At 69.6% G+C, this 57,671-nt stretch carries 42 protein-coding genes and 1 tRNA gene (2 of these 43 running past the window's edge); 23 read left to right on the forward strand and 20 right to left on the reverse strand.

Features of this window, described 5'->3' with window-relative positions:
• The 8 genes from ACIBK4_RS40235 to ACIBK4_RS40270 form a co-directional block, all read left to right on the forward strand.
• A protein-coding gene (locus ACIBK4_RS40235; RefSeq protein WP_399003294.1) for an ABC transporter permease crosses the window boundary here: on the forward strand, positions 1 to 1,163 show its 3' portion. It extends 844 nt beyond the left edge of the window; only the last 1,163 of its 2,007 coding nucleotides appear in the window; its start codon lies beyond the left edge, outside the window; it ends in the stop codon at positions 1,161 to 1,163.
• 14 nt (positions 1,164 to 1,177) lie between these two features.
• A complete protein-coding gene (locus ACIBK4_RS40240) occupies positions 1,178 to 2,140 on the forward strand; it encodes an ABC transporter substrate-binding protein (RefSeq protein WP_399003296.1) in 963 nt (320 codons plus the stop codon).
• A 242-nt stretch (positions 2,141 to 2,382) separates the two neighbouring features.
• Positions 2,383 to 2,865, forward strand: coding sequence for a hypothetical protein (locus ACIBK4_RS40245; protein WP_399003298.1), 483 nt, complete (start codon positions 2,383 to 2,385; stop codon positions 2,863 to 2,865).
• Between the two features lie 428 nt (positions 2,866 to 3,293).
• Entirely contained in the window at positions 3,294 to 5,732 is a 2,439-nt protein-coding gene (locus ACIBK4_RS40250; protein ID WP_399003300.1) for an FAD-dependent oxidoreductase, read from the forward strand.
• Positions 5,733 to 5,753: 21 nt separating this feature from the next.
• Positions 5,754 to 7,037: a serine hydroxymethyltransferase gene (gene glyA / locus ACIBK4_RS40255; RefSeq protein ID WP_399003302.1), complete on the forward strand. Its 1,284-nt coding sequence runs from the start codon at positions 5,754 to 5,756 to the stop codon at positions 7,035 to 7,037.
• Positions 7,034 to 8,269 carry a sarcosine oxidase subunit beta family protein gene (locus ACIBK4_RS40260; protein ID WP_399003304.1) on the forward strand — a complete coding sequence of 412 codons (1,236 nt, stop codon included), beginning with the start codon at positions 7,034 to 7,036 and terminating at the stop codon, positions 8,267 to 8,269. Before glyA ends, ACIBK4_RS40260 begins: the two co-directional genes overlap by 4 nt.
• An 11-nt stretch (positions 8,270 to 8,280) precedes the next feature.
• Positions 8,281 to 11,613, forward strand: coding sequence for a sarcosine oxidase subunit delta family protein (locus ACIBK4_RS40265; RefSeq protein ID WP_399003306.1), 3,333 nt, complete (start codon positions 8,281 to 8,283; stop codon positions 11,611 to 11,613).
• Positions 11,606 to 12,217 (forward strand): sarcosine oxidase subunit gamma, encoded by a 612-nt coding sequence (locus ACIBK4_RS40270; protein ID WP_399003308.1) that lies wholly within the window; start codon positions 11,606 to 11,608, stop codon positions 12,215 to 12,217. The genes ACIBK4_RS40265 and ACIBK4_RS40270 overlap by 8 nt, the downstream gene beginning before the upstream one ends.
• A 77-nt stretch (positions 12,218 to 12,294) precedes the next feature.
• Here ACIBK4_RS40270 and ACIBK4_RS40275 read toward each other — a convergent pair whose 3' ends face one another.
• Positions 12,295 to 13,755, reverse strand: a complete 1,461-nt coding sequence (locus ACIBK4_RS40275; protein ID WP_399003310.1) for an MFS transporter — start codon at positions 13,753 to 13,755, stop codon at positions 12,295 to 12,297.
• 266 nt (positions 13,756 to 14,021) lie between these two features.
• On the opposite strand from ACIBK4_RS40275, the gene ACIBK4_RS40280 reads away from it, so the two are divergent.
• The gene (locus tag ACIBK4_RS40280; protein WP_399003312.1) at positions 14,022 to 15,797 is read left to right on the forward strand and encodes a tannase/feruloyl esterase family alpha/beta hydrolase; all 1,776 of its coding nucleotides are present in this window, start codon (positions 14,022 to 14,024) and stop codon (positions 15,795 to 15,797) included.
• Between the two features lie 39 nt (positions 15,798 to 15,836).
• Here ACIBK4_RS40280 and ACIBK4_RS40285 read toward each other — a convergent pair whose 3' ends face one another.
• On the reverse strand, positions 15,837 to 16,472 hold the full coding sequence (locus ACIBK4_RS40285; RefSeq protein WP_399003314.1) for a TetR/AcrR family transcriptional regulator: 636 nt from the start codon (positions 16,470 to 16,472) through the stop codon (positions 15,837 to 15,839).
• Positions 16,473 to 16,645: 173 nt separating this feature from the next.
• On the opposite strand from ACIBK4_RS40285, the gene ACIBK4_RS40290 reads away from it, so the two are divergent.
• Positions 16,646 to 17,548 (forward strand): class I SAM-dependent methyltransferase, encoded by a 903-nt coding sequence (locus ACIBK4_RS40290; protein WP_399003316.1) that lies wholly within the window; start codon positions 16,646 to 16,648, stop codon positions 17,546 to 17,548.
• 237 nt (positions 17,549 to 17,785) lie between these two features.
• On the opposite strand, the gene ACIBK4_RS40295 is transcribed toward ACIBK4_RS40290, so the two are convergent.
• The 6 genes from ACIBK4_RS40295 to ACIBK4_RS40320 form a co-directional block, all read right to left on the reverse strand.
• The gene (locus tag ACIBK4_RS40295; RefSeq protein ID WP_019070873.1) at positions 17,786 to 18,313 is read right to left on the reverse strand and encodes an NUDIX hydrolase family protein; all 528 of its coding nucleotides are present in this window, start codon (positions 18,311 to 18,313) and stop codon (positions 17,786 to 17,788) included.
• Between the two features lie 24 nt (positions 18,314 to 18,337).
• Positions 18,338 to 19,486 (reverse strand): amidohydrolase family protein, encoded by a 1,149-nt coding sequence (locus ACIBK4_RS40300; RefSeq protein ID WP_399003318.1) that lies wholly within the window; start codon positions 19,484 to 19,486, stop codon positions 18,338 to 18,340.
• 2 nt (positions 19,487 to 19,488) lie between these two features.
• Positions 19,489 to 20,892, reverse strand: a complete 1,404-nt coding sequence (locus ACIBK4_RS40305) for a glutamine synthetase family protein (protein WP_399003320.1) — start codon at positions 20,890 to 20,892, stop codon at positions 19,489 to 19,491.
• A 41-nt stretch (positions 20,893 to 20,933) separates the two neighbouring features.
• The gene (locus tag ACIBK4_RS40310) at positions 20,934 to 21,746 is read right to left on the reverse strand and encodes an SAM-dependent methyltransferase (RefSeq protein ID WP_399003322.1); all 813 of its coding nucleotides are present in this window, start codon (positions 21,744 to 21,746) and stop codon (positions 20,934 to 20,936) included.
• 115 nt (positions 21,747 to 21,861) lie between these two features.
• Positions 21,862 to 22,749 (reverse strand): hypothetical protein, encoded by an 888-nt coding sequence (locus ACIBK4_RS40315; protein ID WP_399003324.1) that lies wholly within the window; start codon positions 22,747 to 22,749, stop codon positions 21,862 to 21,864.
• A gap of 167 nt (positions 22,750 to 22,916) precedes the next feature.
• Entirely contained in the window at positions 22,917 to 23,264 is a 348-nt protein-coding gene (locus ACIBK4_RS40320) for a hypothetical protein (protein ID WP_399003326.1), read from the reverse strand.
• A gap of 191 nt (positions 23,265 to 23,455) precedes the next feature.
• Between ACIBK4_RS40320 and ACIBK4_RS40325 the strand changes: the two genes are divergently transcribed.
• A complete protein-coding gene (locus ACIBK4_RS40325) occupies positions 23,456 to 23,929 on the forward strand; it encodes a potassium channel family protein (RefSeq protein ID WP_399003328.1) in 474 nt (157 codons plus the stop codon).
• A gap of 194 nt (positions 23,930 to 24,123) precedes the next feature.
• Here the strand turns inward: ACIBK4_RS40325 and ACIBK4_RS40330 are convergent, their stop codons facing one another.
• From ACIBK4_RS40330 to ACIBK4_RS40345, 4 genes are all read right to left on the reverse strand, one after another.
• Complete coding sequence (locus ACIBK4_RS40330; protein WP_399003330.1) at positions 24,124 to 25,668, reverse strand: carboxylesterase/lipase family protein; 1,545 nt, start codon at positions 25,666 to 25,668, stop codon at positions 24,124 to 24,126.
• A 107-nt stretch (positions 25,669 to 25,775) separates the two neighbouring features.
• Positions 25,776 to 27,257, reverse strand: a complete 1,482-nt coding sequence (locus ACIBK4_RS40335) for an MFS transporter (RefSeq protein ID WP_399003332.1) — start codon at positions 27,255 to 27,257, stop codon at positions 25,776 to 25,778.
• An 84-nt stretch (positions 27,258 to 27,341) separates the two neighbouring features.
• Positions 27,342 to 28,559 (reverse strand): sensor histidine kinase, encoded by a 1,218-nt coding sequence (locus ACIBK4_RS40340; RefSeq protein WP_399003335.1) that lies wholly within the window; start codon positions 28,557 to 28,559, stop codon positions 27,342 to 27,344.
• Between the two features lie 100 nt (positions 28,560 to 28,659).
• The gene (locus ACIBK4_RS40345) at positions 28,660 to 29,697 is read right to left on the reverse strand and encodes a zinc-binding dehydrogenase (RefSeq protein ID WP_399003337.1); all 1,038 of its coding nucleotides are present in this window, start codon (positions 29,695 to 29,697) and stop codon (positions 28,660 to 28,662) included.
• A gap of 251 nt (positions 29,698 to 29,948) precedes the next feature.
• Here ACIBK4_RS40345 and ACIBK4_RS40350 point away from each other — a divergent pair, with 251 nt between their 5' ends.
• A complete protein-coding gene (locus ACIBK4_RS40350; protein ID WP_399003339.1) occupies positions 29,949 to 30,497 on the forward strand; it encodes a MarR family winged helix-turn-helix transcriptional regulator in 549 nt (182 codons plus the stop codon).
• Positions 30,498 to 30,542: 45 nt separating this feature from the next.
• Here the strand turns inward: ACIBK4_RS40350 and ACIBK4_RS40355 are convergent, their stop codons facing one another.
• Both ACIBK4_RS40355 and ACIBK4_RS40360 read right to left on the reverse strand, forming a co-directional pair.
• Positions 30,543 to 31,355: an SAM-dependent methyltransferase gene (locus ACIBK4_RS40355; RefSeq protein ID WP_399003341.1), complete on the reverse strand. Its 813-nt coding sequence runs from the start codon at positions 31,353 to 31,355 to the stop codon at positions 30,543 to 30,545.
• Positions 31,356 to 31,444: 89 nt separating this feature from the next.
• Entirely contained in the window at positions 31,445 to 32,269 is an 825-nt protein-coding gene (locus ACIBK4_RS40360) for a lysophospholipase (protein ID WP_399003343.1), read from the reverse strand.
• Positions 32,270 to 32,514: 245 nt separating this feature from the next.
• Here ACIBK4_RS40360 and ACIBK4_RS40365 point away from each other — a divergent pair, with 245 nt between their 5' ends.
• Positions 32,515 to 33,306, forward strand: a complete 792-nt coding sequence (locus tag ACIBK4_RS40365; RefSeq protein WP_399003345.1) for a sulfite exporter TauE/SafE family protein — start codon at positions 32,515 to 32,517, stop codon at positions 33,304 to 33,306.
• Positions 33,307 to 33,339: 33 nt separating this feature from the next.
• Positions 33,340 to 34,089 (forward strand): cobalt-precorrin-6A reductase, encoded by a 750-nt coding sequence (locus ACIBK4_RS40370; protein ID WP_399003347.1) that lies wholly within the window; start codon positions 33,340 to 33,342, stop codon positions 34,087 to 34,089.
• On the opposite strand, the gene ACIBK4_RS40375 is transcribed toward ACIBK4_RS40370, so the two are convergent.
• From ACIBK4_RS40375 to ACIBK4_RS40390, 4 genes are all read right to left on the reverse strand, one after another.
• Entirely contained in the window at positions 34,076 to 34,579 is a 504-nt protein-coding gene (locus ACIBK4_RS40375) for a hypothetical protein (RefSeq protein WP_399003349.1), read from the reverse strand. The two genes, ACIBK4_RS40370 and ACIBK4_RS40375, sit on opposite strands and share 14 nt — an antisense overlap.
• 52 nt (positions 34,580 to 34,631) lie before the next feature.
• Entirely contained in the window at positions 34,632 to 36,710 is a 2,079-nt protein-coding gene (locus ACIBK4_RS40380) for an MDR family MFS transporter (RefSeq protein WP_399003351.1), read from the reverse strand.
• A gap of 74 nt (positions 36,711 to 36,784) precedes the next feature.
• Positions 36,785 to 37,558, reverse strand: coding sequence for a precorrin-6A synthase (deacetylating) (cobF, locus tag ACIBK4_RS40385; protein ID WP_399003353.1), 774 nt, complete (start codon positions 37,556 to 37,558; stop codon positions 36,785 to 36,787).
• A gap of 78 nt (positions 37,559 to 37,636) precedes the next feature.
• Entirely contained in the window at positions 37,637 to 38,158 is a 522-nt protein-coding gene (locus tag ACIBK4_RS40390; RefSeq protein ID WP_399003355.1) for a DUF309 domain-containing protein, read from the reverse strand.
• Between the two features lie 99 nt (positions 38,159 to 38,257).
• Between ACIBK4_RS40390 and ACIBK4_RS40395 the strand changes: the two genes are divergently transcribed.
• Positions 38,258 to 38,331 (forward strand) — tRNA-Pro (locus tag ACIBK4_RS40395).
• A gap of 240 nt (positions 38,332 to 38,571) precedes the next feature.
• Here ACIBK4_RS40395 and ACIBK4_RS40400 read toward each other — a convergent pair.
• Together ACIBK4_RS40400 and ACIBK4_RS40405 are read right to left on the reverse strand one after the other, a co-directional pair.
• Positions 38,572 to 38,958 carry a hypothetical protein gene (locus tag ACIBK4_RS40400; RefSeq protein WP_399003357.1) on the reverse strand — a complete coding sequence of 129 codons (387 nt, stop codon included), beginning with the start codon at positions 38,956 to 38,958 and terminating at the stop codon, positions 38,572 to 38,574.
• A 22-nt stretch (positions 38,959 to 38,980) separates the two neighbouring features.
• The gene (locus tag ACIBK4_RS40405) at positions 38,981 to 42,961 is read right to left on the reverse strand and encodes an SGNH/GDSL hydrolase family protein (protein ID WP_399003359.1); all 3,981 of its coding nucleotides are present in this window, start codon (positions 42,959 to 42,961) and stop codon (positions 38,981 to 38,983) included.
• A gap of 366 nt (positions 42,962 to 43,327) precedes the next feature.
• Between ACIBK4_RS40405 and ACIBK4_RS40410 the strand changes: the two genes are divergently transcribed.
• The 8 genes from ACIBK4_RS40410 to ACIBK4_RS40445 form a co-directional block, all read left to right on the forward strand.
• Positions 43,328 to 43,885, forward strand: coding sequence for a DUF2690 domain-containing protein (locus ACIBK4_RS40410; protein WP_399003361.1), 558 nt, complete (start codon positions 43,328 to 43,330; stop codon positions 43,883 to 43,885).
• 8 nt (positions 43,886 to 43,893) lie between these two features.
• Positions 43,894 to 46,932, forward strand: a complete 3,039-nt coding sequence (locus ACIBK4_RS40415; protein ID WP_399003363.1) for a hypothetical protein — start codon at positions 43,894 to 43,896, stop codon at positions 46,930 to 46,932.
• Complete coding sequence (locus ACIBK4_RS40420) at positions 46,905 to 47,615, forward strand: hypothetical protein (RefSeq protein ID WP_399003365.1); 711 nt, start codon at positions 46,905 to 46,907, stop codon at positions 47,613 to 47,615. Before ACIBK4_RS40415 ends, ACIBK4_RS40420 begins: the two co-directional genes overlap by 28 nt.
• 203 nt (positions 47,616 to 47,818) lie before the next feature.
• Positions 47,819 to 50,920 (forward strand): carbohydrate-binding protein, encoded by a 3,102-nt coding sequence (locus tag ACIBK4_RS40425; protein ID WP_399003367.1) that lies wholly within the window; start codon positions 47,819 to 47,821, stop codon positions 50,918 to 50,920.
• Positions 50,921 to 51,173: 253 nt separating this feature from the next.
• Positions 51,174 to 54,734: a choice-of-anchor D domain-containing protein gene (locus ACIBK4_RS40430; RefSeq protein ID WP_399003369.1), complete on the forward strand. Its 3,561-nt coding sequence runs from the start codon at positions 51,174 to 51,176 to the stop codon at positions 54,732 to 54,734.
• A gap of 89 nt (positions 54,735 to 54,823) precedes the next feature.
• The gene (locus tag ACIBK4_RS40435; protein WP_399003371.1) at positions 54,824 to 56,797 is read left to right on the forward strand and encodes a discoidin domain-containing protein; all 1,974 of its coding nucleotides are present in this window, start codon (positions 54,824 to 54,826) and stop codon (positions 56,795 to 56,797) included.
• A gap of 133 nt (positions 56,798 to 56,930) precedes the next feature.
• Complete coding sequence (locus tag ACIBK4_RS40440; protein ID WP_399003373.1) at positions 56,931 to 57,584, forward strand: hypothetical protein; 654 nt, start codon at positions 56,931 to 56,933, stop codon at positions 57,582 to 57,584.
• A gap of 44 nt (positions 57,585 to 57,628) precedes the next feature.
• Positions 57,629 to 57,671 carry the 5' end (the start) of a DUF6153 family protein gene (locus ACIBK4_RS40445; protein WP_399003375.1) on the forward strand. It continues 374 nt past the right edge of the window, so only the first 43 of its 417 coding nucleotides appear in the window; the start codon lies at positions 57,629 to 57,631; its stop codon lies off the right edge, out of view.

The raw sequence follows: 57,671 nt of genomic DNA on the forward strand, positions 1-57,671 counted from the left end.
GCGTCAACCAGACCATCATGGCCGCCCTCGCCATGGTCACCATCGCGGCCCTGATCGACGCGCCCGGCCTCGGCAAGACCGTCATGCAGGCACTGGAATCGCTCGACGTCGGTACGGCGTTCAACGCGGGCCTGGCCATCGTCGTCATGGCCATCGTCCTGGACCGGGTCACCACCGCCTCCAGCACCCGAGCGGAACAGGCCCGCAACTCGTCCGGCCGCTTCCTCAAGTGGCGCCGCCCGCTGCTCGGTTCGGGCGCCGTGGGTGTCGTCGTACTGATCTATCTGTCGCACACGTATCTCTGGGCGGCGCAGTTCCCCGGCGACGGCACCACCGGCAGCCATATCGCCAACGCGGCGGACAGCGTGACCACTTGGGCGCAGGACAACCTCTCCGGCATCACCAACGCCTTCCGTGACGCGATCACCGACGGACTGCTCAACCCGTTCCAGTCGCTGCTCACCGACTCCCCGTGGTGGCTCGTCGGCGCGGCCCTGATCGGGATCGGCGTGGTGCTCGGCGGCTGGCGCGCCGGGATCACCACCGCCGTGTGCGTGGGCCTGCTGGTGGGCACGGGGGTGTGGTCGGACAGCATGACGACGCTGGCCTCGACCGTCGTGGCGACGGTGCTGGTCATGGTGTTTGGCATCGTCGTCGGCGTGTGGATGGGGCGCAGCATGCTGGTGGACCGGCTGCTGCGGCCCACTCTGGACGCCGCGCAGGTCATGCCGCCGTTTGTCTATCTGGTGCCGTTCCTCGCGCTGTTCGGTCCGACGCGCTTCACGGCCATCGTCGCCGCGGTCGTCTACGCGGCGCCGGTCGCCATGAAGATCATCGCGGACGGGGTGCGCGCCGTGCCCGAGACCACGGTCGAGGCGGCCACCGCCGCCGGATGCAACGACTGGCAGATCATCACCAAGGTTCAACTCCCGATGGCACGCGGCGCCCTGACCCTTGCGACCAACCAGGGCCTGATCTACGTGCTGTCGATGGTTGTTGTGGGCGGCCTGGTGGGAGCCGGCGCCCTCGGCTACGACGTCGTGGCCGGATTCGAGCAGGGACAGCTGGTCGGCAAGGGGCTGGCGGCGGGGCTCGCCATCGTACTGCTCGGAGTCATGTTCGACCGGATCACTCAGGCGGCCGCGCGCCGAACCAGCGCTTAAAGGAGCACGACACCATGGCAAGACACTGGCGAACCGGCGCGGCCGGACTGGCCGTTCTCGGCCTCACCCTCACCGCCTGCGGCGGGGCGAAGGTCGGCGACACCTCCTCGGGATCGAGCAGCAGCTCGGGCAAGTGCGGCACCTTCAACCTCGCGGTCAACCCGTGGGTGGGCTACGAGGCGGACGCGGCGGTCGTCGCGTACGTCGCGCAGCACGACCTCGGTTGTACGGTCGACAAGAAGGACCTGAAGGAACAGATCGCCTGGCAGGGCTTCGGCACCGGCGAGGTCGACGCGATCCTGGAGAACTGGGGCCACGACGACCTGAAGAAGAAGTACATCACCGGCCAGAAGACGGCCGTGGAGGCGGGACAGACCGGCAACAAAGGCCTCATCGGCTGGTACGTGCCGCCGTGGCTGGCCAAGGCCCACCCCGACGTCCTCAAGTGGGAGAACCTGAACAAGTACGCGTCCCAGTTCAAGACCTCGGAGTCGGGCGGCAAGGGCCAACTCCTCGACGGCGACCCGTCGTACGTCACCAACGACGCGGCGCTGGTGACCAATCTGAAGCTGAACTTCAAGGTGGTGTACGCGGGCAGCGAGACCGCGCTCATCCAGGCCTTCCGCACCGCCGAGAAGAACAAGCAGTGGGTCATCGGCTACTTCTACGAGCCGCAGTGGTTCCTGTCCGAGGTGGCGCTGAAGAAGGTCGCGCTGCCGGCCTACACGACGGGGTGTGACGCCGTCGCCACGAAGGTCGCCTGCGACTATCCCGTGTACAACCTGGACAAGGTCGTCAGCACCAAGTTCGCCAAGTCCGGCAGCCCCGCGTACAACCTGGTGAAGAACTTCAACTGGACGAACGACGACCAGAACACCGTGGCCAAGTACATAGCCCAGGACAAGCTGTCCGACGACGCCGCGGCGAAGAAGTGGGTCGACGCCAATCCCGACAAGGTCAAGGCCTGGCTCAAGTAGCGCCCACATTGCTTCCTTGAGTGGTTTTGGAGCCCGGCCGCGTGGCATGTGGTCACGTGGCCGGGTTTCTTGTGCGGCTCCGCATTCTTCGCGGCGGGCGTCAAGGGAAATACACATGGTCAAACTGCGGCAAAAGGATCTCTGGGACAAGTGATGAACGTGCCTGAACGGTAAGATCCTGTCCGGGATGGAGCGCGGTAGGACCACGCGCGAATCCATTCATTCACGGGGAGGATTGTGTCATGGCACGCATTTTCAACATCGGTTCCGGTTCCGCTCGCAAGGCGGCCGTCTTCGCGGCCGCGGCCGCGATCGCCTTGGGCGCGGCCGGCCCGGCCGACGCGGCCGCAAGCAACCGGCTGCCCAACGGAAGCAAGTTGACGGCGGGACACTGCATCACCGATGGCCCTTCGTCCAGGAAGGCCAAGTTCTGCGTCGGGAAGTCCTACAACATCTACATGACCTACAAGTCCCTGACCTGCACGGTGTACGCGGCCAACGGACACCTCAGCGGCCCGTCCGCGTACGTGCGGGTCGCGAAGAACGGTGATGTGGAGTTCTACCAGTATTCCGGTGGTCGGCGCCTGTGGCACTCCAAGACCACGCAATTCAAGGGCGCGGACCTGGTCATCGGCAGTTCGAGGCCCGGCGAGCAGGCGAAACTCGGCGTGGATCAGCCCGGAAAGGCGTTCTTCATCATCAAGGACTGCCCGTTCCACGACTGATCCTGGATTCATCGGGCCATGACCGTCCGGTGATCTGAAGAACGGCAGGAGGCGCCTGCTGGACTGCGGCACAAGGGAGTTCGCACACTTCCGGAAGCCGCAGCCGGTAAGGCGCCTTTTCTGTGCGGATTTCCCGCAGGAATGTGAAGCTGTTGCCTGCGGAGCTCGCGTTCCGGTGTGCCCATTTTCCACCCGCTCGGCGCGAGAAGTTCTCCCGCGGCTCTCGCGGCTCGCTCAACTCCCGCAGCGCACCCGGGCGCATGCGCGCCGCCCGCCGGAATCACTGTGTTCCGGGGTGTGTTTCGGGCTGTTTTCCGACGTCACGGACCCCTTGACACCCACTCCTCGCGCCGGGCACATTGAGTTGCGCAACCTGAAGCATGTTGCGCAGACAGCAACCGGATTGCTTTCTAGCCGGAGGTGCGGCGATGGCGGGACCCCGAGTGGTCATCATCGGAGCGGGTGTCGTGGGGGCGGCGCTCGCGGACGAGATCTCCGCGCGAGGCTGGACCGAAGTGACCGTGGTCGACCAGGGCCCGCTGCCCGCCACCGGCGGCTCGTCCTCGCATGCGCCCGGGCTGGTCTTCCAGACCAACTCCTCGAAGACGATGACCGAGTTGGCCCGCTACACGGTCGAGAAGTTCTGCTCCCTGGACGTCGACGGCAAGCCCTGCTTCCTCCAGGTCGGCGGCCTCGAAGTAGCCACCACCCCCGAGCGCGTCGCCGAACTCCACCGCCGCCACGGCTGGATCACCGCCTGGGGCATCGAGGCCCGCCTGCTCACCCCCGAGGAGTGCGTCGAGCACCACCCGCTTCTCAACGCTGACAGGGTCCTCGGCGGCCTCCTGGTCCCCACCGACGGCCTCGCGAAAGCCGTCCTCGCCGTCGAGGCGCAGATCCGCCGGGCCACGGAACGCGGTGTGACCTTCCTCGCCCGCCACGAAGTCCTGGACGTCCAGCGGGCCGACGGCCGCGTCACCGGCGTCCTCACCGACCAGGGCGAGCTCCCCGCCGACATCGTCGTCTGCTGCGCCGGCATCTGGGGCCCCAAGATCGCCCGCATGGTCGGCATGAACCTCCCGCTGACCCCGCTCGGCCACCAACTCGCCTGGACCGGACCGGTACCCGCCCTCGCCGGCCAGACCGAGGAGGCCGTCCGCCCGATCCTGCGCCACCAGGACGCCGACCTCTACTACCGCGACCGCTTCGACGCCATCGGCATCGGCTACTACGGCCACCGCCCCATGCCCATCTCGGCCGACGACATCCTCTCGGTCGGCGAGGCCGACGACATGCCCTCCGTCCTCAAGTTCACGGAGGACGACTTCGCACCCGCCTGGACGGAGACGCAGTCCCTGCTCCCCGCCACGAAGGACGCGAAGGTCGAGGAGGGCATCAACGGCCTGTTCTCCTTCACCACCGACAACTTCCCCCTCCTCGGGGAGAGTTCGGACGTCAAGGGCTTCTGGGTCGCCGAGGCCGTCTGGGTCACGCACTCGGCGGGCGTCGGCCGCGCGATGGCCGAGTGGCTGGTCGACGGATACTGCTCGTCCTTCGACCTCCACGAGTGCGACGTCAACCGCTTCGAACAGCACCAACTCGCCCCCGAATACGTCCTGGCCCGCGACTGCCAGAACTTCGTCGAGGTCTACGACATCCTCCACCCCCTCCAGCCGTCCGGTAAGCCGCGCCCGATCCGCACCAGCCCCTTCCACACCCGCCAGTTGGAACACGGCGCGGTCTTCCTGGAGGCCAACGGCTGGGAACGCCCCCAGTGGTACGAGGCCAACTCGGGCCTGCTGGAAGGCCGTTCGATCCCCACCCCGAACGACTGGGCGGCGCAGTACTGGTCGCCCATCGTCGGCGCCGAGGCACAGGCCACCCGCGAAACGGTCGCGATGTACGACATGACGGCCCTCAAACGCCTGGAGGTCACCGGCCCCGGTGCCGCCGACTTCCTGGAGGGCCTGGTCACCGGCAAGGTCGCCAAGTCGGTCGGCTCGGTGACGTACACCCTCCTGCTGGACGAGGACGGCGGCATCCGCAGCGACATCACCGTCGCCCGCCTGGCCCGCGACCGCTTCCAGGTCGGTGCCAACGGCAACCTCGACCTCGACTGGTTCACCCGCCACCTCCCGGCCGACGGCACGGTCCAGGTCCGCGACATCACGCCGGGCACGTGCTGCATCGGCCTCTGGGGCCCACTGGCACGCAAGGTCCTACAGCCCCTGACGGACGAGGACTTCACGAACGAAGGCCTCAAATACTTCCGAGCCAAGAAGGCCTACATCGGCACGGTCCCGGTGACCGCCATGCGTCTGTCGTACGTCGGCGAACTGGGCTGGGAGCTGTACACCACCGCCGACCAGGGCCAGAAACTCTGGGACACCCTCTGGCAGGCGGCGCAACCGCTGGGCGGTGTCATCGCAGGCCGCGGCGCCTTCAACAGCCTCCGCCTGGAGAAGGGTTACCGCTCCTTCGGCACCGACATGACCTACGAGCACGACCCGTACGAGGCCGGCGTCGGCTTCGCCGTCAAACTCGACAAGGGCGACTTCATCGGCAAGGCGGCACTGGAACGCCGAAAGACCGACGTGCGACGGCAGTTGACCTGCCTCACCATCGACGACCCGCACTCGGTCGTCATGGGCAAGGAGCCGGTCTACGACGGCGAGCGCGCCGTCGGTTACGTCACCAGCGCCGCCTACGGCTACACGATCGGCAAGGGCATCGCCTACGCCTGGCTCCCGGCCGAACTCGCCACCCCTGGCACCCAGTTGCACATCGGCTACTTCGACGAGCGCGTCGAGGCGGTCGTGGCGGCGGAGCCACTGTTCGACCCGACGATGTCCCGTCTCCGTGGCTGACCGGAAGGACACGAACGCCGTATGAACGCGCTCAACACCCCTTTGGCCGAACTGGATCCCGAGGTCCACGCCGCACTCCGCGCCGAACTGCACCGTCAGCAGTCCACGTTGGAGATGATCGCCTCCGAGAACTTCGCACCCTCCGCCGTACTGGAGGCGCAGGGCTCGGTCCTCACCAACAAATACGCCGAGGGCTACCCCGGCCGTCGCTACTACGGCGGCTGTGAACACGTCGACGTCACCGAGCGGTTGGCGATCGAGCGGGTCAAGTCCCTGTTCGGCGCGGGCTTCGCCAACGTCCAGCCGCACTCGGGCGCGCAGGCCAACACGGCGGTGTTCTTCGCCCTGTTGAAGCCCGGCGACACGATCCTCGGCCTGGACCTCGCCCACGGCGGCCACCTCACCCACGGCATGCGTCTCAACTACAGCGGCAAGATGCTGAACGTGGTTCCGTACCACGTCTCCGAGACCGACAACCTGGTCGACATGGACGAGGTGGAACGCCTCGCCAAGGAACACCGCCCCCAGATGATCATCGCCGGATGGTCGGCGTATCCACGGCAGTTGGACTTCGCGGAGTTCCGGCGGATCGCCGACGAGGTGGGCGCGCTGCTCATGGTCGACATGGCGCACTTCGCGGGCCTGGTAGCCGCAGGGCTCCATCCGAACCCCGTGCCACACGCCCACGTGACCACGACGACGACACACAAAACCCTCGGCGGCCCACGCGGCGGAGTCATCCTCACCAACGAGGCCGACCTCGCCAAGAAGATCAACTCGGCGGTGTTTCCCGGAATGCAGGGCGGCCCGCTGGAGCACGTCATCGCCGCGAAGGCGGTGTCGTTCAAGGTCGCGGCATCACCGGAGTTCGCGGAACGCCAGGCGCGTACGTTGGCGGGTTCCCGCATCCTCGCGGAACGCCTGACCCGAGCCGATGTGGCAGCCACGGGGGTCAAGGTCCTCACCGGCGGCACGGACGTCCACCTCGTCCTGGTCGACCTGCGCGACTCGGAGTTGGACGGCCGACAGGCGGAAGACCTGCTCCACGAGATCGGCATCACGGTCAACCGCAACGCCGTGCCCTTCGACCCACGCCCGCCCATGGTCACGTCGGGCCTGCGCATCGGCACGCCGGCGTTGGCGACACGCGGCTTCACGGAGGAGGACTTCGCAGAGGTGGCGGACGTGATCGCGCTGGCCCTCCAACCGGAGCCCGACATGGGCGACTTGAGCGCCCGCACGAAGAAACTCGCGGCGAAGCACCCGCTCTACCCGCACCTGTCCGAGGAGGGCACCTCCCGATGACGACCCCCCGCACCCCGGGCGCGGACCTCCCCGAACACCCCGATTGGCTCTGGCGCACCCCCGAGCCGAAACGCTCGTACGACGTGGTGATCGTGGGCGGCGGCGGCCACGGCCTGGCGACGGCCCACTACTTGGCGAAGAACCACGGCATCACCAACGTCGCGGTGCTGGAGAAGGGTTGGCTCGCGGGCGGCAACATGGCCCGCAACACCACGATCATCCGCTCCAACTACCTCTGGGACGAGAGCGCGGGCATCTACGAACACGCCCTCAAACTCTGGGAGGGCCTGGAGGAGGAGCTGGACTACCCGATCCTCTTCTCCCAGCGTGGAGTCCTCAACCTTGCCCACAGCCTCCAGGACGTCCGGGACAGCGTGCGCCGAGTAGAGGCGAACCGCCTCAACGGCGTGGACGCCGAATGGCTCGACGAACGGCAGGTCAAGGAGGTCTGCCCGATCGTCAACACCTCACCGGACGTGCGGTATCCGGTGATGGGAGCCACCTACCAACCCCGCGCGGGCATCGCCAAACACGACCACGTTGCGTGGGGCCTGGCCCGCTCGGCCGACGCGGCGGGCATCGACCTCATCCAGAACTGCGAGGTCACGGGCCTGGACATCGTCGACGGCAGGGTGGTGGGCGTACAGACCACACTCGGCCCGATATCGGCGGGCAAGGTAGCCCTGTGCTCGGCGGGCCACACGTCGGTCCTGGCAGCCATGGCGGGCATCCAACTCCCGCTCCAGAGCCACCCGTTGCAAGCACTGGTCTCGGAACTCCTGGAACCGGTCCACCCCACGGTGGTCATGTCGAACGCGGTCCATGTGTACGTGAGCCAGGCGCACAAGGGCGAGTTGGTGATGGGCGCGGGCATCGACTCGTACAACTCCTATACGCAGCGCGGCGCGTTCCACATCATCGAGGAGCAAATGGCCGCGGCCTTGGAGCTGTTCCCGGTCTTCGCCCGCGCCCACGTACTCCGCACCTGGGGCGGCATCGTGGACGTAACCCCGGACGCGTCACCGATCGTAGGCCTCACCCCGGTCGACAACCTCTACCTGAACTGCGGTTGGGGGACGGGCGGTTTCAAGGCCACCCCGGGCGTCGGCTGGGTCTACGCCCACACCATCGCCCACGACACCCCTCACCACCTCAACGCCCCCTTCTCGCTCGACCGTTTCACCACCGGCGCGCTCGTCGACGAGCACGGCGCTGCCGCGGTGGCCCACTAGGGAGCCGAACGATGCTGCTGATCCCCTGCCCCTGGTGCGGGCCCCGCGACGAGGCCGAGTACCACTATGGCGGCCAGGCCCATGTCGCCTACCCACAAACCCCGTCCGACCTGACCGACGAGGAGTGGGCGCGTTACCTGTTCTTCCGCGACAACCCCAAGGGCCCCTTCGCGGAACGCTGGAACCACGCGGCGGGCTGCCGCCGCTGGTTCAACGCGGTAAGGGACACGGCGACGAACGAGATCCTGGGGGTGTACCGGGCGGGGGAGGAGCGGCCAACGGCGGCTGGGGTGGGGGTAGTTGCCGATTCTCCGGCGTCCACTGTTCAGCGCGGGCCGGCAATGTCAGCCCGTCCCGCGTCCACTCTTCAGCCCAGGCCCGCAATCTCAGCCCGTCCGGCGTTTGAGGACGAGGCCCTTTCGGGGCCGACGGGGGTCCAGGGGGCGGTGCCCCCTGGGAGCGGGGTCGAAGGGGCAGAGTTCCTGGAGGATGGGACGGGTAGGGGCGGCGGGGGCGAGACTCATCCGTTCCGCCACCCCACCCACGGCCGAATCCACCGAAACACCCCCCTCACCTTCACCTTCGACGGCACCGAATACCAGGGCTACAAAGGCGACACCCTCGCCTCCGCCCTCCTCGCCAACGGCATCATCCAAACCGGCACCAGCATCAAACTCGGCCGCCCCCGAGGCATCTTCACCGCCGGAGTCGAAGAACCCAACGCCGTCATCCAGATCGAGGCCCCGTTCCCCGAGCCGATGCTCCCGGCCACAACGATCGAGCTGTACGACGGCCTGATCGCCACCAGCCTCCCCGGCCAGGGCCGCCTCGCCACAGAACCGGACCCCGCTCGCTACGACGCCGTCCACGCCCACTGCGACCTGCTGGTCGTAGGCGCAGGCCCAGCCGGCCTGGCCGCCGCAGCCACCGCAGCCCGAACCGGCGCCCGCGTCATCCTCGCCGACGACCGCCCCGACCTCGGCGGCAGCCTCCAGGACACCGCCCAACACCTCGACTGGGTAACCGAGTTGAGCGAAGACCTCACCACCGCCCCCGACGTCCGCGTCCTCCGCCGCACCACTGTCTTCGGCCACTACGACGACAACCACCTCCTGGCCGTGGAACGCCGCACCAACCACCTCGGCGCAACAGCCCCCACCCACATCTCCCGAGAACGCGTCTGGCGCATCCGAGCCCGCCGAGTGGTCCTGGCAACCGGCGCCCACGAACGCTCCCTCGCCTTCCCGGACAACGACCGCCCCGGAGTAATGCTGGCCGCGTCGGCCCGCGCGTACATCAACCGCTACGGTGTCCTCCCCGGCCGCAACGCCGTCGTCTTCACGACCAACGACAGTGCGTACGCAGCCGCGTTGGACCTGGCAGCGGCAGGCGTACGGATCGCGGCGATAGTGGACACCCGCCCGTCCGCCCCGGAGGACTGGGCAAGCCGAGCCCGTGACGCAGGCATCGAGGTACTGCCCGGCCACGCAGTAGTGGGCACCGAGGGCACCCCACGCCTGACCGCCGTAACGGTCGCCCCGTACGGCGAAACCCCGGACACGACAAGGCAGTTCACCGCAGACCTCCTCCTGGTCTCCGGCGGCTGGAACCCGGTCGCCCACCTCTTCAGCCAGGCAGGAGGAAAACTCCGCTACGACGACACCCTCGGCACGTTCGTCCCGGACACCTGCCGACAAGCAGTCGAGGTCGCGGGCAGCGCGAACGGCGAATTCGACCTGGCCGGTGCCTTGTTGCAGGGCGCGGCCGCAGGAGCCCGAGCGATGGAGGCAGAGGGCTACACGGCCGAAGCCCCCCGCCTCCCGCAGATCGCCCCCGAACCCCACACCCCCGCCATGCAGGTCTTCGACGTCCCCGGCGTCACCACCGACGCCCCCCGCTTCGTGGACCTCCAACGAGACGTCACCGTCGCCGACTTGACCCGAGCAACCGCCGCAGGCCTCAACTCGGTCGAACACACCAAGCGCTACACGACGGCCGGCACGGCCAACGACCAGGGCAAGACCTCCGGCGTCCTGGCCAGTGGCGTGGTCGCCGAACCCCTGGGCGTGGACGTGTCGTTGCTCGGCACGACGACCTTCCGCCCGCCGTACACACCGGTCTCCTTCGCCACCCTCGCCGGCCGCGACCGGGGCGCCCTGCACGACCCGATCCGTACGACCGCGCTGCACGACTGGCACGTCATGCAGGGCGCGTTGTTCGAGAACGTCGGCCAGTGGAAGCGTCCTTGGTACTACCCGCAGGGCGGCGAGGACATGGAGACCGCGGTCCTGCGCGAGTGCGCGGCGGCCCGCGAGGGCGTCGCCTTCATGGACGGTTCCACCCTCGGCAAGATCGACGTACAGGGCCCGGACGCACCCGTCTTCCTCGACCGGCTCTACACCAACATGATGAGCAACTTGAAGGTCGGCATGGTCCGTTACGGGGTCATGTGCCGCCCGGACGGCATGGTCTTCGACGACGGCACCGCCATCCGCCTCGCCCCGGACCGCTACCTGGTCACGACGACGACGGGCAACGCGGCCGCCGTACTCGACTGGATGGAGGAGTGGCACCAGACCGAGTGGCCCGAACTCCGCGTCCACTGTGCCTCGGTGACCGAACAGTGGGCCACCGTGGCCCTGGTCGGCCCCCGCTCCCGCGAGGTGCTCGGCTCGCTCGCGCCCCAACTGGCCGTAGGGAACGATGACTTCCCGTTCATGGCCTGGCGGGACACGACCGTCGCGGGCATCGAGGCCAGGGTGTGCCGGATCAGCTTCTCCGGCGAACTCGCCTACGAGATCAACGTCTCGCCGTGGGAGGCCCTCGCCCTGTGGGAGGCGCTGTACGAGGCCGGTGCCCCCTTCGGCATCACCCCGTACGGCACCGAGACCATGCACGTCCTGCGCGCCGAGAAGGGCTACCCGATCATCGGCCAGGACACCGACGGCACCGTAACGCCCCAGGATCTCGGCATGAGTTGGGCGGTGTCGAAGAAGAAGCCCGACTTCATCGGCAAGCGCTCCTACGCCCGCGCAGATGCCGTCCGCCCCGACCGCAAGCACCTCGTCGGCCTGCTCCCCGAGGATCCCGCCGCCTTCCTCCCCGAGGGCACCCAACTCATCGCGGACAGCGTACTCCCGGCCCCGCCCGTCCCGATGCTCGGCCACGTCACCTCCAGCTACCGCAGCGCCGCCCTCGGCCGCACCTTCGCCCTCGCCCTGATCAAGGGCGGCCGCGACCGCATCGGCGAACGCCTCTACGCCCCCGTGGGCGACCGCTTGATCCCGGTCACCGTCGCAAGCCCCGTCCTCTACGACCCCGAGGGAGCCCGCCGCGATGGCTGACACCGCCCTTTCCGTCCCGCGCCGCAGCCCCCTCGCGGGCGCCGCCGACCGACTGGCGGCCACGACCCGTTCCTCCGGCGGCACGATCCGGCTGGCCGAACTCCCCTTCCTGGCCCAGGTGAACCTCCGGCTCGACCCGAAGGGCGCGGCGGCGGACGCCGTAGGACTCGCACTCGGTCTGTCGCTGCCCGTCGAGCCCAACACTGTTGTCCGGTCAGGGGAGTTGACCGTGCTGTGGCTCGGGCCGGACGAGTGGCTGGTGGTCGGACCGCCGGACACCCAGCGGGACGTGGAGCAGCGGATCCGTGCGGCGGCCGGTGACGAACACATCGCCGTCACCGACGTCTCCGCCCAGCGCACCACCCTCCTCGTCTCCGGCGCGCGGGCCCGCGACCTGCTGGCCCACGGCTGCGCGCTGGACCTGCACCCGCGGGCCTTCGGCGCCGGACGCTGCGCCCAGACCATGCTGGCCCGCGCCCAGGTCGTCCTGGTCGCACGCGACGAACCCGGCTCCGGATTCTGGGTGTTGGTCCGCTCGTCCTTCGCCGGGTATCTGACGGACTGGCTGCTGGACGCGGCGGCGGAGTACGTGCGCAACGACTGAACCGGCCGTACACCGAAGGCCGTTCGGCCGTCACCGGCAGAACGGCCTTCCGCATGTGGGTGGTTGTGCCGGTGGTGTCAGACGACCGCCTGGCCGACCTCCACCTCGTCGAGACGCTTGCTCCTGGGGATCAGAGCGACGAGCAGGGCGCCCACGGCGACGCAACCGACCACCAGCCAGAGCCCGTTGGTGAAGCCGGCGTCGAGGTAGAACTGGGTGCCCTTGAGGACCGCCCCGTGCTGCGCCATCACGACGAAGGCCAGCTGGGAGACGACGATCTGGGCGACGCCCTGGCCGAGGGTCTGGACGCCGTTGGCGAGTGCCTGTTCCTCGGGGGTGACCACCTCGATGATCATGATGGGCACGATCGCCATCACGATGCCCGTACCCAGCCCCGCGATCACGCCCATCTCGATGATCTGCGGGGCGCTGTGGTGCAGATGGGTGCCGATGCCGTAGCCGAGGACCGCGAGCGCGGCGCCGGTGCCCAGGAGGATGCGTGCGTCGATCCGGCGGGAGAGCAGGCCGGTACCGACGGCTCCCACGATGATCATGGCGCTGATCGGGCTGGTGACGATGGCGTTGTGGGTGCCCGACCAGCCCAGGCCCGCCGAGATCGTGGGGATGTTCGGCATCAGGATCAGCAGCTGGATGACCACGCCGACGGCGCTGAGCGAGCCGGCCGCGATGGAGGTGGCGAGGAGAACGGTCCACACCGGGCGGCGTCGGGTCATGGAGAGCGGGAACAGGGGCTCCGCGACCCGGCGTTCGACGAGGACGAAGGCGATCAGCGCGATCGCGGCTCCGACGACGTAGCCGATGAACTTGCCGCTGCCCCAACCCCAGTGCGAGCCCTGGCCGACGGCGTAGATGACGGCCGTGACGCCGCCGCCGAGGAGGATTCCGCCGGCCCAGTCCATCCGGCCGGCCGCCGCGCGGACCGGGCTCTCCGGCACGAAGGCCGCGACCAGGAGGAAGCTGACGGCGGTGCTGATGGCCATGAACCACAGGACGCCGCGGAAGCCGTAGTCGTCCAGCAGCCAGCCGGACAGGAACGGTCCGCCGAACGCGACGAGACCGACACCGCCGGCCAGGATCCCGCTGGCGACCCCGACCCACTTGCGCGGGAACACGTCACGGGTGATGGCGTAGGCGAGCGGGGCGCTGGCGGCGTAGATGCCCGCGATGCCGCGGCCGATCAGCAGGGTGCGGTAGTCGGTCGCGACGGCGGCGACCAGGTCGCCGACGAAGCCGAGTCCCGTGGCGACGAGCAGGACGCGCTTCTTGCCGAAGACGGCGGCGGCCTTGACCGCGAACGGCAGGAAGAACGTCCCGGTCAGCAGGGTCATCAGGGTGAACCACGCGATCTCGGTGGTCCTGAAGTGGATGGCGATGTCGGCCTGTGCGATGCCGGACAACGCGGCGATGAGTGCGACCAGTTGGACGGTCCAAACGAGAGCGACGATGACGAGGACATTGCGGGTCGTCGAGGGCGATCTTTCCTCGTCCCGCGGGGGAGTGAGCTGGGTCTGGGACATCGGCGGCCTTCCGGAGGTGAGCGGAGCGAAGGTCCAGAGAGCCGATAAATTAGACCTAACGGTCGGTACAATCAATGAGTTGCGCAAAAAGAAAGCTAACGTTGTGGCGGGTGTCGGCTCCGGGCCTGGTCAGCGATATCGGGCCAAAGTCTTCGACCAAATCGTCAACAATAGAGTCGACGCTATTGCTCGCTGATGAACGGAGAGCTACGTTCCTCGCCGTGCCTGCACGACCCCCGGTCCGGCGATCGAACGGAGTACCCGGCATGCCCAAGCTGTTCAGACGGTGTCAGTGGAATTCGGCCACGTTCATAGCGGCCCTCGCCGCGGCCATCGCCCTGGTGACCGGTGCGAGCGTGGCGCTGGCCAACAGCACGATCGGTACCGCGCAGGCCGCCAACTCGGCCTCGGCGAAGGCCGTTTCGGCGAGCACCACGACCTCGGGCATCGCGCCGGCCATCCCCTGTTCCGGCGTTGCCCAACTCGACCTGGCCGCCGCCGTCCCCGGGGTGCCCTTCGAGATCACCTCGGCCAACGAACTCGCCGCGAGCGCCAACACCCTTGGCAACTGGGCCGCTTGTGACGTCAAGGGCGTCATCGCTCCCCAACTCCACTTCGAGATCAAGCTTCCCGAGACCGGCTGGCAGGCCAACTACCTCCAGGTCGGCTGCGGCGGCCTCTGCGGCAACACCAGCGTCACCAGCGCCCCCGCCTCGACCGGCTGCGTCCCGCTGACCACCGGCGCGTTCGCCGTCGCCTCCAGCGACGAGGGCCACTACCAGGGCGGCGGCCTCTTCTCCACCGACCCGACCCTGCGCGCCGACTTCGGCTACAAGTCCGACCACGAACTGGTCCAGGCGGCCAAGGCGATCATCAAGCAGTACTACGGCCAGGCCGCCACCCACTCCTACTTCGACGGCTGCTCCCAGGGCGGCCATCAGGCCCTCACCGAGGCCCAGCGCTACCCGACCGACTTCGACGGCATCATCGCCGGCGCCCCGGCCAACAACTTCACCGCGCTGAACACCTTCTCGCACGCCTGGACCGCCCAGTCCGTGTACCTGAACGGCGGCCCGGCGACCATCACCAACGCCGACCTCGCCGACCTCCACAAGGCCGTGCTCAAGGGCTGCGGCGCCCCCGCCGACGGCATCATCGCCGACCCGCTGAGCTGCACCTGGGACCCCGGCACCATTCAGTGCAAGGCCGGCCAGACCTCGACGTCCGACGCGTACTGCCTGACCGCCGACCAGGTCACCACCCTGCGCCGCATCTACGCCGGGCCGACCGACGAACACGGCCAACTCCTCTACCCCGGCTACCAGTTGCGCGGCTCCGAGCTGAACTGGGCCGGCATCATCACCCCGGCCACCGCCACCGGCGCCAGCGGCGACATCAGCTTCGTGCGGGAGACCCTGCGCTACCAGATCTTCGACAGCCCGCAGCCGACCCTGACGTACAAGGACATCAAGTTCACGGCCGCCTACTACAAGAAGGTCATGGCCCTGGGCGAGGGCATGTACGACGCCACCGACCCGAACCTCACCGCGTTCAAGAAGGCCGGCGGCAAGCTGATCCTCTGGCACGGTCTCGGCGACCAGCACATCCCCGCCGTGGGAACGATGGCCTACTACAAGGCAGTTGAGAAGGCCGTCGGCGGCGAGACGGCCACCAAGACCTTCGCCCGTCTCTTCCTGCTCCCCGGCGTCGCACACTGCGGCGGCGGCCAGGGCCCGGACACCTTCGACGCGCTGACAGCGATCACCGACTGGGTCACCCAGGGCGATGCCCCAACCAGCCTGACGACCAAGTCCGTTGACAGCAGCGGGAACACCACCGCCTCCCGGCCGGTCTATCCCTTCCCCTACTACGCCAAGAACACCACGGGCGGCTCGGCCACCGACGCGAGCAGCTACACCCCCGTCAAGTCCACCGCCGAGGCGAACCTGAAGCTCGACTGGCTCGGCTCCTTCCGCTCCGGTTACGAGACGGTCGGCAACTGGGTCGGCGGCAAGTGGGTCGTCACCAAGGGCAAGAACTGACCGTAGAAGAGCGGTAGTTGAGGCATCGCGGCTCGCGGTTCACGCCGGGGGCCGCGACGGCGAGCGGGGGCGCCGGTCCGGATCCGGGTGCCGCAGGGCGCCGGCGACGACCGTGGTCGCCACGCGGTGATAGGCCTCGGTCTCCGGTACGGTGCCGGGCTGGCCGGCGGCGAGCAGGTGCCCGGCACCGATCAGGGTGCGGGCGAGCGTGTCGATGTCGGCATCCGGGGTGATGCGGCCGAGGTCGCGTTCCGCCGCGAGGTACGAGGCGAACATGCCCGTGGCCTCGGTGAGGAGGGGAACCCCGGCGGGCGTCGTGCCGCGCAGCCGGGCACGCAGGGCGTCCCGCGAGATGACCAGACCGACGATCGCCACCGCGACCGGACCGAACAGCTCCGACAGCGCGCCGGTGAGGTTGTCGGCGACCGTACCCGTCCCGGCGGCGGCGTGCAGGGCGGCGGACTGGGCGTCGAGCCGGCCGATACGGTCCAGGACGAGTTCCGCGAGGAAGGCGTCGAAGTCGGCGAAGTGCCGGTGCAGGACGCCCTTGGCGCAGCCTGCTTCCGTGGTCACCGCCCGACTGGTCAGCGCGTTCGCCCCGTCCCGGAGCAGCACCCGCTCGGCGGCGTCGAACAACTGCTCACGCGCATCGCGCAGGGCCACCCCTGTCGGCATACCGTGCATCCTTCCTTCCGCGCCCGGGTCTGCCCCGGCGAGCGGGCGGATGTCCGGCTCCGGACGAGTGGGCAGATGCCCGGCCCTGAACAAGCAGGCAGATGTCCGGCCATGGACAAGTGGGCGCGTGCCCAACCGTAGACGAGTGGGCGGGTGCCCACTAAAGTGGGCGCATGCCCACTATCCCCCCTGAACAGCCTGAAGAGCCTGAACGACCAGAGCCTGCCGGGCAGTTGGAGCATTCCGAGCAACCGCAACAGCCCGAGGGGTCGCGGCTCGCCGTGCGGGACTCGCATCGGGCCCGGCACATCGCGGAGTCCTTCGGTACCGACGCCGAGCGTTACGAGCGCGCCCGGCCTCCGTATCCCGACGCCCTGATCGACCGGATCGTCAGCGGCAGCCCCGGGCGCGATGTCCTCGACGCCGGGTGCGGGACCGGCATCGCGGCCCGGCAGTTCCAGGCGGCGGGCTGCCGGGTGCTCGGGGTCGAGCCGGACGGGCGGATGGCCGAGGTGGCGCGACGCCTCGGTGTCGAGGTCGATGTGTCGACACTGGAGGCCTGGGAACCGGCGGGCCGGGAGTTCGACGCGGTGGTCGCCGCCCAGTCCTGGCACTGGATCGACCCGGTCGCGGGGGCCGCGAAGGCCGCGCGGGTACTGCGCCCCGGCGGACGGCTGGCCGCGTTCTGGCACGTCTTCCAACTCCCGCCCGACATCGGGGAAGCCTTCGCCGAGGTCTACGAACGGGTCGTGCCCGAGGCGCCGGTCAACGTGCGATGGCTGTCGGGGGCGCCCGAGACCTCCTACGCGCCGATGCTCGCCAAGGCCGCCGACGGGTTCCGTACGGCGGGTGGGTTCGGGGACGCGGAGGAGTGGCGCTTCGACTGGGAGCGGACGTACACCCGGGACACCTGGCTGGACCAACTGCCCACGATCGGCCTCCTGACCCGACTGCCGCAGGACAGGCTGGCCGAACTGCTGGACGGCGTCGGGGCGGCGGTCGACAAGGCGGGCGGGAGCTTCACCATGCGCTATGCCACGGTCGCGGTCACCGCGACGCGGGCGGACGGGTGCTGACGGCCGGGGTCGACTGTCTACAGTCGGCGGTCCCCCGTCGACCGCTGATCAGCGACTGTCGACCGTGGACTGCTGATGGGCGACTGTCGACCGTCGATCACTGATAGGTACCTTGCCGACTGCCGACTGGCAACCGTCGTTCGGCAGCTGTCGACCACCGTTTGGCGACCGCCGACCGCCGACCGCCGACCGTCAACTGTCGATCGATGACTGTAGACAATCGCCTCGCCCGTCCCGTCAGGACACACAACCCACGTGTGCCAGCGCCTGCTTGAGCAACACCCCGTGTCCGCCCGGCATTTCGCTCCGCAGTGCCTCCGAGGCGGCCTCCTCGGGGCTGAACCAGACGAGGTCGAGAGCGTCCTGTCGGGGCCGGCAGTCGCCAGTGACCGGGACGACGTAGGCGAGGGAGACCGCGTGCTGGCGGGGGTCGTGGTACGGCGTGACCCCGTGCGTCGGGAAGTACTCGGCGACGGTGAACGGCTGCAGTGAGGTCGGGATGCGCGGCAGCGCGACGGGGCCGAGGTCCTTCTCCAGGTGGCGCAGGAGCGCGTCGCGGACCCGCTCGTGGTGCAGTACGCGGCCGGATACCAGCGTGCGGTTCACGGTGCCGTCCGGGCCGATGCGCAGCAGCAGGCCGATGCTGGTCACTTCGCCGCTGTCGTCGACGCGGACGGGGACCGCCTCGACGTAGAGGATCGGCATGCGGGCGCGTGCCTGTTCGAGGTCGTCGGCGGACAGCCAACCGGGCGTGGTGTCGGTCATGTCAGACATTGCTTGATCATACTTTCAGTGTCCGTCGGATAGCCGGTAGACCCGGCGGGCATTGTCGGCCCCCGCCCAGCGTGCCAGGCGCAGTGCGTCGGGCAGGCCCAGTTCGTCGGCGTCCACCCGGTCCTGGAGAAGGTCCCCAAGACCTCGGCGGAACGCCAGCGCACCGAGCCCATAGAACTCCGACAGACCATATGCGTCAGAGCTGTACAACAGTTTGCGGAACGGTGTGATCTCCAACGCCTCCGCCAGCACCGCCCGCGCCCGGACCGGTCCGACGTGGTGCAGGGTGAGCCCCACGTCCAGGTACACGCGTTCGAAGACGGCCGCCAAGTATCCGGCCTGACGCTGGTACGGCCAGCAGTGCAGGAGCAGCACCGGGATCGTCCCGGAGGTCGCGTGCAGCCAGTCCGTCAGCAGGGCGGGGTCCGTGCGGTGCAGCCGGATGTCGTTGTCGCCGAAGCCCGTGTGCAGCTGGAGGGGCAGGCCGAGGTCGACCGCGGTCCACAGCAACTCCCGTACCAGGACGGGGTCTTCGAGCCGCCCGCCCCGGGTCAGCCAGGCACGGGCCGCCGCGGTCACCTCCGCCTCCGAGGGACGGCCCGGGGCGAGATCGAACCCCGTCCGGTACGCGGCCACCGACTTCACCGCCACCACCCCCGGCCGCCGCACCGCGTCCAGAACGGCCGTCCGGAACGCCTCCGCGTACCCGTCGGGCTCGACCCCGCGCGCGGCCACGGACTCCGCGACCGTCTCAAGGCGTACGACCTCATGGGCCACCGCGCCCGCCGCTTCGGGGAGTTCGGCGAGTTCGGCGGGCGAGGTGATGCGGTGCGGCGCGAACCCCGTGTCGACGCAGAAGACGCCGGTGCCGGCGGCGGTCAGGAAGCGCCGGTTGACCTCGTGCGGGCCCAACTCGGCGCGCCGGGCGAGGTATTCGTCGGCGGGCGCGTGCCGCTCCAGGTCCAACACCGGTGCGCAGTAACGGCGTACGGCGATCCCGACCGGGCTGTCCAAGGGCGAGATCCCGCTGCCGGGCCAGACGTCCCCCTCGGTGAGCAGCGACTCGAAGGCCGCCCGGTCCAGGTCCTCGGTGACGACTCCGTGGCAGTGGTGGTCCACCAACTCCAGTGCGGCGAGCGCCTCGTGGACCGGTCCGGTGGCCATCGTCAGTACGTCCAGCGGTACATGGCAGCCATTTGCTCGTCGTCCAGGTCCGCCACGGCCGCGATCTCGCCCTGTCGTACGGCGATCACCGCGTCGGCGAGGACCGGTCCCAGCGCGGCCCGCAGGTGCTCGTCCTTGCGGAACTCCGCGACGGACTCGGCGAGGGAGGTCGGCAGCCGTCGTACGCCCCGGGTCTCGGCCTCCGGCGTGCCCAAGTGTGCGGGGTCGCCGGTGGTTTCCTCGGGCAGAGTGGCGGCGCTGGTCAGGCCGTCGAGGCCGGTGGCGATCAGGCTGCCGAGGGCGAGATAGGGGTTGGCGGCCAGGTCGACCGGCTTCACCTCCAGGTTCGCCGCCTGGGCGCGCTGTCCCGCCGTGCCGGTGACGACGCGTACCGCCGCCTCGCGGGTCTCGCGGCCCCAGGCGGTGAACACCCCGGCCCACTGGGAGGGTTGGAGGCGGAAATAGCTCGCCGGGCTCGGCGCGGTGACGGCGGTGAGCGCCGGGAGGTGGGCGAGGACACCGGCCGCGAACGACTCGGCGTCGGCCGTCATGCCGTAGCGGCGGTCGCCCCCGGAGTGGAGGTTCGTACCGTCGCGCCAGGCGGAGAGGTGGATGTGGCCGCCGTTGCCGACGCCGCGCGCGAGGACGGCCGGGCTGAACGAGGCGCGCAGGCCGTGCCGTTGGGAGATCGCGCGGATCGTCTGCCGTACGAGGACACTGCGGTCGGCCGCCGCGACCGGGTCGAGCGCGGCCACCGACAGCTCGAACTGACCGGCCGCGTACTCGGGGTGGAACTGCTCCACGTCCACGCCCTGGGTCGCCAGGGCCGACAGCAACTCGGCGCCGTAGTCGCTCAGTTCGACCTGCCGGGCCGCGCCGTACGCCGGACCGGTCGTGGCGGGGACGAACGTGCCGTCGGGTGCCGTGGCCAGGCCGAGTGACCACTCGATCTCGATGCCCGCGCGGAAGGTGAGCCCGTGCCGTCGCTGCGCGTCGACGACCGTACGGCGCAGGAAGGTTCGGCTGCAGCCGGGGTGGCGCTCGCCCTCCTGGGTGATGCGGTCGACCGGGGCCCAGGCCCAGCCGGGCTGGCCGGACAGGATGGCCAGGTGGTCGAGGTCGGGGTAGAGGCGCAGATCGCCGTCCGGGGAGCCGAGGACGTCGGTGGTGACGATGGAGTCGTTCGCCAGGAAGGTGTCGAACACCGGGGACATGCCGACGCCCCAGGCGGACGCCGAGGCGAGCTTCGCGGTTGGGACCGTCTTCACCCGGCCCACGCCCGCGGTGTCGACGTAGGCCAGGACGATCCCGTGCACCCCCCGCCCGGTCAGCTCGGCGGCCAGCGCGGTGGCGCGCTCGACCTCGCCGGGACGGCCGCCGGGGAGGGGGTCAGCAAGGGTGGTCATACGTCCTCCAGGGGCGCGTCCGGCACGGTCGGCGGCTCCGGTCAGGGTTTCACGGCCACCGCGCCGAACTGCGGTACCACGGCGGGCGATTCGGAGTCCGGGCGCCACTGCGAGCACGGCACCAGGCCCGGGTCGAGGAGGTCGAGCCCCTCGAAGAAGGCGGCGACGTCCGCGCGGCTGCGGGCGGTGATCGGGGGAGTGGCGTTCTCGTTCCAGAACTCCATCGCCGGGACGTTGCCCTCGCCGCCGAGGTCGGCGTCGAAGGTCGGGTGCGTCAGCACGAGGAAACTGCCCGAGGGGACCGCGGCCATGACCCGGCGTACGACCTCCCGGGCGTCCTCGGTGTCGAGGATGAAGTTCAGGATGCCCAGCATCATCACCGCGACCGGACGCTCGAAGTCCAGGGTGGCGGCGGCCCGTTGGACGATCGCCTCCGGGTCGTGCACATCAGCGTCGATGTAGTCGGTGACGCCCTCGCGGGTGCTCGTCAGCAGCGTGCGGGCGTGGATCAGCACCAGCGGATCGTTGTCGACGTAGACGATGCGGGCGTCGGGTGCGACGCGCTGGGCGATCTCGTGGGTGTTGTCGACGGTCGGCAGTCCGGTCCCGATGTCGAGGAACTGCCGTACCCCGCGCTCGCCGGCGAGGAACCGTACCGCCCGGCCGAGGAAGTCCCGGTCGGCGCGCGCCACTTCACGGATCACCGGGAACATTCCGGCGACGTGCTCGCCGACCCGCTGGTCGATCTCGTAGTTGTCCTTGCCGCCGATCCAGTAGTTCCAGACGCGCGCGTTGTGCGCCACACCGGTGTTGAGCCGGGTCGGTCCCTCTGCCGGGGTGTCGCTGTCACTCACGCTGTGGCTCCTTGTTCGTCCGTCCGATCCGTCAACTCCATTGTGCCGTCAGGTGATCACTCGGCCCAGGGGTTCGCGGCGATCGGGGCGAATGTTCTCCGGGAGCCGCGAACTGTCAGTCCAGGTGGCCGGGTTGGGCGGGCGGAGTCCGTCCGGCCAGGACGTCCTTCAGATCCGCGGTGCCGTGCTGCACGGCGGCCTTGGTCGTGTCGGCCTCCGTGCCGTCGAGGCCGCCGGAGGTGACGGTGATCGCGTCGGTGCCGACCCGGACGACGGCCAACTGCAGGGTGAGCGTGGTGGGTTCGTTGCCGCTCGTGCCCGTGACGGTGACCTGGAGACCCTGGCGGGCGTCGCCCACGGCGGGCACCGGGTCCTCGATGACCTGGACCGTCCGATGGCCGCCCTTGGAGTCCGTCGCGGTGAACTGGTCGCACTTCACCGGCAGCGTCTTCAGCCAGTTCAGGGAGGTGCCGAGCTTGGCCCGGTCGTAGGCGGCGACCTGGTAGAGCAGCCGGGAGTCGCCCTGCTCGAACCCGGTCAGCGCGGACGCGCCGGACGGTTTGCCGAGGAGGGTGTCGTCGTAGAGCGCGTCGAGCAGTTTCTGGCAGTCGGCGGCGTTCGTCTTCGCGGTGAGGAAGTCGGCGACGTCGACCTTGCCGACGACCAGCTTGTCGCCCCAGCCGGAGGCGTCCTTGACCTGCGTCCAGCCGTCTTCGAGGTCGGCCTCGGTGATCAACGCGGATGTGGCCCCGGCCTGGGTGAGGACGGCGGCGGACCTCCCGGCGCTGGGCGAGGCGGATTTCCCGGTACGGGGCGAGGCGAGCGGGGACTCGGCGGCGAGCGGCGAGGCGGCGACGTCCGAGGCGCTGTCGTGGCCCGCGCCGCCGCCGTCGCTGTCCCCTCCGCCGGAGCAGGCCGCGCAGGTCAGCAGGGCGCCCGCCGCGACGACCGAGGCGAGGACACGGAAGGGACGAGCAGGTCGGGAGGGCGGGCGACGGTGCATGGCGGGGCCTCCGGGGGAGTGGCAGATGTGTCCCCAGCGCACCATCGGGGCGCCGGGGTCTCCAGTACAGGGGGCCGTTCGGGTGAGTCACGGGGAGTAGGGGGATGCGAGTCTTCGCGGGTGAGGGGCCCTCCGGAGGCGAGAGGCGCGCCGGGGTGCGCGGCGCGTCAGCGTGCCTCGTCCTCCGGAGTCCCGGAATGCCGGTGCGGCAGATGCAGACGGTGCTCGTGGTGCTCGTGCGGCGGACGGGGTTCGTGTTCCGCGCGGCGCGCCCGCTCGGCGAGTCCGGCCTCCAGCACATGGACCGTGCGCCCGCCGCACTTCGGGCAGATCGCGTCGGCGAGGGGCGTCCTGAGGGCCTTCCCCTCCTCGTCGACGTACTCCTGCGTGGTCAGGCCGGCGGCGTCCGTCGGGTCGGTGAAGAACATCACCTGGAAGGTCGCCTCCCAGCAGTGGCCGCAGTCACCACAGGTGAACGCGAAGGTCTCCGGCACGGCTCGCGATTCCGCAGTCATGGCAGGTTCCTCCGTCGTGAGGGGCGGTCGCCCGGGGAGCGAAGCAGTGCCCCCAGCGCACAACGCCGCACGTCGTACGGCAACTCGAACGCCCCGCCCGGCATGCCCGCACCCCCGCCCGCCCCGACACTGGCCCCAGACCGGGACGAGCTCCGGCCGCTCGCCCCGCACCCTGACGCGAAGGAGTGACCATGCTGCCCGGATTCCTCACCAGGGCGGTCGAGTTGCTGCTCGGCAGGGAGGGCCGCTCGCTCCACCTGAAGGCGGCGGGCGCGGCGACGGCGGTCCTCGGCGTGGTGATGCTGGCGGGCTCCTGGGCGGTGGTCGCCGCCGAACAGGGAGCGCACGGCGCCAATTTGACGACGTACCCGAAGGCCCTGTGGTGGTCGATCGAGACGGCGACCACGGTCGGCTACGGCGACTTCTACCCGGTGACCCTGTGGGGCCGCGTCGTCGGCTCGGTGGTGATGGTCGCCGGCATCACCACCTACGGCCTCGTCACGGCGGCCCTGGCCACATGGTTCGTCGGCCGAGAACAGCACCGCCGGCATCATCTCGCCCACAGGGCCGAAGAGTTGGGTGAGGAGACGGTAAGGGCACTGCACGAGCGCTTCGACCGACTGGAGCGGATGGTGGCAGGGAAGGGCGAGGAGCCGGGTGGGTGAGGAGGGCGTATCGGCGGGGGAGGGCTGCGCGGTCGCGCGCCGTCACGGCGGGCAGGCGAGGAGGGTGTGTCGGCGGGGCAGGGGTGTGCGGTCGAGCGTCGTCACGGCTGGTAGGTGAGCGCGCCGGACCTGGCCATCCCTGTCCGTGCCGAGCAGCGGACCGTCCGGCGCGTCGCCCTCCGACGTCCCGCCGCCTACCCGATCAACGGCAGCGCACCGAAGACGTGTCCCTCCCACAGCCGCCGTGAAGTCTCCTCCGGATACGCCGTGACCACGGGTTCCGCGTCGAGCACCTGCACCGACCGCCGCTCCGTGTCGTACGCGGGCCAGCCCGGGTCGCCCGTCCTCGCGAACGCCGTCCAGGAGGCGCGGAAACGGGACGACAGGGCCAGGGCCTCGGGGGAGGGCTCGACGTCGGCGAACAGTAGATTGCCCAGGTCGGCGGTGAACGTGCCGAACAGCAGCGGGATGTCCAGGCCGTGGCAGGCGCCCAGTACTCCGCCCAACCCCGGCGCGGGCCAGGTGAGTTCGTAGACGTGCACACGTCCGCCGGCGGCGACCTGCGCATCCGCCAGGTGGAGGCACGGCATGCGGAACGCCCGGTCGGAGTGGACGAGTTCGTACAGCTCACTCGGTGTGGCGTCCGGGAAGGCGGTGCGATAGGCCTGTTCGGCGTCGGGGCCCGGGCCGAACCAGCGCAGGGCGGATGTCGCGTCCTCCTCGGTGGTCTTGCCGAGTTGGCCGCCGAGCGCGGTGAACAGGCGAAACTCGTCCCGGTTGTGACCGAGGATCAGCTCCACGTCGCGGGCCGCGCCCGCCGCGACACCCTGCCAGGGCGTGGTGGGCAGCACCTCGCCGTCGACGACGGGTGCGAAGGGGCTCAGCGTGTGGGCGAGGCCACCCCACCGGTCCTCGTACTGGTGCATCTTGTCGGTCAACGTCTCGCCCGCCGCGGGCAGTTGACGCGGGTCCACGGTCGCGAGGTCGGCGGCCGTGGGGCGCAGTCCCGCCTCGGCGGCGATCGCGGCCGCGATGTCCCGGGCCAGCTCGTCGGAGAAGAAGGGGCCCGGCACACTCTGCGCGACGGCCCGGCGGAACAGTCCGGCGGCGCTCGGCATCACCAGCAGCGAGGCCACCGACCCGGCACCGGCCGACTCGCCGAAGACGGTGACCTGTTCGGGATCACCGCCGAACGCGGCGATGTTCTCCCGCACCCACTCCAGCGCGGCGACCTGGTCGAGCAGCCCGCGGTTGGCGGGGGCGCCGTCGATCCGGGCGAACCCCTCGATGCCCACACGGTAGTTGAAGGTCACGACCACCAAGTCGCCCTCGCGGGCGATGCGTTGGGGGTCGTAGCCGGGGCTGCCCGCGTGTCCCAGCTTGTAGGCACCGCCGTAGATCCACACCATGACCGGTCGGCGGGCCGCCGGATCGGGTGCGGGCGTCCACACGTTCACGGTCAGCCAGTCGTCGCCCGTCGCCGCCTCCAACACGCCCCGGCGGCCCTGGAATCCGGACTCCTGCGGGGGCGGCGGACCGAAGTCGAGAGCGTCGCGTACGCCGTCCCAGCCGCGCACCGGGCGCGGTGCCTGGAACCGGGCCTCCCCGACGGGCGGTTCGGCGAACGGGATGCCGCGGAAGACAGTCAGCCCGTCCTCCAGCCGCCCGCGCACCGCACCGGCGCCGTAGCGCACCACGGCCGAACCGGCCGCCGTGTCACGGGAGTTGGGTGTCGTCATCGTCTTACTCCTCGCTGGGTGCCGGGGAACCACGGGCAAGCGGAGGGCGGTCGCCGTCCCGTATCACGCGGGACGGCGACCGCCGTGTGCTCGATGGCCAGAATGCCTTACGCCTTGGCCTCGGCGGCCTCGGGAGCCGGGGTCGGCTCCTCGCCGGCCGGCGCCTCAACCGCCTTGCGGGCCTTGGGGATCAGGCTCGCGAGGAAGAAGGCCAGCAGCGCCGCTCCGGCACCGATCGCCATGACCACCTTGAAGCCGTTCTCCGACGGGAGGGCGTTGCCGCCGAAGTCGGTGGTCATCTGGGCCAGGATCACACCGGCGATGGCACTGGCGAAGCTGGTGCCCAGGGACCGCATCAGGGTGTTGAGGCTGTTCGCCGCGCCGGTCTGGGACGGGTCGACCGCGCCCATGATCAGGGCGGGCAGGGCGCCGTAGGTGAAACCGACACCGGCGCCGATGATGCAGGACACCAGGATGAGATGCCAGACCTCGGACATCAGCAGGATGTTCAGCGCGTAGCCGGAGGCCACGATCAGCGCGCCGATCATCAGGGTGACCTTCGGGCCCTTGCTCTTGGTGACTCCGGCGGACACGGCGGACATCGCCATCATGACCAGGCCCTGCGGGGCGAGCACCAGGCCGACCATCAGCATCGACTTGCCCAGGCCGTAGCCGGTCTGCGTCGGCAGCTGGAGCAGCTGGGGGAGGACCAGGGACATCGCGAACATCGAGAAGCCGAGGGCGATCGAGGCCAGGTTGGTGAACAGCACCTGCGGCTTGGCGGTCGTACGCAGGTCGACCAGCGGCTGCGAGCTGCGCAGTTCGTACCAGCCCCAGGAGAGCAGGATCGTTACGGCGGCGATGCCGAGGATCAGGGTGGTCGGGCTGGTCCAGCCCCAGTCGGAGCCCTTGGAGATCGCGAGCAGCAGGGAGACCAGTCCGGCGGAGAGGCCGAGCGCGCCTACCAGGTCGAAGCGGCCGCCGGTGCGGACCTTGGACTCGGGCACGATCAGCAGGACCAGCAGGAAGGACACGGCGCCGAGGACGGCGGAGACCCAGAAGAGCAGGTGCCAGTTGTAGTGGTCTGCGATGAAGGCGGCCGAGGGCAGACCCAGGGCGCCGCCGACGCCGAGCGAGGCGCTCATCAGCGCGGTGGAGCCGGCCAGCCGCTCGCTGGGCAGCACGTCACGCATGATGCTGATGCCGAGCGGCACGACCGCGGCGGCCAGACCCTGGAGTGCGCGACCGATGACCATCGGGACCAGCGAGTCGGCCAGGGCACAGACGACGGAGCCGGTGACCAGCAGGATGATGCTGGTCAGCAGCATGCGGCGCTTGCCGAACATGTCCCCGAGCCGGCCCACGACCGGGGTGGCCACGGCGGCGGCCAGCAGGGTGGCGGTGACCGCCCACGCCGTGTTCGACGCGGAGGCGTTCAGGTACTTCGGCAGCTCCGGAATGATCGGGATGACCAGGGTCTGCATCAGTGAGACGACGATCCCGGCGAGGGCCAGCACCGCGACGACGGCGTTCGACCTCGGCGGAGCGGAGGAACCCGCTTCGGCGGGTCGGGCAAGGGCGTCGGACATGGCAGTGCCTCCATCTGGAACGGGCGTGACGGTCTGGACGAGCCGACTTGCTTGACTCACTCAACCATAAAGAGGTTGATTGACTTACGCAAGTGAATTCTGGGTGTGGGGCAGCAGGGGCAGTTCGGTGACGACCTCGAAGCCGCCCTCGGGGCGGTGCCCGGCGCGGAGCCGGCCGCCGGCGGACAGGGCGCGCTCGCGCATGCCGATCACGCCGTAGCCCTCGGCCGGAACGGGGGAGGAGGGTCTCGCGGGGGAGCCGGGCCTCGCCGTACCGCCGTGATCGGTGACGGTGATGCCCAGCCGGTCGTGCGAGTAGCTGAGCCGCACCTCCGCCGAGCCGGTGCCCGCGTGCTTGGTCACATTGGTGAGCGCTTCCTGCACGATGCGGTACGCCGTGAGATCCGCACCGGCGGACAACGGCCGTGGCCTGCCTTCGGTGTTGACGGTGACGGACAGCCCGGCGGGCTCGAACGAGGCCGCCAGCTCGGCGAGTTGGGCCAGTCCGGGCGCGGGACCGGACGGGGTGTCGGAGTGGTCGGCGTGGCGCAACAGGCCGACGGTGGCCTTGAGTTCACGTACGGCCGACCGGGTGGTGCCCGCGAGTTCACCGGCGATCCGCTCGGCCTCCTCGGGCCGGCTGCGCATCAGCCGTACGACTGTGCCCGCCTGGAGATTGGCCAGGACGAGGTGATGGGCGACGACGTCGTGGAGGTCGCGGGCGATCCGCATGCGTTCCTCGGTGACGCGGTGCCGTGCCTCGTTCTCCCGGGTCCGTTCCGCGTGCTCGGCACGGGCCTGCACCGCCTCCAGGTAGGCCGCGCGGAGCCGGGTCGTGGTGCCGAGGGAGGTCGGCAGCAGGAGCCAGAAGACCGGCCCGACCAGCTTCAGGATCAGCGGTTCGGTGGCGGGTCCCACGACCAGGGACGTGCCCAGGAGCAGGGTGATTCCGGATGCGGTGAACAGGTTCGCGGTGGTCCGGTCGGAGACGCGGGCCAACGTGTAGAGCGCGACCATCAGCGGTCCGATCACCAGGACCGTGAGGATGTAGCCGAGCGCGGCCACGGCCATGGCACCGCAGAGGGTGACCACCACCGTGGTGCGCGGCAGGGTGCGTCGCCACAACAGCGCGACGGACGAGAGTCCCGCGACCAACACGCCCGGCCACCAAGGGACTTCGAGGTCGCGGCCCGGGAGCGTCATCATGCTGCCCGGGAAGGAACAGGCGAAGAGCGTGGCGGCGACGATCAGGTCGACGGTACGGGGATGGCAGCGCAGCAGTCGCCGCAGGTCGTGGATCATGGGGTGGGGATCATGACGTGGGGGTTCCCGTCCGAGAGGGCAGGCCGTCCGCGGTTCCCGCTGTCGACCGCGGCCGACGACGGGAACCCGCGCGCCGCGACTACTCGTCGAAGGTGACGACGATCTTCTCCGCAGCGCCCGGCGTCAGCGCGAGCTCGAAGGCCTGGCCGACCTCGGCGAACGGCACCCGGTGGCTGATCAGCTTGGCGAACCGCTCGTGGTGCTCGACGATCTCCTGCGTGACCTCGAAGATCTCGGTCGGGTAGCCCTGCGAGGCGATCAGCGTGAGCTCGCTGCGCAGCATCCCGCCGAGGTCGATGTCGGCGCCCTTCTTCTGTACGGCGACCATCACCAGCTTGGCGCCCCACTTCGCGGAGTCGACCGTGGTGTTGACGACCGCGGCGACACCGGCGGCGTCGATGTAGATGTCGGTGCCCGGGCGGGGCTGGCCCAGCGCGTTGGCGGCCTGGCCGTGCAGCTCGGTCAGTCGGGCGGTGACGTCCTCCTCGGCGGAGTTGATCACGGCGTCCGCGCCGACGGCGAGCGCCGTCTCCAGGCGCGAGGCGATGACGTCCGCGACCACGACGTGCTCGACGCCGCGCAGCTTCAGCCAGATCGCCGCGCCCAGACCGATCGGCCCGGCACCGAAGATGACGACCTTGTCGCCGGGCTTGGCCTCGGAACGGTTCACGGCGTGCCGGGCCACGGCCATCGGCTCGTTGAGCGCGGCGACGTCGAACGGCACGGTGTCGGGGAAGACGGTGACGCTCTTGCCGACCTCGCAGTCCTCCAGGATCAGGTAGTCGCTCATGGCGCCGTGCTTGCCGCCGCAGCCGATGATCCCGGTGGGCGCGCCCTGCGGGTTGACGACCACCCGGTCCCCGGCCTTCAGACCCTCGACCTCCGCGCCGACCTCGACGATCTCACCGGCCGGCTCGTGGCCGAGGGGGACCGGGGTCATGGCGCCGCCGGGTCCGAAGGGGCCGCCGCCGATGTGCAGGAAGAAGGTGTCGGTACCGCAGATCCCACAGGCGCGGATCTTCATGAGGGCGTCCTTCGGTCCGGGCACCGGACGCTCGACGTCCACCACGTCGATCTTGTCTACGGCGCCGGTCTGCACGGACTTCATCGTGGCCATCAGGGGACTCGCTTTCCGTGTGCGTGAGGGGTGTCACCGGCCCCGGCGACGGACGGGGGGAGTGCTCCGGCGCCGGGGCCGGTGACTGCGCCGTACTCCGTCCCCACGGTGTACGGCGCGACGGGGACACCTCCGCTTAGGCGGCCCCAGCTCTTGACTTGCTTGAGTTAGGCAACCATAAATGCGTTACTTAAGTCAAGCAACCGAATCGACCTTGCTTAACTCAGGCAAGCAGCTGTTACGGTGAACGCATGTCCACACTGCCAGCCGAAACAGCGCCCGTTCCGGAGGACGTAGCCGAGATCGAGCGGGTCCTCACCCGTATCGCCTACCTGGCCGGACGGGCCCGGCAGCACGAGCGTCTGATGGCGATGGCGGGCATGCCGCTGGACCGGGCCGCGGTGGCGATCCTCCGGTACATCTCCGAGAGCGAGCCGATGCGCCCCGGCGTGCTGGCGGTCCGGATGTCCGTGGAGGCGTCCCATGTCACGCGCCAGCTACGGCAGTTGGAGCAGCTCGGCCATGTGGTGCGCATCCCGGACCCCGACGACGGCCGCGCCCAGCGCGTCCAGCTCACCGACAGCGGCCTGGCCGCCGTGAACCGCATCCGGGACGCGAGCCGGCGCGGCATCGAGATGGCGCTGGCCCACTGGTCCGCCGAGGACCTGCGGCAGCTCGCGGGCCTTTTCCACCGGCTGGTCGACGACTTCGTCACGCACGCGGAGATGGCCGTGGACCCGGCGGTCGTGGAGCGGGGAGCTGTGGACCGGGCGCCCGGAGGCTTCGGGGCGTCCGCCTGACGGCTGCGCGGCACCGCTCGGCGCGGGCGCTCGGCCGCCAGGCGCTCAGACCTTGAAGCCGACTCCGCCGTACAACGAGACCGGGCCCTCGCCGAGCGGGGTCTCGCCCTCCGCGAGTTCGGGGTGCCACTCGGACACGGACACGATGCCGGGGTCCATCGGCTCAAGTCCCTTGAAGATGCTGCTCACTTCGGCGTGCGAACGGGCCACCAGCGTCACCCCGCCTGCCGCGTAGGCGGCGATGCCCCGCTCGACCTTCTCCCGTTCGAGGTCGGCCGTCATCGCGGACAGTACGAGACAACTCCCCGGCGCCAGCGCGTCGATGAGGGTGTCCACCAGCTCGTGGGCGCCGTCCTCGTCCGGGATGAAGTGCAGCAGGGCGATCAGGGACAGGGCGATCGGGCGGTCGAAGTCCAGGACGCGGGACGCCTGTTGGAGAATGGTGAGCGGTTCGCGGGCGTCGGCCTGGACGTACTCCGTCGCACCCTCGGGCGTGCCGCGCAGCAGCGCCTCGGCGTGGGCGAGGACGATCGGGTCGTTGTCGACGTACACGACCCGCGCGTCCGGAGCGGTGGACTGGGCGATCTGGTGGAGGTTGGGCGCGGTCGGTATGCCGGTGCCGACGTCCAGGAACTGACGGATGCCCGACTCCCGGACGAGCATCCGCGTCGCCCGCTGCATGAACCAGCGGTTGGCACGCGCGGTGCGCGGGGCACCCGGGTCAAGTGCCGTGATCTGCCTGCCGAGTTGCTCGTCGACCGGGTAGTTGTCCTTGCCGCCGAGGAACCAGTCGTACACCCGCGCCGGATGCGGCTTCGACGTGTCGATCCGCCGGACGGCCGGTCCTGTCCCGGTCACACGCGCTCCTCTGCTCGACTGGCCACTACGACAACCCCCACGGGCCGTCCACGACGACTTCCGCGAGCTGTGCGAGAAGTTTGGCACGGTCATGTCGACCGGGTGGGGCGGTTCACCACCCCGTCCAGGAAACGGATCAGGTCCGCGAAGACCTCGGCCCGGTTCGTCTCCTGGAACACCTCGTGCCGGGCGCCTGCGTAGATGTGCTCGGTCAACTCGCCGCCGCTCAACCGCTCCACGCCGCCCCGGCTGCCGGCGAGCGGGACGAGCCGGTCGTCGGCACCGTGGAGCCAGAGCAGCGGGAGCCCGCCGATGTCGCCCAACTCGCCCACGGTCTGCAGGGTTTGGGCAAACGCCTCCAGCGTCGGCCGCTTCATCGGACCGTGCCAGACCAGCGGATCCGCCGCGTACGCCGCACCGACGCCGGGGTCCCGGGACAGCGCGGCCGGGCTGATCGGCACGTCCGGGATCTCGTCGAGCGCGAGCAGCCGACCCGGCAGTTCCCAGCCGCCGATCACCGGCCCGGACAACACGAGGGCGGCCAACTCGGCGCCGTAGCGCTGCGCGAAGCGGGCTGCGATCAGGCCGCCCATGGAGTGGCCGATCAGGACGAGCGGGGCGCCGGGGTGAGTGGCGCGGGCGAGCTCGGCGACGGCGTGCAGGTCGGTGACCACATCCTCGAAGTCCTCGATCAGCACGCGTTCGCCGGCCGAGGTGCCGTGCCCCTGGTGGTCGGGACCGAGGACCGCCGCGCCGTGCGTCCGCAGTACGGCGGCCAACTCGGCGTACCGGCCGATGTGTTCGCCGTATCCGTGCGCGACGAGGGCGACGTAGCGGGGGCGTTCGTGCGGCCACTCGTGTGCGGTGATCGAGCCCCGGGTGCCCGGGAGGAGGTGCTCGCGGGTGTCGGGCATGTGTCCTCCGGGGGTGTTGGGAAGGTGCTGGTCCGTGTGGATCTTTGCAGGTGGCTGCGCGGTGGTCCACGGTCAACGGCTAGCGGTGGTAGTGGGTGAGTACCGTGGTTGCCGATGAGTTCAACGAGGCCCTCGCGGTCCAGATCCCTCGTGCCCGGCCGGCGACGGCGTCGGAGCGCGGCAGGGGCCACCTGGCGAGACACTCCTTACGCGGGCAGATGTAAGGACATACCATCGGTCCTCGCATGAACACGATGACTCTCTGGCACATATCCGGCTGGGAATTCGCCGCGCTCGCCGCCGCGGCCCTGCTCGTCGGCTTCTCCAAGACTGCCGTGAGCGGGGCCAACACGGTCAGCCTGGCGATCTTCGCGGCCGTACTGCCCGCCCGTGCCTCCACCGGCGTGCTGCTTCCGATCCTGATCGTCGGCGACGTCCTCGCCGTCCTCACCTACCGGCGGCACGCCCACTGGCCCACACTGTGGCGGCTGTTCCCGGCGGTCGCCGCGGGGGTCGTGATCGGGACGCTGTTCCTGGTGTGGGCCGACGACGCGGTCGTACGGACGTCGATCGGGGCGATTCTGCTGTTCATGGCGGGGGTCACCGTGTGGCGCCGGCGCAAGGCGGAGGCCGGGACCGAGGCGGGGGCTGCCGACGAGCCGGACTCCGTCGCCACCAGGTCCGGGCGGGCGAAGGCGCGCTCGTACGGTGTGCTCGGCGGATTCACCACGATGGTCGCCAACGCGGGCGGCCCGGTGATGTCGATGTACCTGCTCTCCGCGGGCTTCCGGAAGCTCGGCTTTCTCGGTACGTCGGCGTTCTTCTTTCTCATCGTCAACGTGACCAAGGTGCCCTTCAGCGTGGGCCTCGGCCTGATCGACGGACATTCGCTCCTGCTTGACGCGGCGCTCGCGGCGTTCGTCATACCCGGTGCGTTGATCGGCAAATGGGCTGTGAACCGAATCAACCAGCGATTGTTCGAGCAACTCGTGATCGCGGCGACGATCATCGGCGGACTGCAACTGCTCCTCCGCTGACCACTCGGCCCCGCGACCTCGTACGCTCGCCGCATGTCCCCGCACATCCTGATCCTCGGCGGCACCACCGAGGCACGTGAGCTGGCCGCCGAGCTGACGGCACTTCCCGAGGCGAAGGTGACCACGTCCCTCGCCGGGCGGGTGTCACGGCCGGGGGCACTGGCCGGGGACGTACGGATCGGCGGATTCGGCGGAGCCGAGGGGCTGGCCGCGTGGCTGCGGGAGCACCACGTGGACGCCCTCGTCGACGCCACGCACCCCTTCGCCGAGTCGATCACCGCGAACGCGGCACGGGCCGGGGCTGCGACGGGGGTGCCCGTCGTCGTGCTGCGCAGGCCGGGCTGGCAGCCGGGGCCGGGGGACCACTGGCACACGGTCGCCTCGCTGGAGGAAGCCGCGGATGCGCTCCCCGCCCTCGGGCACCGGATCCTGCTCACCACCGGCCGTCTCGGGCTCGCCGCCTTCGCCCACCTCGCCCAACTGCACTTCGTCGTACGGTCGGTGGAGCCGCCCGAGCCACCGATGCCGCCGGACGTCGACGTGTTGCCGGCGCGCGGGCCGTTCACCGTGGCGGACGAGGCCGCGCTGTTGCGCGAGCACCGGATCGACGTGGTCGTGACGAAGGACAGCGGGGGAGCGGCGACGGCGGCGAAACTCACGGCCGCGCGGGAGGCGGGCGTCCCGGTCGTGGTCGTACGGCGACCGCCGTTGCCGGAGGGGGTGAGCCCGGTGCCTGATGTCGCCGGGGTGCTGGAGCGGCTGGAGTCGCTCAGCCTGCCTTGACCGTCGCCGCCCGGATGCGGTCCACGGCACGCAGCACCTCGTCCCGGTTCTTGGCGCTCTTCATCCAGCTCGGGAGGCGGGCGACCAGCGTCATCTTCCGGCCGGTGTCGTACCAGGGCGCGCGCTCCCGCAGGTCGGCGGCGACGAACCGCCCGATCAGGTCCAGGTGGGGGAGGCTGTAGGCCCAGAGTCGGCCGTGCCGGGTCTGCGTCTGCAGCCACAGGGGGAGGCGGAAGTAGGGATCCCGGGCGACGGCCGCCGAACCGCGCGGGAAGGAGATGCGGCGCTCGGCCCAGGTCCGGGACAGGCCGCAGCTCCGGCAGACGAGGTGCCTCGGCGCGTACAATGCCTGTCCCGGCTCCGGGCGTGGGCCCGGCGGCCGTACGACATGGGCGATCCGCTCGCAGCGCGGGCACCGCACCAGCATCGAGTCGAGGAAGTCGTACTCGGTGCTGCGCGGATCACGGAAGCGGACGGGTGCGGAGGACATGCCGTGAGTGTCGCCTCCGCCCGCCCCGCGCGTCACCCGGTTTTCACGGCTTTCACGGCGCCGAACTCGTCTCCAACTCCGCCGCGCGCTGCGGCAGTCCGGAGGACAGGTCCTCCACCAGGAGGCGCTTGGCGATGGAGTCCACGGCGGCGCGCAGATCCGTGCCCGAGGGGCGGCCGATGTCCTGCTGGACCCGGTTCTCCAGCCAGCTGCCCCACGCGTGGCCGATGACCTCGGCCTCGCGTTCGCCCGCGGCCGTGTGGGAGAGGAGGTTGCCGTCGCGGGTCAGATAGCCCTCCTGGACCATGCGGTCGAAGACCGGGAGGAGTACCTCCGGGGGCATGTGGCGGCGCGCGGCGATCAGGCCGAGGCTCGCGTGGCCGACCATCCTGCCGAACAGTTCGACCTGCATCACGGCCCAGGCACCGGCGATGTCCAGCCGGGTGTCGGACTCCGTGATGATGCGCCGGGCGGTGTCCAGGTCGGTACTGCCGATGACCTTGCCCACGGCCGTTTCGAGGAGCCGTTGCGAGTCCCCGCCGCGCGGTTGCGCGAAGCCCTCGCCCATGTCGGTGGAGCCCTTCCGCGCACTGTCCCGCAGTTCGACCTGCTTGAGGAACAGGGCGACGACGAAGCCGACCACCGCGACCGGGACCGTCCACCGGAACACCGTCTGGATGGTGTCGGCGTACGCGTTGATGATCGGCGCCGCGGCGGCGTGCGGCAGCTTGTGCAGGCCCTCGGGGCTGGTCGCCGCCTTGGTGATCACCGCAGGGTTCAGCACACTGGCCTTCGCGGCCGAGGCGATCCCGTCCTTGAGGTTGGGCCCCAGGCTGTTGGCGTAGATCGTGCCGAAGACGGCCGTGCCGAACGAACTGCCCAGCGTACGGAAGAAGGTGACGCCGGAGGTCGCGGTGCCGAGGTCGGCGTACTCGACGGTGTTCTGCACGGCGATCGTCAGCACCTGCATGCACAGCCCGATGCCGGTGCCGAGCACGAACATGTACACCGACTCCAGGAACGCGCCGGTGCCCGGGCCCATGAGGGACATCAGATACAGCCCGACGCCCATCACCGCGGAGCCGATGATCGGGAAGATGCGGTACTGGCCGGTCTTGCTGACCACGTTGCCGCTGAAGACGGACGCGATCAGCAGCCCGATCACCATGGGCAGCGTCCGCACCCCGGAGACGGTGGCCGAGTCGCCGTCGACGTACTGGAGATAGGTCGGCAGATACGTCAGCGCGCCGAGCATCGCGAATCCGACGATGAAGCTGAGGATCGAGCAGACCGTGAACACCGGGTTGGCGAACAGCCGCATGGGCAGCATGGGTTGGGCCGCGCGGGTCTCCACCCAGCAGAACAGGCCGAGCGCGATCACACCGCCCACGAACAGGCCGATGATGGTCGGCGAACCCCACGCGTACTCGTTGCCGCCCCAACTCGTCGCCAGGATCAGCGAGCTCGCGCCGACCGCGACGAGGGCGATGCCCAGGTAGTCGATGACGGGTCGCACCGCCGACTTGACCACGGGGATGGTGCGGGCCGCCGCGATGACGACGACGATCGCGATGGGCACGTTGACGTAGAACGCCCAGCGCCAGGTGAGGTGGTCGGTGAACAGGCCGCCGAGGAGCGGTCCGATGACCGTGGCGACGCCGAACACCGCGCCGATCGCGCCCTGGTACTTGCCGCGTTCCCGCAGCGGGATGACGTCGGCGATCAGCGCCATCGCCGTCACCATCAGACCGCCCGCGCCGATGCCCTGCACGGCCCGCCAGGCGATCAGCAGCGTCATGTTGGTGGCGAGACCGCACAGGAACGAGCCTGTGATGAACACGATCGCCGAGACCTGGAAGACCACCTTGCGGCCGAACAGATCACCGAACTTGCCGACCAGCACGGTCGCGACGGTCTCCGCGAGCAGATAGGCCGTGACCACCCACGACATGTGCTCGGCACCGCCCAGGTCGGACACGATCGTCGGCAGGGCCGTACCGACGATCGTCTGGTCGAGGGCCGCCAGCAGCATGCCCAGCATGATCGTCACGAAGACGACGTTGCGGCGGCGGGAGTCCAGCACGGGGGGCTGCTGCGCGGAAGGCAGCGCGGTTTCCTCGGCGACTGTCACGAGGTCACTTTCACACCACTGGACCCCTCATGCATATGGGGCGGTCCACTCGGGTGCCCCACTGCCCCGGCCCGCTACTCGCCCTTTGGATGCCTCCGCAACAGATACGTGTCCATGATCCAGCCCTTGCGCTCACGGGCCTCCGCGCGCAGCCGCTCGATGCGCGGGGCGGCCTCGGCTATCGGCCCGGAGGCGAGGATCTCGTCCGGGGTGCCCAGATAGGCGCCCCAGTAGATGTCGATGTCCTGATCCGCGTACCGCCGGAACGCCTGGTGCGCGTCCAGCATCACGACCACGTCGTCCACGTCTTCCGGGAAGCCCTCGGACAACCGCCGCCCCGTGGTGATCTGCACCGGCCGGGCGACCCGGTTGAGGCCCGTGCGGTGCCGGGCGACGAGCGCCGAGACACTGCTGATGCCGGGCACCACGTCGTACTCGAACGCGACCGCGCCCCGCTCCAGGATCTCCTCCAGGATGCCGAGCGTGCTGTCGTACAGCGAGGGGTCGCCCCACACCAGGAACGCGCCGCTCTCGTCCTCGCCCAACTCCTCGGCGATGAGCCGCTCGTAGATCTCCGCGCGGGCACTGCGCCAGTCACCGACCGCGGGGGAGTAGGCGGCGCCCCCGGCCTTCCGGTCCCGCTCCGGGTCGCGCGCCTCGACCAGGCGGTACGTCCCCTCCGCCAGGTGCGCGTCGAGCATGTCCCGGCGGAGCCGTGTGAGGTCCGACTTCACCTCGCCCTTGTCGAGGAGGAAGAACACGTCGGTGCTCCGCAGCACCCTGACCGCCTGCAAGGTCAGCTGCTCCGGGTCGCCCGCGCCGATACCGATGACATGAATCTTTCGCACACTCCCGAGTCTGCCCCACGCCACTGACAGTCCGTACACCGCACCGGCACGCACCGGGACGATCCCGTGCCGGCCCGGCTACGACGTCCCGCGCAGCCGGGGTGCCCGCGCCCGCGCGTCGACCTTCCCGCCGCCGCGCTCCACGTCGTCCCCGAGCGTCCGCGCCCAGGCCGCGACCCCCGCGAGATCCATCCCGTACGGCCGCTCCCGCCCTGACCGGGACGCCCACTCCTCGACGCCCCCGGCGCCGCGCCGCAGCAGTCGGGCCCCGCCGGTGACGTTGCCCCGGGCCGCGTGCGTGAGGCCCACCGCGAGCTGGGCGAGGCCGCGCCACAGGGCACGCTCCTCGTCCGGCCCCGACTTCCAGGCGTCCTCGAAGACCTCGTGCGCGTGGAACGGTTTCCCCTCGTCGAGCAGCGCCTGCGCCTCGACGACGGTCTCTTCCGGCGCGCGCACGACCCCCTCGGGCTGCCGCGCCACACCGTCCGCGTCGTACGGCAACGGCCGCCCGAGCCCGTCCCGCGGCCGGGCATTGCGCGCCCGCCCTTCGCCGTCCCGGTCCCGCGCGCCGGCCGTACCGCCTGAGGTCGTGTCGCTCATACGACGATTGTCCCGCGCCCGGCACCGGCTTCGGCGCACCCCCGGGCGTGGGGTAAAGTGCTGTTCGCGCGATCACACGGTTCTCCGTGCGAAGCGCACCGGGACGTGGCGCAGCTTGGTAGCGCACTTGACTGGGGGTCAAGGGGTCGCAGGTTCAAATCCTGTCGTCCCGACTCGACAGAGTCGTAGGTGAGGGGGGGGGGGGGGGGGGGAAACGAACCCCCCCCCCACCAAAGGCGGGGCGCCCCGGGTGGCGCGGGGGGTTGTGTTTTCTGTTTTGTGGGGGGTCGTGGGGGGGTTTTTTCAAAATTCCGGGGGCCCCCCCCGCGCTTTTGTTGGGGGGGGGGGGGGGGGCCCCCCACCCCCCCCCCCCCCCCTCACTCATTTCCGGGGACCAGGAGATCGACGGGGGATCAGCCGCACTCCTTGAGCGGCCGGGCCTTCACCGTGCCGGTCGGCAGTGCCGTGTAGGAGTAGCACTGGGCCCAGGACTGCGCGGCGACCTGCACCACCAGGACCGCCCGGTCGTCGGCGCGGTCGACCGAGCGTGCCCGTACGTGCCCCAGGGCCTCGGTGATCTCCCCGTCGGTGAGCGTGCCGTCGGCGTCGGCTGTCTCCAGGCGGGTGCGCAGCCGCTCCGCCGCGGCGGTCACGGCGGCCCGCGCGTCGCGGTTGCGGTCCTGCGCGTCGTCCCGCACGGACTGGAAGAACCACACCACGACCCCCGCCGCCAGCAGCACGCAGACCAGCACGAGGGCGCCGAGGCAGCCGGCCGGCCGGCTGCCTCGGCGTGGTTCCACAGGGGTCACCTGAGCCATTCGCTCATGTTCCCGTGTATCCGATGGCGGTCAAGGCGTTCTCCACCACATGCTCGTAGCCGGTGGTGCCCGCGTTGTTCGGGTGGAAGGCCTCCCGGCTCAGACAGGTCTGGCCGATCCCGGCGACCGCGATGCACGTGGAGTGCGGGTCGCCCTCGTGGAAGTCGCCCTCGCCGTTCGGCCCGAGCACGATCTTGTTGATCCACTCGTCGCTGTCGCAGCCGCCGTGCCCGACGAACGCGTCGACCGGACTGGCGTACGACACGTCGGTCCCGCCCGCGCGCAGTTCGTCGACCTTGTCCTTCTGGACGCCGTCGATGTAGTTGGCCAGGGTGGCCAGGGCATCGGCCTCGTCGCCGTCGATGTACCAGGAGCCGGTGCACTTGACCGTGCGGCTGAGGAGCTCCGGGTAACCGACCATCAGGATCTTGGCGTTGGGGGCCTGCTGGGCGATGGCCGTCAGGGTGTTGCCGACGTCCTCCTTGATCTGGTCGGCCAGCGCCTCGTACTTCGCGAGGTAGGCGCTGGTCGCGCAGTCCCCGAGGGTCGCGCAGTCGGAGATCGCGCCGACGAACGTGCCGTAGTTGTTGCCGCCCATGGTGACCGTCACCAGGGTGGTGTCCTTGGTGAGGACTCCGGACTGGATCTGCGGGACCTCCCGGAACTCGCCCTCGCCCGCGCCGATGTCGCCGCTCTGCCAGTAACCGGTGTCGGCGGTGCCGTCGACGTTCCAGGTCGTCGAGCCCGAGCAGGCGACGAAGCCGAGTTCGGCGTCCGGGCTGTAGTTGTCGGAGAGCGTCGCGAGGCCCGTCGGCATGCCCGGCAGCACCAGCTTGCGCGGCCAGGCGTTGGCGCTGCGGCTGCACGCGTTCCAGTCGACGGTGCCGTGCTCCTGGTCGGTGGACGTGTCGTAGGCGCCCGCACCCTCCCCGGAGGAGTACGAGTCGCCGAGCGAGGCCACGATGTGCCGGGGCTTGGCGGAGAGCCACTGGAAGCCGACCGCGTCCCAGGCGATGTCGTTGGCGGCCTGCCCCTCGCCCGTGTGGTTGGACAGGGTGACGCCCTGGAAGTCGGAACCGGCGACGAAGTGGTAGATGCCCAGACTCACCCAACGGTTGTCGTGGGCCACGGCGTTGATGGTCCGGTTGTGGGTGGTGCCGTCGCCGAGATGAATGGTGTAGACGGCCTGCTGGCTCGCGGACCCGGTGTCGGGCAGATGGACCAACACCCTTGTCCAGGACGTCCGTTGACTGCTGAGCTTCCATGTTCCGGTCGCGGCCATCACCCCGGACGCGGTGCCCGGGTCGGTGGCGGGGTCGTCGATGTAGGCGGAGGCGCCGTGCGCGTCGTCACGGGCGTGGGCGTACCAGAAGTGGTCGCCGAAGCCGCCGCCGATCTGGTGCAGGTCGCCCTTGGCCTCGTAGTGGCTCTGAGCGTCGGCGTTGAAACGGAACGAGAAGCTGCCCGAGTCGGTCCAGCCCGACTTGTCGCAGCCGTCGGTGAAGGTCGGCACGCTGCTCGGCACGTCGTCGACGATCGTGAAGCCGACGGACGAGTTGTCGCACCTGGTGCCGGCGCCGTTGTTGCCGTTGCCCAGCTCGACCCTGAGGGTCTTGTAGGTGAGGTACTCGTGCCCGCAGCTGACGTCGCAGCCGACCTTCCAGGTCGTCTGGGCGCCGTGGTACCAGTGTGGCGGATCGCAGGTCTCGCCGAGGTGGTCGACCTCGCAGCGCGGCGGGTCGGCCGGGTCGCAGGCGTTCACGTCCGGGTCGCAGAAGGTGTCCAGACCCGGCTTGACCGTGGAACGGTCGCTGTCGGAGCTCCACCAGGCCGCCGAATAGCCCGCCGTGTTGCCGTCGTTCGCGGTGCCGTCGTCGGCGTACGAGCGCCCGGTGTCGATGGGCCACGCACCCCAGCCCAGCACCTTCTCCTCGTACGGCCAGTCCTGCGGATGCGCGGCGTCGGCATAGGTGTTGCCGTCGAGGAACGCGTGCCGGTCCGGCGGATAGAGGGGGTTGGACGGGTTGTTGAGCCAGCCCAGGCCCCAGTTGGCGCTCGGGTTCGCCGGAACGTAGTAGTTGAGGCCCGAGTTGTAGTCCCACAGGGCGGCGAACCAGTTCTCCGGGGCCGCGGGGTCGTCGGTGTTGAGCTTGATGCCGCCCGGCGTGATCGCGTTGTCGTGCAGCTCGTTCCACTTGGTCGCGAGGGTCCGCGCGGCGATCGCGATGTTGGACGTGTAGTCGAGGGCGATCGCCTTCTGCTGGGCGGCCGGGAACTCGTCCGTGTCACCGGTCTTCATCCCGCTGGTCTGCTGCCCGATGCCGTAACCGCAGTCGGCCTTGGACCAGTCGATCAGCCAGTGGTCCTCGGGGGTCGCCGGATCGCTGGGATGGCCGTAGAAGCCGTTGGTGCTCGCCAGGGTGGAGCTGGTCTGGCCGGGCAGCGCGCCGCCCTCCGCCTGCCACAGGTTGGACTCCTGCGCGAGTACGCCGAGCAGTACCTGGGCGGGGATGCGGCCGCCGGACGTGCCGGTGAGCGCGGGGAGGGGGAACATGCCCTGGGGGTTGACGGTGCCGAGTCCGGCGGCGGTGCGCCAGCCGCCCTGACGGACGTAGGTGCTGGTCAGGTCGCCGCGGATGGCCATGTCCACGGCCCACTCGACCTGGTTGGGAGTGGGCTGGTAGGCCTGCTGGGCGGGGTCGTTGCGGGGCTGGGAGCAGGTGCGGTCGTCGTCGACGGTGGAGGTGGGGTCACCGGCCACGGCCGGGGAGAGCTCACCGCCGGAGCCCGTGAGAGCGGGGGACGTCGTCTGACCGGAGGCTTCGGTGCCGGTGGTCGTCGTGTCGACCGTGAAGGGCACGGACTTTCCCGTCGCCGGGACCTCGGTCGTGAGCCGGAGCGGCGCCGGGGCGTTCGACGCGGTCGCCGCGAGCGGATCGCTGACGTGACTGCGCAGGCTCTCGGAGACGGCCTGGTCGACGGCGAGCGCACCGGTGGAGGACACGGTCGCGTCCGCGGGAACCGCCAAGTGCCTTACCGTCGAGGGTAATTGTGCCGAGCTCGGATCACCGGTGAGGAAGACCCGCCCCGAAGTGCCGGACCGCAGGCCCAACTTGCCCGACGGCCCCTCGGCGATGGTGGTGGTCCGGCCTCCTGCGGAACGGCGGGCGCGGGCCGTATCTCCTTGCTGGTCGAGGAAGTTGACGCCGCCCTGGCTGTCGACCCGGAGGTCGAAGGCGGGGCCGGAGGTGGTCGCGAGCTCGGTGGCGCGGTTGCTCCGGTCGAAGGTGAGCAGCCGGCCGGCCGCCGCGCCGACGATGCCGTTCTTCGTGGGCACCGCCGAGGTGACCTGGACCTTCTCGGTCTGCCTGCGGGTGACCTCGCCGGTGGCGGCGTCCACCGTCAGCAGCCGGGTCGCGTTGTCCTTGTCGTCGCCGATCTGCGTGAGGACGGCACTCTCGCCGGTCCCGCAGCCCGGGTTGAAGTAGGCCAGGGTCACCGTGTCGGCGAGCTTGGTCACCTTGCCGCTGGTCAGATCGACGACGGCCGCGAAGGCGCCGCGCTCCATCAACTCGGGCTCGTTGGTGAAGTCCCGGGGTGCGTACACGACGACCGCGCGCTTGCCGGAACCCGTCACGCAGGCGTTCCCGATCCACAGATCAGTGCTGAGGCCGGGCTCGGAGAGGGTGGCGACGGAGCGCCACTGGTAGGCCGTACGGCTCTCGGCGGCGAGGAGGTGGAGACCGGATCCGTCACCGGCGACGGTCACCGCGCGGTCGGCGGAGGTCTGCCAGGTCTTCGGGAGGACGGTGTCGGGGGAGAGGACCTTGGAGGACCGGCCCTGCGAGCTCTGAGCGGGCGTCGGTGGATCGGCGGTGCCGCCGCCGCTCGCGGCCGCGGCCGGGCCGCCGCTCAGCAGGGCGGCGACGGTGGTCGCTGCCGCCGCCAGACAGAGGGATCTTCGTGCTCCACGTCTCGTTCTCACGGATTCTCCACGCGTAGATGAGGCAACCGATTTGCTGCGAGCGAAGCCGAGTGATGTGTACTTCTGTCGTAATTCCACCCGATCTTCGCGTTGGTCCGGAACCGGTCAACAGCCCACCCCTTCACCGGGGTTGGGCGGATGAGAAGAATGCGCACAAGGTTCCGTCGCGCCGTCGGGCTTGACGATTTCTTGGGTGAATCTTGGTTGGTGTTGTTGATTCCTGAGGGTGACGCTGTGACGGTCGCATGATCGGCGCACCGGTCCGCGACAGCGAGACGGTGGGGGCGTCGCGCACCGCATGACCTTTTGGTGAATTCGTCTCCCCTGCCCGGAGTTTGCCCGTATTCACCACTGAAAAGGATGGTCATGCCTCGTCGGCACCCGAAGACCGCCCGGCTCTCGAAAAGAAGACGCTGGGCAGGCGGCGCGACCGCCGCACTCCTCTTAATCGCCGCTCTCCAAGGAGCGGGCGCCCCGCAGGCATCGGCCGCCCCGAGCTGCTGGCGTGACACGTGTTCGGGCGTCGACCCCGTCGAGGCGGGCTGCGACGCGGATGCCGAGACGCTCCAACAGGTGGACACGGCGGACAGTGCGATCGAGGTGAAACTCGTCTGGTCTCCGGACTGCCAGGCCGTGTGGATGAAGGTCAGCAGGGACACCAACCTCTACACAGGTGCCCTGTACGGGAGCCTGTGGACGACCGACGACTTCACGGGCGGCATCGAATGGGCCAGCACGACCGGCCAACTCGCGGACGATGAGCAGAGCGCCTACACACCCATGCGCAGCTGGATGGACAGCACGACCAAGGCCTGCTGGAACGACCAGGGCGACCGTTTCGACCCGGTCCCGCTCCACTACGAGCAGAACGGCGGCGACGCGAGCCTCTCGCCCCTGCACGGTCTCTGCACGGACTGGATGTGAGGACGCCCATGAACCGATCGCAGACGTTCCGCTCGCGGATGTTCCGCTCGCGCATCAGAAGGCCCCGCCTGTCCGGCCCGGCCCTGGCCCTGTTCGTCCTCGCCGGCTCCCTCGCCGCGCTCCCCGCGGCGACGACCACCACCCCCGCACAGGCCGCGCCCGCCTCCGGGGAGCTCTTCTCCGACCCCGGCAAGGCCCTCGGCTCCCACTACACGGACTCCACCGACATCGATGTCCAGGCCACCGGCGACTCGGGCGGCCTGCACATCCTCGCGGCCAAGGAGAGCGACGGCTTCACGTTCCGGGAGATCGCCCGCCTGGGCAACGGTGAGCTGTCGGACATAGGGCCGTGGACCGGCTACGTCTGCACCACCGGCTCCGGCCGGTACGCGGCCGCCGTGTACGCGCCCTCCGCCTGGACCAACCAGCCCGGCGCCACCGCCCGCGGCGCCTTCGCCGCCGTGATCCGTCTCTCCGACGGCAAGGTCACCGAGGTCGCCGAGGGCGTGCAGCTCGCCTACTTCAGCCCCGGCTGCGGAGACGGCGACCGGGTGATGTTCACGTCCAGCTCGGTCACGGACACCGACATCGGCGACACGACCCTCATCGAGGCCGACGCTGCCACCGGACAGGTCAGCAGCAAGCGGAAGATCGCGGGCCAGCTCACCCACGTCGTACCGACCGCCCACGGCGACTACGGCGTCCTGGGCGGCGAGTTGGTCACGCTGACCGGCAGCGGCAAGAAGCTGAAAGCCACGGCCGAGGCGAAGGTGCCGGGCCCACTGTTCGCGCTCACGGCGTCGGCGGACGGAGCCGTCGACATCGGAACCGTCCAGGACGGCAAGAGCGTCGTGACGCGCTGGCAGGGCGGGGCGCTGACCCGGCTCGGCGCCGGCACGGAAGGCGAGGTCAAGCTCTTCCCGGCGAAGGGCGGCGACATCGTCGCCGGTGATGTGGCGGGCATCGACACCACCCATGCCTCCGGCCTCGTCCGCCGCCCCTTCGACGGCCGCCCCACCGGCGTCTCCCGCGAGGGCCACCTGGTGACCACCTCGGTCTTCTCCGAGCAGATGAAGGGCGTCACCGGCAAACTGGGCTCCCCCTCGGACGAGGGCTCCGGCCTGATCACGGTGAAGGCGACCGCGACCGGGACGGGAACGGCGGCCGCGACCGAGGTCGACGCGAGCCGACGACTGCCCACGGACGCCGACACCACATCGACGGAACCGGCCGCGTACACCACGGCGATCACCGCGGCCGCCGACGACGTGGACCCGCTCACCTGCGGCGAGGGCGGCCCCGAATCCCAGTGCCTGACCTCCACCGGAGCCGACGTGAACGGGCCCGTCATCTCCATGGAGACACCCTGCGTGGTCAAACGCAACGACCCCACGCGCCAGGCCCTCCAGCCCAGCGCGAACATGGTCGAGTGGGCGGTGGACCAGGCCGTGCACGGTGACCTCACCATGACCCGCCCGGCGAACTGGCACGACACGGGCCTGTCCGCCTACAGCCCCCAGGGCCTGTTCCCCAAGGCGGACCTGACCGACGGCGACAGCGTCCCCGCCCAGGTCATGCTCGGCATCCTCGCCCAGGAGTCCAACTTCAAGCAGGCGTCCTGGCATTCGATCTACGGCGACTCGGGCAACGTCCTGCAGGCCGACTGGTTCGGCAACGGCGCGAGCATCCACTACTACCCGGACCGCACCAAGGCCGACTGCGGCTACGGCATCGGTCAGGTGACCACCGGCATGTCGGAGATCAAACCCGACCCGTACGACGCCCTCCACGCCGGCGCCATCACCACCGACTACGCCGCCAACATCTCGGCCGGACTCCGCATCCTCACCGAGAAGTGGAACCAGCTCAAGGCCCTCGGGATGAACGTCAACAACGGCAACTCCAAGTACATCGAGAACTGGTACATGGCGCTGTGGGGCTACAACTCCGGTGTCTACACGGACGCTTCGGCGAAGACCGGGCTCGGCTTCCTCAACAACCCGGTCAATCCCGTCTACCCGGCCGACCGCGCCGCCTTCCTCCGCTTCGACACCGGCGACGCCGCCCACCCGGCCGACTGGCCGTACCAGGAGAAGGTCCTGGGCTGGGCCGAGGTACCGCAGCAGACCTGGAACGCCGAACCGTCGTACTCGAAGCCCAACATGCCGCTGGCCAACGTCATGCTCAACACCCCCACCAGCTACGACCTGTTCTGCGACCCGGGCGTCAACGCCTGCACCCCGGGCGCGGCCGACCCCTGCCCGTCCCTGGACGAGCAGTGCCGCTGGACCCAGAGCGTCACCTGGATCAGCGACGAGCAGGACGGCAACGCGTCGACGGAGAACCTGGCCTACAGCCTGGGCTCCGGCGAACCGGCCCTGGAGAGCAAGTACGACCACGGACCGTGCATCGACTACCCGAACGGCGACGAGACCGCCCTCGTCGTCGACGACCTGGGTGGGCACGAGAACACCTACGGCTGTGAGGACTTCGTGGGCGCCGACGACGGCAAGTTCACGCTCCAGACCGGCGACAACATCACCATGCAGCGCGCGGACACGACCTGGCGTGCCACTCCGTACATCGCTCAGATCGACATCCACCAGCTCGGCGCCGGCTACGACAACCACATCTACTTCACGCACAGTTACCCGGCGGGCGACATCTTCCACAAGGTCACCGGCCGCTGGGAACTCAACCAGGACCGCCTGCCCGCCGGTGACCAACCCGGCAACCGGTACGACGTGTTCGTCCACCTGCCCAGCCATGGCGGCCAAGCGATCGTGAGGTACAACTTCATCCCCGGCGACAACACCGAGGGGGCCGAGGCCGACTACTGTCGCATCAACCAGGCAACCCGCAGCAACGGCAGCGACACCTGGTTCGAGTTCGGCACCTTCACCTTCTGGAAGGGCGGCCGTATCGAGGCGGACAACCTGCACGACCCCGGAACCGGAGACGCCGACGTCGCCTTCGACGCGATGGCCTTCGTCCCTCACAACAGCAAGGTCACCACGGCATGCGGACTGAACGACAGCGGTACATGACGGGCAGGGGCAAGGGGGTGTCGCTGGTGGTGACCGCGGTGGTGGCGGCCCTGACGCTCACCGCCTGTACCCAGCACGAACAACAGGATCCCCCGGTGGTCGTGGGCGCCGAGGACAAAACGCCCCCGGCCGAGCCGAGCCCCACACCGTCCTTCACGCCACCGTCCGTCAAGTCCCTTCCCCAGCACGCCGTTCTGGGAAGGGACAGGCCAAAGCTGGGCGCCATCACCACCATGTCCAAGGGCTACACGGCCAAGACCTTCCTGAGCCGTCTCTCCACCACCTGGAACATCACCTTGAAGGCCCCGAAGAGAGAGGAACTCCCCCTCAACCGGAAGGTGTTGATCGCCACGAGCAGCAACGCCAAAGGGCTGTCGGTGCAGACCACCCTCGCCGACGACCTCGATCTGACCGCCCTCATCTGCAGCACCCCGATCGGCTACCGGCAGGGGGACGAATTCCTCCGTGACTGCGCGGCGCTCGACGTCCCCGGTGTCGACCAGGACGCCGCCGCCAAGTGGCTGGCCCAGGCGGAGAAGGAGGACGACGCGCTGTACGCGAAGAAGAAGGACTACGTCATCAGTGGGGTGTTCGCATCAGGCCCGGTCGTCATGTTCCTGGACCGGACCTCCAGCGAGCACGCGCTGAGAGTCCTCGGCGGGGCGGTGGCAGGGAACTCCTGACCCACCCCGAACTCGGCCCCCGTCCGCATCAGCGGCCGGGGGCCGACCCGTAGGCACATATGGTTCATTATTTGCGAGGATGCGCAAGAAACTTGCATCAGCTTGCAGAATTAATTCTTTACTTCGTTCGAATCTAGCGAGGTGAATGAGGTCTCTGTACGGTCGGGGCGCCGGTCTCCCCCCACTCCGTGAAGGAGCCCCCCATGCTGACGATCCTCAGACCCCGGCACCTGGCGGTGACCGTCGTCGCCGCGGTCGGCGCGCTGTGCGTGTCCGCCTTGCCGGCCGCCGCCACCCCGCAGGCACCGCCGGCCAAGGCGGCGGCGAGCGCGGCGGTCGGTGCGACGACGCCGTTCTCGGTCTACGAGGCCGAGGGAGGAACGACCGGCGGAGGCGCGGCCGTACGGTCGCTGACCTCGGCGCCGACGACGCAGTACTCCAGCGCCACGCTGGAGGCCTCCGGCCATTCCTATGTCCACTTGAGTGACACCGGCCAGTCGGTGCAGTGGACGAACACCACCGGGCAGCCGATCTCGTTCCTCAACGTCCGCGCCGGCATCCCGGATTCGGCGTCCGGCGGTGGTGAGACCGGCACGCTGAACCTGTACGTCAACGGCGTGTTCCGGCAGGCGCTGAACCTCAACTCCCGGCAGACCTGGGTGTACGAGGGCAACGGCAACTACAACACCAGCGACGACCAGAACCCGGCCGACGGCGACCCTAGGGTCTTCTGGGACGAGTCGCACGCCTTCGTCAGCGGGGCCCCGATCCCGGCGGGCGCCACGTTCTCGCTGCGCAAGGACGCCGACAACAGCGCGTCCTTCTACGACGTGGACTCCGTCGACGTGGAGAACCCGCCCGCGCCGCAGGCGCAGCCCGCGAACTCCATCTCGATCACCAGTTGTGGCGCGGTCTCCGACGACAACCCGACCAACGGCGCGGCCGACAGCCAGTCCGTGGACAGCCGGGCCGCCATCCAGAGCTGCATCGACCAGGCCGAGCAGCAGGGCAGGACCCTGTGGATCCCGCAGGGCACCTTCTACGTGAAGGGCACCGCCGGCCTGAACGCCGAGGGCATCACCATCGCGGGCGCCGGCCTCTGGTACAGCACGGTCTACCGTGACGTCCCGGTCCCCAACTCCACACCGCTGGCAGCCCTGTTCGACCTGACCTCCTGCACGGTGCGCGACTTCCACATCGACGCCAACGCCGTCAGCCGGAGCACTGTCGGCGGCGACGGCGGCGCGATGGACACCACCGGAACCGACTGGCTGGCCGACGGCATCTGGACCCAGCACACCATGTCGGGCTTCTGGGCCTCCGGCACCGGCGGGACGGTCAGGAACAGCAGGCTGACGTCGATCTGGGCCGACGGGATCAACGTCAACAACGTGTCGCTGAACGCGGACACCGGCAACGACCTGACGGTCACCAACAACTTCGTGCGCGGTACCGGGGACGACGCGATCGCCATCAACTCGGTGGCCTACAACACGAACAGCGACGGTTCCCAGACCCACTACAACCCCATGACCGACGTGACCGTCAGTGACAACACCTCGATCGCACCCTGGGGCGGCAAGGGCATCGGCATCTACGGCGGCAGCGGCCACCAGGTCAAGGACAACTACATCAGCGACACGGCCCGTTACATCGGCCTGGGCGCCGGGCGCTTCGGTGTCAACGGCAGCGACCTGCTCTCCGCGACCGTGACCGGCAACACCGTGGTCCGCTCCGGCGGCAACGCCTACAGCCAGGGCCAACCCGCCCTGCACATCGGCAACGGCGGCGACGGCCAGAACACCGGGACCGTCGACAAGGTCACGGTCACCGACAACACCGTCACCGACTCCCTCTACGACGGGATCGCCTTCTCCACCTCGACCAACACCCTGCTGCGGGACAACACCGTCAACAGCCCCGGCCGCAACGGCATCGCGATCTCGCCGCCGTTCTACCCCGCGCCCACCGGCTCCGCGACGATAACCGGCAACACCGTCACGGGACTTGACGCCGGTACCTCGGCCTTCGTCAACAACTCCACCGGTTTCGTCGCCACGTTGAGCGACAATCACTGGCCGCCGCCCGCTCCCGAGGGCCCCTTCGGCGGCACCCCAGCGGCCGTGCCCGGCACGGTCCAGGCAGAGGACTACGACACCGGTGGCCAGGGCATCGCGTACAACGTCAACTCGGTCAACGGCAACGCCAATTCCTACCGCGCCGACGGCGTCGACCTGGACAACACCTCGGACACCGGCGGCGGTTACAACCTCGGCTGGACCGACGCGGGCCAGTGGTTCCGCTACACCGTGGACGTCGCCACGGCCGGCACCTACACCCTCGACCTCCGTATCGCGGCCCCGTCCGCGGTGCCCGGCGCACTGCACCTGTCGGACGCCTCCGGCACCAACCTCACCGGCGCCGTCGACCTGCCCGCCACCGGCGACTGGCAGACCTGGGGCACCGCGACCGCCCACGTGACCCTGCCCGCCGGCCGACAGGTTCTGACGCTCCAACAGGACAGTGGCGGCTGGAACATCAACAACTTCGGCTTCGCCACGGGGAGTAGCGCACCGTCCGCCACCCTGACCGCGACTCCGGGGTCACTCACCTTCGCCGACCAGGCGGTGAACACCACCAGCGCGGCGCAGACCGTCACGGTCACCAACCCCGGTACCGCCACTGCCTCGTTGACCGGAATCACCGCAGGCGGCGACTTCGCGCAGACCGACACCTGCGGCAACTCCCTTGCTTCAGGCGCGAGTTGCACGGTCGCCGTCACCTTCAGGCCCACCGCCTCCGGCCCCCGCACCGGCACGCTCACCCTGACCGGCAACCAGTCCAACAGCCCCACCACGGTGGCCCTTTCGGGCACCGGCACCGAGGCCGCGAACACCAACCTCGCCGCAGGCAAGCCCACCACCGAGTCCAGTCACACCGACGTGTACCCGTCGTCGAATGTGACGGACGGCAACCAGAACTCCTACTGGGAGAGCGCCAACAACAGGTTCCCGCAGTGGGTCCAGGTCGACCTGGGCTCGGCCCGGAGCGCCTCCCGGGTGGTGCTGCAACTGCCCGCCGCCTGGGGTGCCCGCACCCAGACCCTGACCCTCGGCGGCAGCATCGACGGCACCACCTTCACCACCCTGAAGCCCTCGGCCGCCTACACCTTCGACCCGAGCACCAAGAACACCGTGACGCTCACCTTCCCTGCCTCCACCCAGCGCTATTACCGCGTCACCGTCGCCGCCAACACCGGCTGGCCCGCCGGTCAGGTGTCCGAGTTCCAGGTCTGGAGCGCCTGACCCCACCCGCCCCCTGACCCCACCCTCCCCGGGGTGCCGCCGGACGACTCGTCCGGCGGCACCTTTGCGTGTGCGGTCGCCCGGGATCTTGCGGGATCCAAATTTGTTTGTTGCAAAGCTCTGTTCAGATATTGCGTGATCATATCAACGATATTACGGTCCCCCATGCATCGTCACCAACCCCCCGTCTCCCCTCCCTCTCTGGCGGCACCAGCGCGACAGTTCCGGCATTTCATTACGTAAGGAGTGGCACGTGTTCCATTCCATCCGAGATCTGAGACGAGCCCTCGTCTGGGCGGTCAGCACCGTGATGCTGGCCGCCGTAGGCGTCTTCGCTCTGGCTGTCCCACCCGCAGCGGCGGCGTCCACCGCCACCGGCGGCAGCGGCGCGAGCCTGCCGTACGTCGAGGTGCAGGCGGAGAACTCAGCCACCAACGGCACGCCGATCGGCCCGAGTTACACCCAGGGCCAGCTCGCCGACGAGGCGTCGTACCGCAAGGCGACGACGCTCCAGGGCACCGGCCAGTACGTCACGTTCACCACGCCGGTGGCGACCAACTCGATCAACTTCCGCTACAGCATCCCTGACACCTCGGGCGGTTCGGTCTACACGGCCGCGCTGTCGCTGTACGTCAACGGCGTCAAGCAGCCCGACTTCACCCTGACCAACGCCTACAGCTGGTACTACGGCAGCTACCCCTTCACCAACACCCCGGGCAGCAACCCGCACCACTTCTTCGACGAGGCCCACCGCCTGTTCACCACGACCTATCCGGCGGGTACGACCTTCAAGCTCCAGGTCGACGCGGGGGACACCGCCTCCTCGTACACGATCGACTTCGCCGACTTCGAACAGGTCGGCGCCGCCGCGACCGCACCCTCGGGCGCGGTGTCGGTCACCAGCAAGGGCGCCGACGCGACCGGCGTGGCCGACGCGACCAGCGCGTTCAACGCCGCGATCAGCTCGGCGGGCCCCGGCGGCACCGTGTGGATCCCGCCGGGCACCTTCAACATCCCCGGGCACATCAGCGTCAACAACGTCACGATCGCCGGCGCCGGCATGTGGTACTCGACCGTCACCGGCACGGCCCCCGGGTTCTACGGCAACTCGGCGCCCAACGCGAGCACCGACGTGCGCCTGCAGAACTTCGCGATCTTCGGCAATGTGCAGGAACGCGACGACAGTGCCCAGGTCAACGGCATCGGCGGCGCGCTGAGCGACTCGACCGTCTCCAACCTGTGGATCGACCACATGAAGGTCGGCGCCTGGATGGATGGGCCGATGGACGGCCTGACGTTCACCGGCATGCGCATCCGTGACACCACCGCCGACGGCATCAACTTCCATGGCGCGGTGACCAATTCGAAGGTCACCAACAGCGACATCCGCAACACCGGCGACGACGGCATCGCCACCTGGGCCGACTCCGGCATCGGCGCCGACGCCAACGACACGATCTCCAACAACACCGTGTCACTACAGATCCTCGCCAACGCCATCGCGATCTACGGCGGCCACGACAACACCGTCAGCGGCAACCGCGTCGTGGACACCGGCATCGCCCAGGGCGGCGGCATCCACGTGGGGCAGCGCTTCACGTCGACCCCGGTCGGCACCACCACCATCTCCGACAACACCATGGTCCGGGCCGGCAGCCTCGACCCCAACTGGCAGTTCGGCGTAGGCGCGTTGTGGTTCGACGGCAGCCAGGGCGCGATCACCGGCCCGATCAACGTGACCAACGCGCTGATCCAGCAGAGCCCCTACGAAGCGGTCCAGTGGGTCGAGGGCACCATCAGCGGGGTCAACCTCAACAACGTGACCATCGCAGGCACCGGAACCTTCGCCCTCCAGGAACAGACCGGCGGCGCGGCCAAGTTCACCAACGTCACGGCCACCGGCGTCGGTTACTCGTCCCCGGTCTACAACTGCTCGGGCGGCAACTTCGTCATCACCGACGGCGGCGGCAACTCCGGCATCAGCGGCACGCCGTACTGCGGCGGCTGGCCCGCGCCGGTCTACCCGCCCTACCCGTCGGAGGGCGTGACGGCCACCCCCGGCGCGCTCAACTTCGGCTCCGTGGCGACCGGTTCGACCAGTGCCGCGCAGACGGTGACGGTCTCCAACCCGACCAACGCCGCCGCGTCCGTCTCCTCGATCTCCACCAGCGGGGACTACGCCCAGACCAACACCTGCGGTTCGTCGATCGCGGCGAACGGCTCCTGCACGGTCAGCGTGAAGTTCTCGCCGACGGCGACCGGCAGCCGTAACGGCGCCCTGACCGTCAACGCGGGCGGGACCACCAACACGGTCAGCCTCTCCGGTACCGGCACCGCGCCGGGTCCGGTGCTGAACACCGACCCGGGGAGCCTGTCCTTCCCGGCAACAGTGGTCGGCTCGTCGGCCACCGCGCAGACCGTGACGGTGACCAACTCGGGCACCGCGTCGGCGACCGTCTCGGCCGTCGCGGCGACCGGTGACTTCAGCCAGACCAACAACTGCTCGACCCTCGCGGTCGGCGCGTCCTGCACGGTGACCGTCGGCTTCAAGCCCACCACGGGCGGAGCGCGCGCGGGCACCCTGACCGTCACCAGCAACGCCAACAACAGCCCAACTGCCGTATCCCTGACGGGCAGTGGCATCGACAGCACCACCAACATCGCCGCCGGGCGGCCCGCGTCGGCGAGTTCGGGCAGCAGTCCGTACGTCGCCTCGAACCTCACCGACACGGACGCGTCGACGTACTGGGAGGGCACGCTCGGCGCGTTCCCGCAGTGGGCCCAGGTCGACCTCGGCCAGAACTACGGCGTCGGCAAGGTCGTGCTCAAGCTCCCGCCGGCGTCGGCATGGTCGACCCGTACCGAGACCCTGTCGGTGCAGGGCTCCACGGACGGCTCCAGCTTCTCCACGATCAAGGCCTCGGCCGGCTACACCTTCGACCCGAGCGCCAACGCCAACACGGTGACCATCACGTTCACCGCCGCCACGGCGCGGTACGTGCGGGTGAACATCACCGCCAACACCGGCTGGAACGCTGCCCAGTTGTCGGACTTCGAGGTCTTCCCGAGCAGTGGCGGCTCCTCACCGGCGACCCTGTCGGCGGACCCGACGTCGTTGACGTATCCCACTCAGGCGCTCAATACCGCCAGCAGTGCGAAGACGGTCACGGTGACCAACACCGGCACGGCGGCGGCGACCGTCTCCGGTGTCACCGTCACGGGCGACTTCGCGCAGACCAACACCTGCGGTTCGTCGATCGCGGCGGGGGCCTCCTGCACGGTGAGCGTCACCTTCACACCCACCGCGTCCGGCACCCGCGCCGGTGATCTCAGCATCGCCAGCAACGCGTCGAACGGCACAACGACCGTCGCCCTGACCGGAGTCGGCGCCGGAACAGTGAGCAGAAACCTGGCGGCCGGCGCGGCCACCACCGAGTCCAGCCACACCGACGTGTACGCGTCGTCGAACGTCACGGACGGCAACCAGGGCACCTACTGGGAGAGCGCCAACAACGCCTTCCCGCAGTGGGTCCAGGTGGACCTCGGTTCGGCGCAGAGCGCGAGCCGGGTCGTCCTCCAGCTCCCCGCCACCTGGGGCGCCCGCAACCAGACGCTGTCCCTGTCGGGCAGCACCGACGGCTCCTCCTTCACCACCCTCAAGTCGTCGGCGACGTACACCTTCGATCCCACCACCAACAACACGGTCACCCTCACCTTCACCGCGACCACCCAGCGCTACCTCAGGGTGAACATCACGGCGAACAACGGCTGGCCGGCCGGTCAGATCTCGGAGTTCCAGGTCTGGAACAGCTGAGCCGAGTCGACGGTGCCGCCGGGCGCGAACGCACACGCGCCCGGCGGCACCGACCACCGACCACCGAAGAGGAGCCCGGAGGAATCCCCATGGGTGTCACACGCAGAGTCTTCTTGAGGGCCGCGATCGCGGCCACCGCGGTGGGAACCGCGGGAGCCACCGAGACCGCACTCGCCCCCACAGCATCGGCCGCCAGCGGACCGGGTGACGTCGTCGGCAAGATCACCGTCGGCTACCAGGGCTGGTTCGCCTGCATGGGCGACGGCGCGCCCATCAACGGCTGGTGGCACTGGACCCAGAACTGGAGCCAGCCGCCGTCCCCGACCAACACCGGCATCAAGTGCTGGCCCGACATGCGCGACTACACCAGCACCTACCAGACGTCGTACGCGGCCCTCGGCAACGGCCAGCCCGCCACGCTGTTCTCCTCGTACGACCAGCAGACGGTCAACACCCACTTCCTGTGGATGCAGCAGAACAACATCGACACGGCAGCCCTGCAACGCTTCAACCCGACCGGCGGCGAGGGCCCCACCCGCGACGCGATGGCGACCAAGGTGCGCAGCGCCGCCGAGTCGTACGGGCGGAAGTTCTACATCATGTACGACGTCTCCAACTGGACGAACATGCAGTCCGAGATCAAGACGGACTGGACGAACAAGATGTCCGCGCACACGGCGAGTTCGGCGTACGCGAAGCAGAACGGCAAGCCTGTCGTGTGCATTTGGGGCTTCGGCTTCAACGACCCCAACCACCCCTTCACCCCCGACGCCTGCCTCGACGTCGTCAACTGGTTCAAGAATCAGGGGTGTTACGTCATCGGTGGCGTCCCGCGCGAATGGCGGACCGGCACCGGGGGCTCGCAGTCCGGCTTCTCGGGCGTCTATCACGCCTTCAACATGATCTCGCCGTGGATGGTCGGCGCCATCGGCACCGTGGCCGAGGCCGACAACGCGTACACCACCTACACCGTCCCCGACCAGGCCGACTGCAACGTCAACGGCATCGACTTCCAGCCCTGTGTCCTGCCCGGCGACGTCTCCGGCCGGCAGCGCGCGCACGGTGACTTCATGTGGCGGCAGTTCTACAACATGGTGCGGGCCGGGGTGCAGGGCATCTACATCTCGATGTTCGACGAGTTCAACGAGGGCAACCAGATCGCCAAGACCGCCGAGACCCAGGCCTGGGTGCCGACCAACTCCGGGTTCCTCGCGCTCGACGAGGACGGCACCGCCTGCTCCTCGGACTACTACCTGCGCCTCACCGGCGACGGCGGCCGCATGCTCAAGGGGCAGCTCGCGCTGACACCGACTCGCCCCACCCAGCCGGTGGTTCCGAGCGGCGGCGACACCACACCGCCCGCCGCACCCGGTGGCCTGACCGCCACCGGGCACACCAGCGACTCCGTCTCGCTGTCCTGGAACACGGCGACCGACAACGTCGGTGTGAGCGGCTACCGGGTCCTGCGGGTGTCCGGCTCGTCCAGCACCCAGGTGGGGACGACCGGCTCAACCTCCTTCACCGTCACGGGACTTGGCGCGTCCACGGCTTACACCTTCGACGTCATCGCCTACGACGCGGCGGGCAACGTGTCACAGCCCTCCAACCAGGTCACCGTCACCACCGACGCCCCGTCCGGGACCACCAACTTGGCGCTCCACAAGGCCACTTCGGAGAGCAGTCACACCCAGACGTACGCCTCGGGCAACGCGACCGACGGCGACACCAACACCTACTGGGAGTCCGCCAACAACGCCTTCCCGCAGTGGATCCAGGTCGACCTGGGCGCCGCGACCGGCGTCAAGCGGATCGTCCTGAAACTTCCCCCGGCCACCGCCTGGGCCACCCGCACCCAGACCCTCTCCGTCCAAGGCGGCACGGACGGCGGCACGTTCACCCAGCTGCTCGCCTCGGCGGGCTACACCTTCGACCCGGCCACCGGCAACAGTGCCACCCTCACGCTCCCCGCCACCGTCACGACCCGCTACGTACGGCTCAACATCACCGCGAACAACGGCTGGCCGGCCGGTCAGGTCTCCGAGTTCCAGGTCTTCGGCGCCTGACCACTCGTACGTACGGTGAGGGTGTCGTCAGGAACACCCCCGATCCGGTCCTCAGGCCCAGGGACCGGGAGCGCCGTCGGCGGCAGGATTCAAGGCGTACCGAATCCACCACACGGAACCTTCGGGGGACCCCATGAACGAAATGTCGGCCAGGCGTCTGGCGGGCGGTGCGGGCATCGCCGCCGCCGTCGCTCTCATCGTCGAAGTGCCCCTGTACTTCGTCTACTCGGGCCCGCCGCCGGACGCCAACGTGCTGGCCCGGCTGCTGATCGGGATCGTCGCGCTGGCGTTCCTGCTCGTGTTCGTGACCGCGTTCCGCGAGCTGGTGAAGCGCGTGAATCCCGAGTACGAGTGGGCCGGTTCGATGGCCTTCACGGCCGGGCTGGTCTACACGACGATCACGCTGGTCTCCAGCGGACTGGAGGCCGGCGCGGTCATCGCCGCCGACCACCCGATCGACCCGACGATCGACGTCAGCGGCACCTACATCCTCTACGGATCCATCTCCCGGCTGATGCTGGCGTTCTTCCTGACCGCGCTGGGCTTCGCCGTCTCCCGCACGCGACTGCTGCCGCGCTGGACCAGCAGGTCGGCGTACGTCCTGGCCGGGATCAACCTCGCCTTCGTGCCGTCGCTGTTCTTCGGGAACACCCCCGCGCACTTCTACGCGGCGAACGGCTGGGGCACCACCGCCCTGATGGGCGCGATCCTCAGCTACTGGCTGCTGGCCCTGGGCATCTCCACCTACCGCAGTGCGAAGGCATCCGGAGCGGGGGCACTGACGTAGGTGTCCGGTGCGGGCCCGATACCCAGGGTGGGTATGGTGGCCCCATGACCCGTCCCGAGCAGCCCGTAGGACCGCACCCTCGGGTGC

It is taken from the genome of Streptomyces sp. NPDC050528 (genome assembly GCF_044457795.1).
In the GTDB taxonomy this organism is placed as follows: domain Bacteria; phylum Actinomycetota; class Actinomycetes; order Streptomycetales; family Streptomycetaceae; genus Streptomyces.

Coding starts and splice junctions, on each gene's coding strand:
- ACIBK4_RS40240 (WP_399003296.1), top strand. CDS start 1,178: ATGGCAAGACACTGGCGAACCGGCGCGGCCGGACTGGCCGTTCTCGGC.
- ACIBK4_RS40245 (WP_399003298.1), top strand. CDS start 2,383: ATGGCACGCATTTTCAACATCGGTTCCGGTTCCGCTCGCAAGGCGGCC.
- ACIBK4_RS40250 (WP_399003300.1), top strand. CDS start 3,294: ATGGCGGGACCCCGAGTGGTCATCATCGGAGCGGGTGTCGTGGGGGCG.
- glyA (WP_399003302.1), top strand. CDS start 5,754: ATGAACGCGCTCAACACCCCTTTGGCCGAACTGGATCCCGAGGTCCAC.
- ACIBK4_RS40260 (WP_399003304.1), top strand. CDS start 7,034: ATGACGACCCCCCGCACCCCGGGCGCGGACCTCCCCGAACACCCCGAT.
- ACIBK4_RS40265 (WP_399003306.1), top strand. CDS start 8,281: ATGCTGCTGATCCCCTGCCCCTGGTGCGGGCCCCGCGACGAGGCCGAG.
- ACIBK4_RS40270 (WP_399003308.1), top strand. CDS start 11,606: ATGGCTGACACCGCCCTTTCCGTCCCGCGCCGCAGCCCCCTCGCGGGC.
- ACIBK4_RS40275 (WP_399003310.1), bottom strand. CDS start 13,755: ATGTCCCAGACCCAGCTCACTCCCCCGCGGGACGAGGAAAGATCGCCC.
- ACIBK4_RS40280 (WP_399003312.1), top strand. CDS start 14,022: ATGCCCAAGCTGTTCAGACGGTGTCAGTGGAATTCGGCCACGTTCATA.
- ACIBK4_RS40285 (WP_399003314.1), bottom strand. CDS start 16,472: ATGCCGACAGGGGTGGCCCTGCGCGATGCGCGTGAGCAGTTGTTCGAC.
- ACIBK4_RS40290 (WP_399003316.1), top strand. CDS start 16,646: ATGCCCACTATCCCCCCTGAACAGCCTGAAGAGCCTGAACGACCAGAG.
- ACIBK4_RS40295 (WP_019070873.1), bottom strand. CDS start 18,313: ATGACCGACACCACGCCCGGTTGGCTGTCCGCCGACGACCTCGAACAG.
- ACIBK4_RS40300 (WP_399003318.1), bottom strand. CDS start 19,486: ATGGCCACCGGACCGGTCCACGAGGCGCTCGCCGCACTGGAGTTGGTG.
- ACIBK4_RS40305 (WP_399003320.1), bottom strand. CDS start 20,892: ATGACCACCCTTGCTGACCCCCTCCCCGGCGGCCGTCCCGGCGAGGTC.
- ACIBK4_RS40315 (WP_399003324.1), bottom strand. CDS start 22,749: ATGCACCGTCGCCCGCCCTCCCGACCTGCTCGTCCCTTCCGTGTCCTC.
- ACIBK4_RS40320 (WP_399003326.1), bottom strand. CDS start 23,264: ATGACTGCGGAATCGCGAGCCGTGCCGGAGACCTTCGCGTTCACCTGT.
- ACIBK4_RS40325 (WP_399003328.1), top strand. CDS start 23,456: ATGCTGCCCGGATTCCTCACCAGGGCGGTCGAGTTGCTGCTCGGCAGG.
- ACIBK4_RS40330 (WP_399003330.1), bottom strand. CDS start 25,668: ATGACGACACCCAACTCCCGTGACACGGCGGCCGGTTCGGCCGTGGTG.
- ACIBK4_RS40335 (WP_399003332.1), bottom strand. CDS start 27,257: ATGTCCGACGCCCTTGCCCGACCCGCCGAAGCGGGTTCCTCCGCTCCG.
- ACIBK4_RS40340 (WP_399003335.1), bottom strand. CDS start 28,559: ATGATCCACGACCTGCGGCGACTGCTGCGCTGCCATCCCCGTACCGTC.
- ACIBK4_RS40345 (WP_399003337.1), bottom strand. CDS start 29,697: ATGGCCACGATGAAGTCCGTGCAGACCGGCGCCGTAGACAAGATCGAC.
- ACIBK4_RS40350 (WP_399003339.1), top strand. CDS start 29,949: ATGTCCACACTGCCAGCCGAAACAGCGCCCGTTCCGGAGGACGTAGCC.
- ACIBK4_RS40360 (WP_399003343.1), bottom strand. CDS start 32,269: ATGCCCGACACCCGCGAGCACCTCCTCCCGGGCACCCGGGGCTCGATC.
- ACIBK4_RS40365 (WP_399003345.1), top strand. CDS start 32,515: ATGAACACGATGACTCTCTGGCACATATCCGGCTGGGAATTCGCCGCG.
- ACIBK4_RS40370 (WP_399003347.1), top strand. CDS start 33,340: ATGTCCCCGCACATCCTGATCCTCGGCGGCACCACCGAGGCACGTGAG.
- ACIBK4_RS40375 (WP_399003349.1), bottom strand. CDS start 34,579: ATGTCCTCCGCACCCGTCCGCTTCCGTGATCCGCGCAGCACCGAGTAC.
- ACIBK4_RS40390 (WP_399003355.1), bottom strand. CDS start 38,158: ATGAGCGACACGACCTCAGGCGGTACGGCCGGCGCGCGGGACCGGGAC.
- ACIBK4_RS40410 (WP_399003361.1), top strand. CDS start 43,328: ATGCCTCGTCGGCACCCGAAGACCGCCCGGCTCTCGAAAAGAAGACGC.
- ACIBK4_RS40415 (WP_399003363.1), top strand. CDS start 43,894: ATGAACCGATCGCAGACGTTCCGCTCGCGGATGTTCCGCTCGCGCATC.
- ACIBK4_RS40420 (WP_399003365.1), top strand. CDS start 46,905: ATGCGGACTGAACGACAGCGGTACATGACGGGCAGGGGCAAGGGGGTG.
- ACIBK4_RS40425 (WP_399003367.1), top strand. CDS start 47,819: ATGCTGACGATCCTCAGACCCCGGCACCTGGCGGTGACCGTCGTCGCC.
- ACIBK4_RS40435 (WP_399003371.1), top strand. CDS start 54,824: ATGGGTGTCACACGCAGAGTCTTCTTGAGGGCCGCGATCGCGGCCACC.
- ACIBK4_RS40440 (WP_399003373.1), top strand. CDS start 56,931: ATGAACGAAATGTCGGCCAGGCGTCTGGCGGGCGGTGCGGGCATCGCC.